The organism is Congregibacter sp., from assembly GCF_045107095.1.
In the GTDB taxonomy this organism is placed as follows: Bacteria; Pseudomonadota; Gammaproteobacteria; order Pseudomonadales; family Halieaceae; genus Congregibacter.
The window spans coordinates 57,672-115,342 of sequence record NZ_JBGCFU010000013.1 but is presented as its reverse complement, the minus strand read 5'-3'; the positions used below and the strand labels follow the sequence as shown (position 1 = coordinate 115,342).

Genomic DNA, 57,671 nt, shown 5'->3' with positions numbered 1-57,671 from the left:
TGCCATGACCAAGTCCATCAATGACCTGGCACACTTTCTGGGACAGAAAACCGTGGCGGAGTGCGTGGAGGATCTGGAAATTGTTCCAGCTTTGCGCGAGATCGGCATCGACTATCTGCAGGGCTGGGGTATCGGCATGCCAAGAGAGCTCCACGAGATCACCGACGAGCTCGCTAACCTCGAAACATAATGACCTGTTAACTGATCAACGTTGATGTGGATCAAGCGGCACCTTCCTAAGTCCTGTTAGCCTCACTGCCTGAATAAGAAGCTGGCACGGTGGGCCTAATCGGCAATGAATCAGATAATTGGACGCACGAGTGAACAAACTCGTCGCCTTCCCAGTGAATGGGAAGCGGGCATTGCCATGGCTAAACGCTACGCAACCAACGGCCCCCGTTACACCTCTTACCCCACAGCACCGCAGTTCAGTGAGGGCTTTGACCTAACTCGCTACCGCAATTGGCAGGGGCAGGAAAAAAGGCACAGCGATCCACTATCACTGTATGTGCATCTGCCTTTTTGCCACGACATTTGCTACTACTGTGGCTGCAACAAAGTCGTCACGCGCAAGGAAGGCGTAGCCGCCCGCTACATCAGCGAACTGACTCAAGAACTCGATATGCAAAGTCAGCTCGTAGGCAAAGATCGCCCAATAACCCAGATGCATTGGGGTGGTGGCACACCGACTTACCTCAGTGATGGCGAAGTCACCGAACTCATGCATAGTCTGGCGAGTCGCTTTCGTCTGCTCGATAAGGGGTATCGTGAGTACTCCATCGAAATCGATCCTCGCACCGTTTCCTCGGCGACCATCGCGCTACTCAAGGGCGTGGGATTCAATCGCATCAGCCTGGGGGTGCAAGATTTTGACGAACAAGTTCAGAAAGCCGTAAACCGCATACAGCCCTACGCTCAGGTCGCAGATCTCGTCGAAGCCGTGCGAGCCCATGGGTTTCGCTCACTGAGCTTCGACCTGATCTATGGTCTTCCTTATCAAGATCACATAAGCATGGCTGAGACCCTGCGAAAAGTTATCAGTTTGCGCCCCGATCGTATCGCCTGCTACAACTATGCTCACTTGCCTGAGCGTTTTCTGCCGCAGCGCGCTATCGACCGACATACGCTACCCGAGCCTGAAGAGAAGCTGCTTCTCGCGCAAATGATCAGCGCCGCACTTCAGGATGCAGGTTATCGGTATATCGGCATGGATCACTACGTGCTCCCCGACGATGACCTTGCCAAAGCTCAGGGGGAGTCGCGGCTGCAACGAAACTTCCAAGGTTATTCCCTACAACTTGCTGAAGACCTCCTGGGATTAGGCGTATCTTCCATAAGCCAAATCGGCGACTTTTATCTCCAAAACGCTCGGGACCTTTCCCAGTACTATCAAATGCTCGATGACGGACAACTGCCTATCACCAAGGGTTACATGATCAACTGTGAAGACAAGCTCCGTAGACGCGTGATCATGTCATTAATCTGCGACTTGCATCTTGATATAGCGGAGGTCGAGCGCGAGTTTGGCATCGACTTCCGCATTCACTTCCACGATGCCCTTGAAGCACTGGGCCAAGCCTTTGATGACCGACTGATCGAGTTCAAAACCGACGCGCTTGTCGTGACGGCGGCGGGCAGGCCTTTCCTTCGAAACCTCTGCATGCCTTTTGACGAACATCTAGAGCATCAAGGCAGCACCGGTAAAGCGAGCTTCTCGGCCACAGTTTAACCGCGGAATCAATGTAAAGTTTAGTTGACACCTATAGGGTGGCTCGCTACATTTTTGACCTAAGCCGGTACGGGAAACTACACAGCAGTGAATACACAATTAATCGATGTAGATAGTTCACAGGCCACCTCCTGTACTCACGACTTTCAGGTTAATTGCAGTAACTGTCGACTGAGTTCGCTTTGCCTCCCCTTCTCCCTCGAGGCAACAGAAATTGATGAACTAGATCGCATCGTTCAGCGCAGTAAGCCGCTGCAAAAGGGGCAACACCTCTACCGTGAAAGCGATGAATTTGAGTCCGTGTTCGCGGTGAGGTCAGGCACGATCAAAGCCTATCGGACGACAGACGACGGACGGGAACAGGTTACGGGCTTTTATTTTCCAGGCGAGATACTGGGTATGGATGGCATCAGCAATAATGCCCACGCCTCATCGGCCAAAGCACTGGAAACTGCGTCGGTCTGCGAGATCCCCTTCGATTCACTGGAGAAACTCAGCGCGAGCATGCCGCAACTCCAGCGACATTTTTTCCAGATCATGAGTAGGGAGATCACAGAAGATCAGCAACTCATCACCCTGCTTTCCAAGAGCTCGGCTGATGAACGCGTTGCTGCACTGCTGCTCAGTGTGTCCACGCGTAACTCTCGCCGCCAACTCAGCGCCACGCAGTTTCGTCTAAGCATGTCCAGGGTAGATATCGGCAACTACCTGGGGCTTACCGTCGAAACGGTCAGCAGAGTGTTCAGCCGACTGCAAAAGCTTGATGTACTAGCCGTAGAAAACAAGGAAATAGAGATTCTGGATATTGATGCGCTGCGCAAGACTGCAGACGGCCTATAGGCCGGAAACCTGATAGTCGACCACTCACTCGCAGGCTGCCGCCAATAGCAAGCTGCCAATATTAAATAACGTACTTTCGTCGCTTATTGATGTAAGTCAACAAACGCCGCGGCAACTTCATTAGAATGCCGCCTGTCACACGTATCACCGGGGGATAAAAGAGAATGATCCAGCACACCTTTGGACTGCTGTTTAAGCCTAGGCATCAATGGCAGACCATCGCCAAATTGCCGGAGAGCTCTCAAAACCTTCTGGTTATATACCCCTTTGTTTTCGCACTCTTGCCTGCCATTGCGTGGTACTGGGGCACCAGTCACGTAGGTTGGACTGTAGGCAGTTACAACGAAGTGATTAAACTGACCGACGCTAGCGCGATGCAAGTGAATATTCTCTTTTACTGCGTCATGGTCGCCAGCGTTGCTGCCATCGGTTACGCCATTCATTGGATGTCCAGCACCTATGGCGCAGCGCAATCTACTATTCCAAAAGGCATCGTCATCGCGGGGCTCACAGCGACCCCGCTTTTTATTCTTGGAATGGTGGGTTTCTATCCCGTGCTATGGGTAGACCTACTCATCGGAGTTGTCGCCATCAGCTGGGCCGTGTACCTCATGTACCTGGGCATCCCCATCGTGATGGACATTCCCCAAGAGCGGGGATTTTTGTTTTCCAGCGCCATTCTTGCTATCGGACTCGTTTTGTTGGTTTCCATTATGGTCGTTTCTATTTTGGCTTGGGACTTCGGTGCTGCACCGGCGTTTACCGATGGTTAGAAAAAAGCATTATAAATAGGGCCTCTAAAACAGAGCCTCCAGCTCCGCGAGATCCTCAGTTTTACACTCAGCGAAGCAAGATAAGACGTTAACGAATTACAAGGAATTACGGGTAACAACCATGAGCGAACTCAACGCAGCACTGGAACACCCCGTCTACAACTACAAGGTTGTCAGGCAATTCGCGATCATGACGGTAGTCTGGGGGATCGTGGGCATGTTTGTAGGTGTCTACATTGCCGCAGAGCTGGTTTGGCCCGCGCTAAACCTCGGGCTGCCCTGGACAAGTTTTGGACGCCTACGGCCCCTGCACACCAATGCGGTTATTTTTGCTTTTGGGGGCTGTGCCCTCTTTGCCACCTCCTACTACGTTGTGCAGCGGACAACTCAGGCTCGCCTTATCTCTGACAAATTGGCCGCTTTCACTTTTTGGGGCTGGCAGCTAGTCATCGTGCTGGCGGCGATCACCCTCCCCCTGGGCTACACCACGTCTAAAGAATATGCCGAGCTTGAGTGGCCTATCGACATTCTCATCACCATCGTCTGGGTTTCCTATGCCGTGGTGTTTTTTGGAACACTCGTTAAAAGAAAGACCAGCCACATTTATGTTGCGAACTGGTTTTTCGGTGCATTCATCGTCACCGTGGCCGTACTCCATCTCCTTAATAGCGCTGCACTGCCTGTGGGGATGACACTGAAGTCTTACTCTGCTTACGCAGGCACTGTCGATGCCATGGTGCAGTGGTGGTATGGCCACAACGCGGTCGGATTTTTCTTAACCGCTGGTTTCCTTGGCATGATGTACTACTTCGTACCTAAGCAGGCTGAGCGGCCGGTTTACTCCTACCGCCTGTCTATCGTGCACTTCTGGGCACTGGTATCCGTTTATATTTGGGCCGGTCCCCATCACCTTCACTACACAACACTACCCGACTGGGCACAGAGCTTGGGCATGGTTATGAGTTTGATTCTTCTGGCCCCATCCTGGGGTGGAATGATCAACGGAATCATGACGCTGTCGGGGGCGTGGCATAAGCTGCGCAATGATCCAATCCTGCGCTTTATGGTCGTAAGCCTGTCGTTCTACGGCATGTCGACCTTCGAGGGGCCAATGATGTCGATCAAGACAGTTAACTCGCTGTCCCACTATACCGACTGGACCATTGGTCACGTGCATTCAGGTGCGCTTGGATGGGTCGCGATGATCTCTATCGGCTGTCTTTACCACCTCATCCCCAAGCTTTACGGCAAAGAGCAGATGTACAGCACAGATCTCATCAACGTGCATTTTTGGATGTCCACCATTGGCACCGTGCTTTACATAGCCGCACTCTGGGTCAACGGCATCATGCAGGGCCTCATGTGGCGCGCCTACAATCAGGACGGAACTCTCACATACGCCTTTGTTGAGTCTGTCGTGGCCAGCTATCCGGGATGGATCGTTCGAGTGCTGGGTGGAGCGATATTCCTGGGTGGTATGTTGATTATGGCTTACAACGTGTTCATGACTATTCGCAACGAGGCGCCAGCGAAAGCACCGGCGCCCGAAGCTGCCGCGGTATAAGGAGCGAAGCTATGTCATCTCATGAAAGAATTGAAAAAAGCGTTCCCTTGCTCATCGTTTTGACCATCGTTGCGATCAGCTTTGGAACCTTGGTTGAACTGGTACCCCTGATCTTTTCCAAGAAATACGCGGAGCCTATCGCGGGTCTGGAGCCCTACTCTGCACTAGAGCTTGAAGGCCGGGACATCTATATCCGTGAAGGCTGCAACACCTGCCATTCACAAATGATCCGTCCGCTGCGAGCAGAGACCGAGCGCTACGGACACTATTCGGTAGCGGGTGAATCTGTCTATGACCACCCTTTCCTCTTTGGGTCCAAGCGCACAGGCCCCGACTTGGCGCGAGTGGGTAAACGCTACTCGGACGACTGGCATCGCGCCCATCTATATAACCCGCGCGACGTCGTGCCGGAGTCAAACATGCCGGCATTTCCCTGGCTTTTCCGCAACGAAGTGAATGCCGAGGGAACCGCAGCAAAGATGAGCACACTGCAAACTCTTGGCGTGCCGTACACCGAAGCCGATATCGCCGGCGCGGCGAGTGCAGTCGCCGGAAAGAAAGAAATCGACGCATTAGTGGCCTACTTGCAGCAGCTCGGCACACTGATCCAGACGCGGCGCTAGGTCTATGGATATTAATGACTTAAGAGGCATCAGTACGGCCTTCCTGTTGTTTGCCTTTATCGGACTTGTGATTTGGGCCTACAGCAGCAAGCCAAAGCAAGATTTTGAAGAAGCCGCCAACCTACCCTTTGCTGATGACGACCTCACGCAAGGTGGCAAACAAAAAGGAAACCAACAATGACTAGCTTTTGGAGTGGCTGGGTAATCGTTCTCACAACGGTCACCCTTGTTCTGGTGACCTGGCTGCTATTCGCCAATCGTAAGCGTTCAGCGGTAGACGAAAAAACCACTGGGCACGTCTACGACGGCATTGAGGAGTGGGACAACCCTCTGCCGGGCTGGTGGTTTGCGATGTTCGTCATCACCATCGTCTGGGGCATTGGCTACCTCATCGCTTATCCGGGCATGGGCAATTTTCCTGGCGTCCTTGGTTGGAGTTCAGTCACTCAGCACGAACAGGAAGTTGCCGTCGCCGACGAGAAATTCAGGGCAATGCGCGACAAGTACCTCGCCATGTCGATTGAAGAAATTTATCAGGATCCAAAGGCCCGAAAGATGGGCATGCGAATCTATGGCAACAACTGTTCCCAGTGCCACGGCCTTGATGCAGCGGGTGCCCTTGGCTTCCCAAATCTCACCGACGACGATTGGCTCTATGGCGGATCCCCTGAGGCAATCAAGCACACTCTGGTAAACGGTCGTCAGGCTGCTATGCCCGCCTGGGAAAGCATCCTAGGCGAACAGGGTATTGCCGAGGCCACGGCTTATGTTCTGTCCCTGAACAGCCGGAACGCCGATGAGGACTTAGTGGCGGCCGGAGAGAAGCATTACCAAACTTACTGCGTTGCGTGTCACGGCCCCGAAGCCAAGGGCAACCCCCTCATGGGCGCGCCTAACTTGACCAACGGCATCTGGCTGTACGGAGGAAACGCTGAGCAAATAGCCCACAGCCTCCGCATTGGCCGTAACGGACAAATGCCCGCCTTTGGCAACACGCTGAGCGAAGACAAGATTCACCTTGTTGCCGCATATGTTTATGGCCTGAGCAAATAGCTCGAATCCTGAGCCACAACAAACTCATTAGAATAAACACCGAAGGCAACCGCCCCGTCATACGCGAGAGCTTCGCCGGGGACTAACGCCACGGGAGTGGCCACTCAGTACAAGTAGTGGTGAAAAAGTATGTCTGATCCTGATCTCATTGACGTGCAGGAAATCGCACCCGCGGAGGTCGCCGAGCTTGACCTCTATCAAAAGCGCGAAAAGATCTACACGCGCAAAATAGAAGGGTTTTACCAGCGGCTGCGAATGTTCACAGGCTGGCCCATGCTTCTGGGGTACTACTGCATCCCCTGGATCAGCATCAATGGCCGTCAAGCCGTATGGTTTGACTTGCCAGAGAGAGAGTTTCACATATTCGGGCTTACCTTCTGGCCTCAGGATTTCTCGCTTCTCGCCTTTCTGCTGATCATAGCCGCCTTTTCCCTGTTCGCAGTCACCGTGTCTGCCGGCCGTGTGTGGTGCGGCTATACCTGCCCACAGACCGTGTGGACAAGTATCTTTATGTGGATAGAACAAAAAGCAGAGGGGACGCGAAACCAGCGTATAAAACTGGATAAGCAGCCCTGGACCCTCACTAAGGCGCTTCGAAAGCTCAGTAAACACGGCGCGTGGTTGTTCGTCGCATTCATGACGGGTATGACATTTGTAGGTTATTTTTATCCTGTACGAGAACTTAGCTACGAGCTCGCCACGCTGTCCACAGGAAGCTGGCAACTAGCGTGGACGGTATTCTTTACCCTCGCCACTTACATCAACGCGGGCTGGATGCGCGAGCAGGTGTGCACCTACATGTGCCCCTATGCACGCTTCCAATCCGTCATGTTCGACGCGGATACATTAATAGTCTCCTACGATGCGAGCAGAGGCGATCCCCGGGGTTCGCGCAAAAAATCACTTGCACATCGAGACGCTGGATTAGGCGACTGCATCGACTGCGAGCTGTGTGTTCAGGTCTGCCCGACGGGGATCGATATACGCGATGGCTTGCAATACGAATGCATAGGATGCGCGCTCTGTGTTGACGCCTGCAATTCGGTCATGCGCAAAATGGGCTACGAGCCAGGCCTCGTCCGCTACACCAGTGAGCGAGAACTGGAAGGTGGAAAAACCCATTGGCTTCGCCCACGAATCATCGGGTACATCGTAGTACTGGCCCTAATGATTGGCGTATTCAGTTACAACATATTCTCGCGGATTCCTCTAGAGCTCACAGTCATTCGAGATCGAAACAACCTCTATGTCGAAACTGCGGACGGTGGAATCGAAAACATCTACCGGCTCCACATCGTCAATATGGATACCTCACCTCATGAGTATGTCCTGAGCGTCGAGGGTCTAGACGGAGCAATCATAAAAGGCCAGGCTCGCTACACACTCGCGGCGAGCGAAGATCGCGAAGTCACGCTACGGGTGAGGACACAGGCGGCAAAACTTGTAACGCCAAGCACCAGTTTCACCTTCGAAATCGTCGCCGAAGACATGGCATCGCTTCGGGCAAGCACCGAATCCCGCTTTATGAAACCGCTATAGTGGAGCCTTCAAGAAACCCAATGCGAACTACGTCTATGTCCCATGGCACACAAGGATCTCCCAGACAAGAAGACGACGAGGCTTGGTATCAACAATTCTGGCCATGGTTTCTCATCGCCTTGCCCGGCTCGGTAGTGATTGCCGGGCTGAGTACTTTGTACATCGCCAACAAGTACTCCGACGACCTAGTGGTCGATGAGTATTACAAAGACGGCTTAGCCATTAATCAGGAACTGGGTAAACAGGCGGCGGCTCAGGAATTGGGCGTTTCCGCTGAGATCAAAGTACTCGATCGTAGAGCGCAGGTGCGCCTCAGCGGAGGAATCACTCCTTCAATGCTCAGCTTACGCCTCTCTCATCCTCTAGAGGCCGACCGAGATTTCACCGTTACCCTGGCTCCCATAGCCCCTGGGGTCTACCAAAGCGAACTCCCCGCCAATGTATCTCCAAACTGGCACTGGATACTTGAAGCGGAGAATAATCAGTGGCGTATAGATGGCTCACTCAGTAGCAAAAACTTCATTGCCGACGGTAGCGATGCGCCGTAGTTTCTGCACAGTACTGCCTCAGACCAAACCGTGAAACATCTGTGAACAGCGCTCAACCTTTTAAGACTGCCACATCGCTTACTTGCTTCCACTGCGGCGAAGATGTGCCCGCGGGCGTGGACTTCGCTTTGGAGGTCGCTGGAGAGCGCCGAGAGATGTGCTGCCCCGGCTGTCGTGCCGTGGCGAGTATGATTACGGAGAGCGGCTTGGAGCGCTTCTACGAGCAGCGTACCGCCTTTAATGATCGTCCTGTGGCCGACAGGGAAGATCGCCAGCGGGAATTCGAGATTTACGATGACCCCGCTCTGGCAAAGCAGTTCTGTGAAGAGGACGCCTCGGGAGGTCTTAGCGCGCGCTTACTTCTGGGCGGCGTAAGCTGTGCCGCTTGCACATGGCTCATCGAAACAACCCTTCAGAGGATACCTGGCGTACATCAGGCTACGGTAAATCTGGGGCAAAACCGCCTCGATATTCGCTTTGATCGGAAGCAACTGCCCCTAAGCCAACTATTTACCTGTGTCTCGAATCTTGGCTATCAAGTACAGCCCTGGCAGAGCAGCCTGAGGCAGGATCAGGCAAAACACGAATATCGAACGGATCTCAGACGGCTGGCGGTAGCCGGTGTCGGAATGATGCAGGTGGGCATGTTTGCCATAGCCCTTCACGCCGGCGACATCCAGGGTATCAGCCCAGAGTACCAACAGCTCATGCGACTTTGCAGTCTGCTCGTGACCAGTTTCGTTGTGATCTACTCGGCTCGAGGTTTTTTCGAAAGTGCATGGCGTCACCTGAAATTCGGCGCCTTAGTGATGGACTTACCTGTGGCCCTGGCAATTGGCCTGGCCTTTTCCGCAAGCACCTATGCCAGCCTGAGCGGCGGTGGCGAAGTGTATTTTGACTCCGTCGTAATGTTTACGTTTTTACTGCTCCTCGCGCGTTTTATTGAAAAGCGCTTGCGCTACCAGGATGCCATTAGCTGGCAGGATGCAGAACAGACACTTCCCGATGCTGTACAGGTATGGAGGGGGCAACACTGGACCTCCATTCCCCGACAGAAACTCCTCACAGGAGAGCGTGTGTTAGTCCGCTCAGGAGACACGATACCCATCGATGCTCGGGTTACCAGAGGATCCAGCACCGTTCGAGAAGACAGCTTCAGTGGCGAGGCTCTGCCTAGATCAGTGACTGTTGACGATGTCGTTTATGCAGGCACGGTGAATCTGGAGGACTCTTTGGAGGCCGTTGCCACCGGAACCTACGCCGACACGCGACTAGCTGCTCTACAACGATCTATCGACGCAGCACGGCACGATAAACCCGCTGTCGCTAAACTCGCGGATCGCATCGCAACGGGATTTATCGCGGCTATATTACTTATCGCAGCATTGACCGCAGTCCTTTGGTGGCAGCTGGATTCATCCAAGGCCCTCTGGGTAGCGCTATCGGTACTCGTGATCAGCTGCCCCTGCGCGCTATCCCTTGCTACTCCTGCGAGCCTCGCGAATGCGACAAGTCTTCTACGGCGAAAAGGCGTCATCGTCAACGGTGACAACGCTCTGGAGGCTCTTGCACAACTCGACGTCGCCTTATTCGATAAAACAGGTACGCTGACAAGCGGCGCTTTTACCTTACAGAGCATCGTGCCGCTGAGCGAACAATGGTCCGAAGCAGACCTCGGCGCGGTAGCTGCGGCAATGCAGCGCCATTCCAACCACCCACTGGCAAGCGCCTTCACTGCTCTGGACGCTGACGCTGATGTCGACAACGTTCGCTACATTCCCGGGCAGGGCATTGAAGGCATGTACCGAGGCCGGCGTCTTCGCTTGGGCTCCTTGGCATTCTGTCAGGAGATCGCTCCCGAACTACAGATGTCGCCAGAGGACGCCTGCTACTGGGTCGCCCTATGTCTGGAGCACAAGCCTCTCGCATGGCTTGGGCTCAACGACGAGGTCCATGCAGAAGCACTCACGGTTCTGGAAAGCTTCCGTCGCGCTGGCGTGAGGACGGAGCTACTCACCGGTGACGCCTCCTCCCGCGCCACGCAGTTGGGCTCTTCTCTTCAGTTCGACCACGTTGCCACCGGCCTATCTCCACAGGATAAGCTAGCAAGACTCATTTCGCTGCAAGAGGCAGACTCAAAGGTATTGATGGTTGGCGATGGTCTTAACGATGCACCCGTCTTAAAACGTGCGGACGCTTCAATTGCAGTTGCTGGCGCGACGGATCTTGCTAAAGCACAGGCGGACTTTGTGATTGTCAGGGGAGCTCTAGACCAAATCACTGCGCTATTTGATGTGGCACAGCGTACACGCAAGATCATCATCCAGAACTTTTGCTGGGCCCTTGGTTATAACCTTATTGGCATTCCCTTGGCGGCTATGGGTTGGGTTCCCCCCTGGGCCGCCGCAGTAGGGATGTCCCTAAGTTCGCTTCTAGTAGTCGGAAACTCCACGCGACTCCGTCGAGCCTCGGCTCAAGGAGCCAATTGACTGTGGAGAGCCTCTACCTGTTGATACCGGTCGCCATCATCTTTTGCGTGATAGTCATACGTCTTCTGCTCTGGGCCATCGACAGTGGCCAGTATGACGATTTGGACAAAGAGAGCTGGCGTATTCTTGCTGACGAGGATCTCAAGGACCCTGCTAACAAGAGCAACCTAGAAGATGATTAGCAATGACCTTGTCGCAGCACTTGGCATTGGTTTGGCGGGAGCTGGGCACTGCCTGGGAATGTGCGGTGGCATCGCCGCCGCAATCAATCTAGGCAACGGTGGCGAGAAGCGTGGTGTAGTGACTATTGCGTATCACGCGGGCCGCATTAGTAGCTACGCGGCTTTGGGCGCACTTTTGGGCGCCTTGGCGGGTAGCATTAATCTCGCACAATGGACAATGGTGCTTCGCTACATTGCGGCGTTGCTGCTCATCGGCATGGGATTATCGATTGCGGATTGGTGGCGAGGAATGTCTGTCCTCGAGAAGCTAGGCGCCAAAATCTGGAAACCGGTTCAGCGTTTATCCTCCAAACTTCTTCCCGTAAGACACTGGTTTCAGGGCTACCTTCTGGGCCTGTGCTGGGGGTTAATGCCCTGTGGTTTGATCTACAGCGCTTTGGCCTGGTCTGCTACCGCGCAAGACGTAGCTCGCTCAGGATTGTTGATGCTGGCGTTCGGCGTAGGCACCCTCCCCGCAATGCTAAGTACTAGCTTTGGCGCTACGGGAGTTCAGGCCTTTCTCAGGCGCCGCGGCCTCAAACTGTTTATTGCGGTGTTCCTGATTCTTTCAGGCATCTGGTCTTTTGTAATGACCTGGAACCACGGTGGTCACCTGAACCAGCCAATAACCAGCGCGGCGCAAGAGCACTCCATGGATGCTTCAGAGATGCAGCACAGCAAAAAGCACTCAACGCACTAGCGGCTGACGCTATCAGCGAGTTACTGTTCGCGATCCTTTTCCCCTTGATTTTCACTCTCTTCCAGACGCTGGGCTTTTCGCATTGCCTGCTTTTTACGAATAGGACTCAGAGTCGATGTCATCCAAAAAATGGTGCCTACAACAAACACCACGAGAAAAACTGTCAAGACCAAGGGCACTAGGTTCATAAAAGCTCCCGAACAAATCATCCACACATCATCAGCGTTCACGCTATCACGAATCATTCTCTTGTGACGTTACAGGAGGGCGAAAAAAACCCCGCTAAAGAGCGGGGAATCACAGGGGAATGACGTAGGAAACGCCATTTCATTCAAAGCTTCAAAACTTGTAAGCAACGCCTATGTTGTAAACCCATGGGTCAATATCCACGTCGAAGCTCACCGTAGCATTGGCACCGTCGCCGGTTACCACATCAATATCTGCAGTTGTTCCAAGATCGATGTACCAAACGCCAAGATTGAGTGCCCATTCGTCCGTTAGAGGGATATCAACGCCCGCTTGTGCGGCCAGACCCACGGAGTCATCCAGAGACAGTTTCGCGGAGGTTACGTTAAGCACATCCCCCAATACCGCGCCTAGCTCGCTATCTACATCCTCACTGAAAAAGGTGGTGTAGTTCACTCCAAGGCCTAAATAGGGCTGCCAACCGTCCATGGCGCCGCGGGGGTACCATTGAATGCTCACCGTTGGTGGAAGATGTTTGGTGGAACCGGCTGCGACAGGCAAGTCTGCCAGATCAATGTCATGTTTGAAGGGCGTCGCTGCCAAAAGCTCCACCCCCCAGTTGTCCGACATCATCCAGGTGGCAATAAGACTGATTGCGGTACCGTTATCGACATCTACTCCACCGGGCAAAATCGTTGGTGGCTCCGTAGGCAGTTCAATAGCATCACTGTCGCCACTTGGCGCGACGGTCGCGATACCTGCGCGAAAAACAATATCGCCCTGCTCATAGGCCTGTGCACCTAAGCTTGCGATACCCAATCCAGCAGCCATGGCAAGGACAAGCTGTTTTCTCATAGTGATTTCACTCCTTTCTCTCTTTGTTAAATGCCCATGCGGCATCGTATGCACGCATAGTAAGAGTGACCGGAGATACAAGCATTGATGTCAATCAAGGTTAGCGCCTTGCGGTGTATAGTGCCCAGCCAAGGCACGGGGCGGTAATGCAGTTACAGAACGAGGTAAGACCATCAGATTTTCAGTCGTTTTTACCCAGCGCAGGCAAAGGACCCGAAGATCCGCAGTGCTTTCGGTGCTACTTTGCGCTATTGGCTCCGCTATTGCTGATAACTCAACAGGGCCGGAAAGCTTCGCGCGCGCGCTGGACAGCGTAGGTAAACTTCACGTGCCTGGCCAACGTTACGAGAATGGTTACGCAAAGCACTATGATGAGAGCTGCTCCGCCACGCTGATCACTGACGATAGCCGTTCAGAATTTTCACAACTCATTGTGAGCGCCTGGCACTGCATTGAGTTTTATCATGACACCAGTAGGTCCCTGACCTTCGAGACCGCTCGCGGCGAAACCAGGAACGCAAATCTCATCGCCAGTGGCGGAAGTATGTACAGTGACTGGGCTCTGCTACGCCTGGATGCCCCATTAGACTCACCATCAGTGCTGCTAAGGCCAGACAGTATTGATGCAGGCGCCGGCGATCTGCTCATGGCCGGTTATCCGCGAAGTGGTACCACGGAAACAAAAATTTTGGAAACGGCTAACAACTGTCGCGTCACCGGAGCAGATGGCCCCGACACGAGAAGTGATTGTGTACTGCAAAAAGGCACCTCCGGTGGCGGAGTATTCTCTGCAGCCAAAGGGTCTGGAGGTACAGAGTTGCATTACCTGGGCGTGATCTCCCGCGGGGATGGCGTCTCTCAAAGCATTTATGTGCCCTTAAGACGCTTCCATTCGAGAATCACGGCTTACCTGCAGAGCGCCCGACTACCTTAGCCATCGTGCAATAAGCGCCGGGAGAATTATTTAATCCGGGGAGCTTTCCTTCCTGTCCCTTCGCCGGAGGGCGACCTCGTTTGCATCGACAGCTGTGCCCTGAGATTGCCCATCGCCTTTAGAGGTTCGTAGAATCTCTTCGACCTCATCCACCGCGCGATCAATGGTAAATTCGCCACTGTCTGCGTGATCGTCGAACAAATTAATCATGCGATCAGAACGGCGTCCCATAAGCATCAACCGGAGATACAAACTGTGTTCGACTTTCGGCCGGGTCACCGCGTCGATAGCAAAGGCAAGAAGGCTCAAAGGACTCAGCAAGAAGTCCCTAAGCGCATCTGCCGCCAACTTCAGCTGAAAAATCAGGACGTGACGAAGGGCTTCAGAGGTCGACACCCGTCCATCATCATCACCATCATCGTTGCTATACATGTGACCTCAGTTCTTCGGAAAAAGCCAAACTAGTACCAACTAGCCACGGCGCCCTTCAAAAATGATTCTTCTGGCAGCTCGATAAGCGTGGGACGTTGGCTATTTAGCGCTTCTTGAAGTGCATCGCTTAAGCTATCAAGGGAATTCGAGCGCTGCGCAGCACAACCCAGTGCCTTAGCCGCTGCCACAAAATCAGGAGCATCTATATCAACCCCCACGGGTGCTACATCCGTAGCAACCATACCTTCGCGAATTTCGCGGTAGCCGTTGTTATTCCATAGCAAGACAATCACCGGTAGCCCTTCCTGTACCGCCGCAGCCAGCTCCATGAACGTGAACTGCGCCGCGCCATCGCCGATGAGCGCTACCACCGGCACGTTTTCCTCGAGCGCCCTGCGCGCGCCCATCGCGGCGGGCAAAGCGAACCCTAAAGTACCGCCACCGGTAGCTGAGTGAAAGTAACGGCGCGGGCCTCCGGCCTCGTATTGCCATACGGCATAGTACGTGGGCAGAGTGCTGTCACCGACAAGGCAAAGCCCCGGTAAAGCGTCGTTCAAGCAATCAAAAAGCCCCTGCAGCTCGCAGTTCCAGTGTTGCTCCTTTGGGAACGCCGCACGCGTTCTGGACACTCTTTGTGCGCCAGTATCTCCCGCGACCTGTCGGTCTACTGAGTCCAACAACGCAGCGAGGCTTTCTTTGGCATCACCACAAAGCGCCAAATCGGGCCGTTGGTTACGGCACAGCTGCGCGGGATCAATATCGATTCGGGCGAGCCATGCGGGCACCGGCATATCACCAAGAAACAGCATGTCGTAATCGGTTTCCCCAAACTCTGTACCTACGGCGAGCACTATGTCAGCTCCCGCGATGAGCTCGCGTACGCATCCAAGGCTTGGGCTTCCTCCCACCAATAGCGGATGCCCCTGAGGTAGCAAGCCTTTGGCGTTTACCGTGGTGATTACCGGTGCATCTAAGGCTTCGGCAATCGCTCGCACTTCTTTTGCGGCGCCAACCGCGCCACCGCCCAGCATCAAAAGAGGCGCACTGGCTGAATTCAGACGCTGAGCCAGCTCTGCTAAACCGCTAAGGCTCGCCCCCGGCGGCGCAACGCGAGGCCAGGGAATTGTTGAAACATCACTGGCCTCCTGCGTAATGACATCCAGCGGAATCTCTATGTGCACCGGCCCCGGACGCGCGCTGTCAAAGACCGCGAACGCTCGAGCAAGCACCTTAGGCAGTTCTGCGGCATCCATGAGGGTGTGACTGAAACGGCTGCATTGGCTGGCAAGCGCCGACTGGTCCGGGAGCTCGTGCAAACGCCCCTCCCCCATTCCCAAATCCGAACGCGCAGCGACAGCGGTTACGACCAACATCGGCACCGAATCAGCCAGGGCTTGAATCATCGGCGTAATCGCATTGCCCAGTCCCGGTCCGGAAATCAAAAAACACGCGGCCGGCTTACCAATGGCCCGAGCATAGCCATCAGCCATAAACGCTGCCCCCTGTTCGTGCCGCGGAGAAATGTGCCGAATCGCGCTATTTCCAAGCCCTCTGTAGAGCTGCACCGTATGATTCCCGGGAATGCCGAATACCGTATCAATCCCATAGGCTTCAAGCAGTTCAACCAGCCGCTCTCCACAACTGACCTTTACTCCTTCAGCCCCTTCAGCACTCATATCACAAACCCTCAGCCCGTTCGGGATGCGGCTGTATCAAGCTGGCTTCTCCAATATGTTGCTCGCCACGGGCTTTGGCTAAATCGACCTGGCGCTGTCTCTCAGCGAAACGCTCGCGCTGCTCATCGCTCTGCTGATTAATGCAATGAGGGCAGCTCACCCCCCGAACGTAGTCAGGTGATTTCAGGTCCTGGTCGCTTATGGGGTGACGACAGGCAAAGCACTGATCGTAACTTCCGCGCTCCAACGCGTGGTTCACTGCCACCCGATCGTCGAATACAAAACACTCGCCCTCCCAACTGCTGGACTCCTGAGGCACCTCTTCGAGGTACTTCAAAATACCTCCCTTTAAATGGAACACCTCATCAAAGCCTTGCTCCAAAAGGTAGGAAGATGCTTTTTCGCAGCGGATACCGCCTGTGCAAAACATCGCCACCTTGCGGTTCTTCCCGGGGTCGAGGTTTTTCTCAACCCAAGCAGGAAAATCGCGAAAGGTAGTGATACCTGGGTCGACCGCATCTCGGAAGCTACCAATGGCGCATTCATAGTCGTTGCGCGTGTCAATAAGAGTGACTTCAGGATCGGCGAGTACACCATCCCACTCGTCGGGGGTCACGTAGGTGCCGACCACTCGATTTGGATCTACCTGAGGTACGCCCATGGTGACGATTTCTCGCTTGAGCTTAACTTTCATTCTCAGAAATGGCTGCTCATCGTGCAGCGATTCCTTGTGTTCAAGGTCCGCAAGTCGGCTGTCCGCTCTCAGCCATGCCAGCACCGTATCAAGCGCTTCGCGAGTCCCCGCCACGGTGCCGTTAATGCCTTCTTCTGCCAGCAACAGAGTCCCTTTCAGCCCATGACGTCGACATTGCTCGAGTAGGGGCTCTCGCAGAGACTGATAGTCAGGTAAAGCAACAAACTTATACAAAGCCGCAACCACAATGGGCATTAAGACATCCCCTCTTTATCCACCTTGCTACCTCCCAAGCAATCGGGCGATGCCGGGGCTTCCTGGGTTTTCTCTTGCCACTCTTTGGGATCGTAGAGATGCATCGCCAGAGCATGAATGGGCCCGGCCAGTAAGTCCGCCAACTCTTTATAAACCGACTGGTGCCTGGCAACCGCTCGCATACCCTCAAATGCCTGAGACGACATCACCAGCCGGAAATGAGTCTCTGAATTGGCCGGCACACTGTGCATATGGCTCTCGTTATCCAACTCAAGCCAATCGGGCTTGAATGCCTGCTCTATACGTTCCCTTAACTGTTCTTGAACGCTCATAACTTCTCCTGCAATAAGCAGTCAATTATACGCCCGGAAGCTGCGTCTTTCAGCGGCCATTGGGAAAGGTTTTCCCACACCGTGGGGAAGCTCTATACTTAGCTTATGGTTGATGAATCTGAAGAGCGTTACGACATCGCCTTTGCGGGCGAGTGCCTTGATGGGCGTGATCCCACGGCGGTGCGAGCTGCCGTAGGAGCTTTGTTTAAAGCTGACGATGCGACCCTAGACCGTCTTTTTTCAGGCTCCCGTCAACGTATAAAAAAGAACTGCGATAAAGGGACTGCGCTCAAGTACCAAAAGAGCCTCGCCAAAGCCGGTGCGAAAGCGATCATTACTCGAGTGAGTACTGAGAGTCCGGGCAGCATCCAGAGCAGCTCGCCGGCGCAAGACCCTGCCCCTGGCTCATCAGACAACACTGAACCTGCAACCGTAAACACGGGCGAGAGCGACTTCGAACTCCTCCCCGGCGGCAGCGACATCCTCAGGCCTGACGAACGCGCTCCCCATGAGGACTCGCAGGTCGACCTGAGTCACTTATCTATTGCTGCAACGGGCGACAGGCTCAGCGAAGAAACGACAGACATAACGCCACAAGTGAGTGCACCCGACTTCGATGTCGCGGAGCCCGGTGCCCGCATGGGAACTGAGAACACGGAAGCCCCAGCGGCAGCTCCGGATACCTCCGCGCTGGACCTCGCCCCTGCAGGGGCCGACCTTACTGACGAGCATGACCAAAATGTCGCCGTGACCGCTGTGAATATTGATCACCTCGACCTCGCGGATTCTGGCGCTGACTTGCTCAGTGCCGATGAACGCACCGTCAGTGATGCAACAGCTCCAGACACCAGCCATATAGCGCTGGATGATCTTGATGAATCGCCAAAGACCTGAGTAGTACCGTGACAAAAGAAACCTTACCCGCTCCGGCCCTCCCGCGCCGCCTGGCAGCCATCGTCTACGACGCGTTTTTGGTGATTCCGCTCATTATGGTTTGCGTGGCAATGGGGCTGGGAATTCGGATGCTCCTCGGATCCGCCGCAGATAGCTTGCTACCCGCGACGGCCGTACAGATGATCGCCGTGCTAAGTTGCATCGGGTTTTTCGGCGTGTTCTGGATGAAAAACGGCCAGACCCTCGGTATGCAAGCCTGGAGAATAAAGCTTGTTCCAATGCCCGGTAATGAACTCAGCTTTGGTCGAGTTGTCACGCGATGTCTCTCCGCGCTGCTCTCGGCCCTATGCCTGGGACTTGGCTACTGGTGGTGCCTATTTGATAAGAAGAAACGTAGCTGGCATGACTATCTGTCTGGCACTGAGCTTGTGCTGATACCCAAGAAGCCCAAGAAAACCAGCAAGAGAGAACCAGAGAGTCCTTAAACGTTGCCTGTTGACAGGCCTTAAGCCCTGCGTAACAAATAAAACCCAACCAATACACAAGTCAGCACCGGCGCTAAGGCTGCGTAAAGGGGAGGAAACCCGAACACCAGACTCGCCGGCCCCAATAAATCCTGACTAAGTTGAAAAAGAATCCCCACCATAACTCCAGCGAAGATTCTAAAACCCAGTGTGCCGTCCCGCAGCGGACCGAAAACAAACGAAATCGCGATCAATACCAGGGCAGCCACTGCCGCCGGTTGGAGTAACTTCCTCCAGGTCGCGAGCTCAAAGTCAGCGACATCCTCGCCTTGGGAGCGAAGAAATTCTGCGTAGTCCAAGAGATCTACAAGAGGTAGCTGAGATGGCGCTACGTTTTCAAGAGACAAAATCTTCGGCGTAATATTGCTCTTCAAAAACAATTCCTGCTCTGTGCCTTTGCTAACCTTGTCCTGTGAGAACTCACTTGTTTGAACATCCTTCAAAAGCCAGCCTTCACCGTCAAAACGTCCACTATCGGCAAACAAAGCTCGGCGCATCCAACCTCCTTCCTCGAACTCATAAGCTGTGACGCCAAAGACCTCTTGGTCACCAGAGACCGCTTGCACGTGCAAAAAGATGGCGCCGTCGCGACGCCAGATACCCTGCCCCGTGTCTACTTGCTTTCCGGCGTAGCGCGCAACCGCTCGACCATTCTGCGCTTGTTGCTCAGCTTTTGGCGCAATGTATTCACCCAGCAAAAACCCGAACACGGCAATGATGACTGCCTGTTTGAGCACCATCCACGCCAGTCGGCGGTTGGAGATTCCTGCAGCACGCATCACCACCAATTCACTCGTCGACGCCAACTGACCCAGACCGATCAACGCGCCGATAAGTGCAGCGAAGGGAATGAACTCATAGACGCGCCGAGGCATAGTTAGCATCACGTAGCGCCCGATTTCTGCAAAACCATAGCTGGCACTGCGACTGTCGGACTCATCGATAAACGCCGACAAGCCATCAATACCCACAATTACAAGTAAAACGAGGAGGATCGATAACCAAACGGTGCGCGCTACATAGCGATTTAGTTTGCTCATTCAGGCACTCCGCAATCGACGGAGGCGATCCGGCGCGAACAACAGCGTCAACGCCAATGTAAAGAAACCAAGGTGCAGTAGGTATATCTGGTATACCGGTGCGTCACCCTCGGCAACGCTAGTTCTGATACTCGCCAGTGCGAACAGGTAGCAAAGATGAAGAAGCAAAGCAGGCGCAAGCTTAATGTACCGCCCACGGCGGTGATTAGTTTTGCTCAGACTCAAGGCCAGAAGCGCGACGATCGGAACCATAAGGGCAACTGACAGACGCCAGTGCAAAGCAGCTCTATCTTCAGCGTTGTGGGATTCCAGCAGCTCTAGCGTGGGCTTAGCATCCACAGGCTCACTGCGAGCAAGCGACGGTGTATCGGGTAGACGCTGTCCGAACTTACCGAAGCGAACAATCCGGTAGTCTGCACTGCCGGGCGTCCCACTAAACCGGTAGCCCTCTCTGAGTTCTAGATATCGGGCGCCCGTATCAGGATCAACCACCACTGCCCCCGTCTGGGCAACGGTGACCCCGGAGACGCCGGATTCCTCTTCGTCACCCTCCGTCGCATAGAGAAAAACTTGCTCCAGCTCTCCGAGCTCTGGATCAATGTCCGCGGCGTAGGTCACAGTGCCGTCATCACCGCGGGGCTGAAACCGGCCCGCAGCCAACAACTGCAGGCCCTGCAACGCCTGAGGGTCGTTGAGCAAGGCCTCGGAGCGTGCAACCCCGTTAGGCGTCACAACCAAAGACAGAGTGGCGACCACCATCATGATAAGCAAGGCCGGCGCTAGCGTGAAACGGGCTAGCTTTGCCGGGCCCACTCCACAGGCACTGAGAATCACCATCTCACTTTCGACATAAAGCCGACCGTAGGACATCAGTATTCCGATAAACAAGCCTAAGGGCAGCAATAACTCCATGAAACCGGGTAGTCGATAAAACATGACTGGCAAAAGGATCTCAGCTGCTAATTTTCCCGACGCGGCCTCAGCCAGGTACTTTACGAATCGTCCAGTAAGGATGATAGCGAGCAACACCGAACTTACCGCCAGAGTATGTCCCAGTACATCGCTCCCCAAATAGCTACGCAGCCTCATCGAAAAGCTGGCTCGAGTAGCGTAATTAGGCGTCTTGATAGTTCAGTTTGCACGCCGTTCATCTTACACTAGGGATTCTTATCTTTTAGAGAGAATTACCATGGCTGCAATTCGTTTCTCCGTCGCCGATCCCCAAAAAGCTTCTGCCAAGCGCACGCAATGCGCAGTCCTTCCCGTGGGCAACACTCTGCGACTCAGTGATGCCGGGCGCGCTCTGGAAAAAGACAGTTCCGGCGTTCTTGCAGCAGCCCTAAAGGCAGGGGAGTTTAAAGGGAACGTAGGTGAGACAATGCTAGTACACAGCCCTGGCACCGCAGAGCGTATACTCCTAGTGGGGGTGGGCGATGGCAAACTGGCGCGTGACGGCTATCTGAAAATGAGCCGCACACTGGCTCGGGCTCTTCTTTCGAGCAAAGCCAGTGATGCTCAAATGCATATGGGCTCCCTGAAAGTGAACAGTAGCGATTGGGACTGGCTCTGCCAGCGCATCGCAACGGATCTGGTCTATCACGGCTACCGCTACGCTCTCACACTGTCCAATCCCAAACCAGCCCCTGCTCTGAGCCGCTTTGTGCTTCTAACTGCTGACACTGCGCTTGCACGACGAGCCAAATCAGCCCTCAACCGCGGATCGAAAGCGGGCACCGGCATTAATTTGGCTAGGGAACTGGCGAACACACCAGCGAATTACTGCACCCCCGAGCACTTGGCCAAAGAGGCGAGAAAACTTGCTCGAGGCAACGATAAAGCCAGCTGCAAAGTACTCAACGAGAAGACCATGGCCGAGTTAGGCATGCATTCTCTGCTGTCCGTCACCGCAGGCACAGCTACGCCCGCAAAACTTATTGTTTTGGAATACAAAGGTGGCAAGCGCGGTGACGCGCCTCACGTACTTGTAGGCAAAGGCATTACCTTCGACAGCGGCGGAATCTCACTCAAGCCCGGCGCCAAAATGGATGAAATGAAGTTTGATATGGGTGGCGCCGCGAGCGTGCTGGGCACCATGCAAGCCGTTATGGACATGGCACTGCCACTAAACATTGTCGCTATCATCGCTGCGGCAGAGAATATGCCGAGTGGAACCGCTACAAAGCCTGGCGACGTAGTTACATCTATGGCGGGCATCACCATTGAAGTATTGAATACCGATGCCGAGGGTCGCTTGGTTCTCTGTGATGCCCTCACGTACGCAGAACGTTTCAAGCCTGCAAGTGTGGTTGATATAGCCACCCTCACAGGGGCCTGTGTTGTTGCGCTGGGAAGCCACGCCTCAGGCTTGTATGCAAACGATGAAAAACTCGCTGCCCAACTCCTCGATGCAGGCACCACCAGTCATGACCGAGCCTGGCGCATGCCGCTGTGGGACGACTATCAACGACAGCTCGACAGCAATTTTGCGGACATGGGGAATATTGGTGGCCCCGGAGGCGGAAGCGTTACTGCCGCGTGCTTCCTGTCTCGCTTTGCCACGAAGTACAACTGGGCGCATCTGGACATCGCGGGATCAGCGTGGGATTCAGCACCGAAAGGAGCGACTGGTCGACCCGTGGGCTTGCTGACCCAGTATCTCTGTGACCGAGCGTCGGCTGCTTGACCCGCGTCGGCTTCTACATTATCGAGAATACTGATGCTGACAGTCGTCCCCGCCTAGCTCTTCGCCTAGCCGAGAAAGCGCATAAACGAGGGCATCGAATCTTCATCAATAGTGAAACCGAAGCACAAGCCAGGCAGCTCAACGAGCTGCTCTGGAGCTTTCGACCCGCGAGCTTTCTGCCCCACGCACTCAGTTGTGATGATGCCAATGAGCAAATCTGTATCGGTTGGGGACAGGAACCTCAGGGCCATGACGATTTGCTCATCAATCTGCAAACCAGCGTGCCGGATTTCATTGGACGCTTTCAACGGGTTGCCGAATTAGTGAATCAGGAACCCGCCAGGCTCGAAGCCCTCCGCGACTCCTGGCGACACTACCGAGAGCGGGGCTACGCGTTGGAAGAACATCGCCTCCCCAGCGTATAATCCGCGATCTTTTATGAGGCACTGCACAAGCACACTTTCCAGCAGCAGCTAACCACCCATTAACGCCAGCGCACTGGCAGGCAAAGTTTCGGCACAGGGCCGACGCTTGCCGCGACTCTCGTGAGACCTACAGACTAGCTATGGACAAGACATTTCAACCCGCCGATTTGGAACAGCGCTGGTATAAGCGCTGGGAAGAAGCGGGCTATTTTGCCCCTCAGGGAGGTGATGAACCCTACTCCATCATGATCCCACCACCCAATGTCACTGGCAGCCTGCACATGGGCCACGGCTTTCAGGAAACCATCATCGATGCCCTCGTGCGTTATCACCGTATGGCGGGCTTTGACACACTGTGGCAGGTAGGTACCGATCATGCCGGCATTGCAACGCAGATGGTCGTAGAGCGTCAGTTAGCTGCAGAAGGCAAAGATCGTCACGAAATCGGTAGAGATGCCTTTATCGAAAAAATCTGGGACTGGAAAGCGACATCGGGCGGAACCATTACACAGCAGTTACGTCGCCTCGGTGCTTCTCCCGACTGGTCCCGAGAGCGTTTCACCATGGACGAGGGGCTATCGAAGGCGGTTCAGGAGACCTTCATTCGTCTCTATAAAGAAAGGCTCATCTACCGAGGTCAGCGATTGGTCAATTGGGACCCAGCTCTGCACACGGCAATCTCAGACCTGGAGGTTCTATCGGAGGAAGAACAGGGCAAAATGTGGCACTTCCGCTATCCCCTAGCGGACGGCTCAGGACACCTTACTGTGGCGACCACTCGACCGGAGACAATGTTGGGCGATGCCGCTGTGGCCGTGCATCCTGATGACGAACGCTATGCCCACCTGGTTGGTAAAGAAATTGAATTGCCTCTCTGCGATCGTCGCATCCCCATTATCGCGGACGACTATGTGGACCCCGAATTCGGCACGGGCTGCGTAAAGATCACACCAGCCCACGATTTTAATGACTATGAAGTCGGTCAACGCCACGACTTACCGCTGCTGAATATCTTTGACGACGATGCTGCCATCAATGATCAAGCGCCGGAGTTTTACCGCGGCATGGATCGCTTCACCGCTCGCGAGAAAATCGTCGAGGACTTACGCCACCTTGGTCTTCTCGAAAAAATCGACGACCACGTTTTGAAGGTGCCTCGCGGTGATCGCAGCGGGGTTGTCATCGAGCCTTACCTCACGCAGCAATGGTATGTAGATGCGAAAGCTCTGGCGGGCCCCGCCATCGAAGCTGTAGAAAGTGGGCAAATAGAATTTGTCCCCAAACAGTGGGAGAACACGTATTTTGCCTGGATGCGCGACATTCAGGACTGGTGTATCAGTCGGCAACTCTGGTGGGGACATCGTATTCCCGCCTGGTTTGATGCCGAGGGCAACATCTATGTAGGTACTGATGAAGAGAATGTTCGCAAAGAATACGGTCTGGACAACAGCCTTCCACTACATCAGGACGAAGATGTACTCGACACCTGGTTCTCTTCCGCCCTATGGACGTTTAGCACCCTTGGTTGGCCTCAGGATAACGAGCTACTCCAGCGATACCACCCTACCAGCGTTCTGGTAACCGGCTTTGACATCATCTTTTTCTGGGTTGCCAGGATGATCATGATGACCCTGCACCTGCGAGGTGAAGTCCCCTTCAAACAGGTCTATGTGCATGGCCTGGTGCGGGACGCCGAGGGCCAGAAGATGTCCAAGTCGAAAGGCAACGTCCTCGATCCTATCGACCTTATTGACGGCATTGATCTGCAAAGTCTGGTAGAGAAACGCACCTCCGGCCTCATGCAACCACAGCAGGCCGAGCGCATTCGCGAAGCAACACTCCGCCAGTTTCCAGATGGTATCAACGCCTATGGAACCGACGCCTTGCGGTTTACCTTTTACTCTCTCGCGGCGACAGGGCGTGACATTAAGTTCGATATTGGCCGCATAGAGGGCTTTCGCAACTTCTGTAACAAAATATGGAATGCGGCACGCTTTGTACTCATGAACTGCGAAGGCAAAGACTGTGGGATAGACGACAATCTACCCGTCACCTTGGGCACTGCAGAGCTCTGGATTGAAAGCGAACTCCAGCGTGCGCTGGAACGGTTTAGGAAGTCCATCATTACCTACCGCTTTGATTTGGCGTCTCAGGCGCTCTACGACTTTATTTGGAACGAGTACTGCGACTGGTATCTTGAGCTGTCAAAGGTCGCCCTGCGGGATGAGAGTGATCCTGCTGTAGCCCGCGGCATTCGAAGAACATTGATCCGGACGTTGGAACAGAGCCTCCGTGCGCTCCACCCTTTGATGCCCTATATCACCGAAGAGATCTGGCAGAGCGTCGCCCCTCTGGCGGGTGCAAAAGGACCAACGATCATGCTCCAAGCGTTCCCGGTCGAGGATGCCGAGCGCATCAATGAAGCCGCCGTGGCAGACATCGAGTGGCTGAAAAGCTTTGCCCTTGCAGTTCGAACTATTCGCGGAGAAATGAATATCCCGCCAGGCAAGCGCCTGCCTGTCCTTCTGCGCGAAGGCGACGAAGAGGACCCCCGCAGGATCACTTCTCTGGAAACGCAGCTGAAACAGCTCACAGGCCTCGACAGCATTGAGTGGCTCAAGAGCGAAGCACCGGCGAGTGCAACGGGACTGTGCGGAAAACTGGAAATTCTGGTGCCTCTAGCCGACCTCATCGATCGTGACGCTGAGTTGGCGCGACTGGGCAAAGAAGTCGAAAAGATCCGTGGTGAGTTGAAACGGATACAAGGTAAGCTGAATAATGCAGGCTTTGTGGCAAAGGCCCCTCCAGAGGTCGTCGCAAAAGAGCAGGAAAAACTGCAGTTTCAGGAAACAAACCTCGAAAAGCTGCTGTTGCAGCGGGAACAGTTAAGTAACATCTCTACCTAGACTGGCCAGAGAGTCAGCTATAAAAATGTAACACCGGAGAAGCGCAAATGAGCGAGAAAATGAACGGCACGGTTAAGTGGTTTAACAATGCCAAAGGTTTTGGATTTATTACAGGGGAAAGCTTCGATGGAGATGTGTTTGTACACTTTCGCTCCATCCAGGGAGATGGTTTTAGAACCCTGAACGAGGGCGAAGAAGTCGAATTCACGTTGACCGAAGGACCCAAGGGTCTGCAGGCCGAAGACGTCGCCAAAATTTAGTTACTCGCCCTGAGGGGCGACCACCTTCACTTTAAGGAGTCTCATGTCTATTCCAGGCAAAGTGCTGATCGCCTTGTTATCAGCACTCGCAGTTTCAGCTTTCGCTACCACCTTCTATGAAAGCCATACCATCGGCAGCCTTTTCCCGGCCGCAGCCATCGCAGCCCTACTCGCAGTGTTACTTAGTCACCGCGCCCTTCCCATGCCTGCGGGCCTGAGCAGTAGTACCCCCGCGGCGGATAAGCCAGCAAAACCCACCAAGAACAAGCCTGCAAAAAAAACCAAGGCTGAAAAGAAGCCTGAGAAAAAGTCCAAGAAAGCACCGGAAAAAACAGCGGGCAAGGCTGAAACCGGCACGGTCAAATGGTTTAACGGCACCAAGGGCTTCGGTTTCATCATTCGCGAGAACGGTGAAGAAATATTCGTACATCATCGCTCGATTGTTGGCGAAGGTCGTCGCAGCCTCCGTGACGGCGCAGCTGTTAAATACAGTGTTGTCACCACAGATAAAGGCCCTCAGGCGGAAGAAGTCGAGGCGATTGATTAAGAATGGCCGCTCTGCAGCAACATCGCTATAGGGGTGTCATCCTCCCAACATCGAGTCACCCGGAGATTCGACGGACCAAGCGTGAACAGGATGCCCCATCCATTCACGGCAACAAGCTATGGAAATCAAGCTGCCTGGTGATCGACTATCTGCATAAGAATCCAGAGCCTATCCCCGAAAAGGTGTTGGATGTGGGTTGTGGCTGGGGCATCGGAGGTATCTGGTGCGCAAAGCGATTTGGAGCCTCAGTCACCTCAGTCGACGCGGATCCGAACGTGTTTCCCTTTCTAGATGTGACGGCGGAGCTCAACGGCGTAAGAACTCAATCTCGCGTAGCGAGGTTTGAAAAGCTTAACGGCAAGTTCCTTCGCGACTTTGACACCTTGATAGCCGCAGATATCTGCTTTTGGGATGAGCTTGTAGACCCCGTGAGTAACATGGTCAATCGTGCCCTGAAAGCGGGGGTGAAGCGCATCATTATTGCAGACCCGGAGCGCCCAACGTTCCATGAAATGGCAGAGCGTTGCGTCGACCGCCACGGCGGTGAAGTCCTCGAATGGAGAACCAAGGGAAGCCTGGCAGCCCGAGGTGCTCTTCTGGTGATCAATAACTACTAGAGATTTAACCTCGCTTTCAGGCTTGGATTTACCTAGTTACTTACCGTCACCTTTGAATCAACTTGTAGCGGGCCTCAACGTTTTCGCTGGATATTATTCGGCCGTCCTCCATCGCGGGACGAAAGCGCGTTGTTTGAATGTATCGCTGCAGTAAGACCCCGGAGCGTGTCTGACCGGGACCCTTGGGTGCGACATGCGCTATCGCTCTACCGTCCTCTCGGACTTTAAGACGCACCAAAAAAAGACCGTCACCCTCCTCCTGACCGGATTCCCGGAATACGCCGTTGTCAGGCAAGGGCACCGGCGTGGAAAACCATTCCACAGCAAGACTCTTCAGGCCAGCGACCTCAAGATCACGCCAAAGCTCCTCATAAACACCACGGGCCTCTCGAGAGGACCCGTGCCATTGAAGCCAGTCTGCCAGTGCAAGCTGCGTTTCAGCTCGAAGCTCCAGATCTTCAGGTGGAATCACCTCAAGTAGATCTTCGAGCAACCTTCGTCCAGCAGGACGAACTGTTCGTTGAAGGTTTTCGAGGCGCTCCTGCTGCAAATTAAAGTCCCTGGGGTCATCCGCACTACTGGGAAATCTCGTCCTACGATCGCGATAAAAGGGTTGCGGCTCAACTAGATCCTCAATCAGATAAAGCGTTTTCAACTGGCTAAAAGTGGCATCTTTGAATCGCAGGTAGTCGACTCCCCGCTCGCCAGACACAAGGGTTTGCAGTAGATCTTCATGCATTCCATAAAGGTCTAGCAGACGAGTCACGAGGTCTCTATCTAAGCCACGGCGAAGCACTTCTCGCTGCCAACGCAGATACTCCATGGTGGCGCTCCAACGCAGCCCATCCCAAGGTGGCTGGCCTGAGCCATACAAACGGAAAAAATAGTTGTAGCGCTCGTCCAGGGCTGCGAAATCACCTTCCCGACGCAAGCTATCTAACATCGCCCTCAACACCGGTCTCTGCGCTACGCTATACAGTCCATCATTAACACGTATCAGATGCAGTGCTCGCTCGCGGCTTTTGCGCGCCGCTGCAATATCTCCCATCGCTTCCTGGGCACGCGCAAGGGCATCCAGCGTCTCCGCCAGGCTCATGGCATAAGGGCCGTCGCGATATTCCTGTTCGATAAGTCTTTCACTCAGCGCGCTAATAAGCGCCGCTGACTGTTTACCACTGGAGGTTGATAACGGCGTAGCAGGATCTGGCGACGTTTCATCGGGCCAGACTTGCTCAGCCTCGACGAAGTACTTGCCATAAGGCCCCCCGGCCGCCGGTGCGAACGGGCTCGCAAACGTCAGCAGGCCAGCGATGAGTAACGGTAATAGACGCATAGAGGCGATATAATGACGGAACTTTATGCCTGATACACCTTCTTAACGCCCATGAGCAAAAAACAACGACGGGATATCCCGCGCTTCGCGCATCCCATTATTGAGACCCATTGTCACCTCGACTACCTGGAGCCAGGCGGTCTCTCTGAGGAACTACTCAACGCCCGGGATGTGGGCGTCGAAAGAATCATCACGATCGCAGTGAGTCCAGACAATCTCGACAAAGTTCAGGCCATAGCGCAGCGTGAAGATCGTGTGTACTGCACTCAAGGCGTGCACCCCCACGAGGCTGAGAACTACACCCAAGAAGTGGACTCACGTATTCGTGAGGGAGCATCTGATCCGAAAGTTGTCGCTATTGGCGAGATAGGCCTCGATTACTACTACGATCACGCAGATCGAGGCGTTCAACGTAAGGTCTTTGCAGACCAATTGGAGATCGCCGCTACCTGCGATCTACCGGTCGTGATTCATAGCCGCGACGCTGACGAGGATATGCGGGCGATTTTGTCAGAGCATCTGGATCGTTTACCTAAGCGGGGTGTTATTCACAGCTTTAGCTCAGGGCTGTCTCTGGCTGAATTCGCGTTGGACGCGAATTTCATGCTCGGCTTCAACGGCATGGTGACTTTCAACCGCGCTGACAACGTGAGAGACGCCGTTGCAATCACGCCCGTAGACCAGCTCCTGCTGGAAACAGATGCCCCCTATTTGACCCCAGTGCCTTATCGCGGACGCAGCAATGGGCCGCGCTATCTCCCCTTCATCGCAGAAAAAATTGCCGAGATAAAAGAAATGCCCATCGATGCCCTTCTCGCTCAATGCTACGCCAATAGCGAGCAGTTGTTCTTCACCACTTCTGACTCGGGGGCCGCTTGATGAGTTTTGCCATAGGTCAGCGCTGGCTCAGCCACGCAGACAGCGAGCTGGGTCTGGGAATAATCGTCGAGCTGGATGGGCGCCGAGTCAGCGTGCACTTTCCCGCAGTCGAAGAGGAGCGCACCTACGCCACAGAGAATGCACCTTTAACGCGGGTAAAACTGCGAGAAGGAGATGTTCTCCAAACGCGTGATGGACGTAAGCTTCAGGTGTTGGCCATCCATGAGGAACAAGAGCTCCTTATCTATGAGGTTGCCGGCGAAGGGCAACGGGAGCTGCTGGCCGAACTTGATATGGATGACCATATCGATTTAGCAACACCCAGACAACGACTCCTGGCTAGCCAGTACGACAGCCACGCGGCGTTTGCGCTGCGTATGGCTACCGCGCAGCACATTCATCGATTGCAACAAAGCGGTCTCCGCGGACTTCTTGGAACGCGCACGGCTCTACTTCCCCACCAACTATATGTCGCCAATGAAGTGGGCAAACGCCACGCTCCCAGGGTGCTGTTGGCTGACGAGGTTGGTCTGGGTAAAACCATCGAAGCCGGTATGATCCTGCATCGCCAGCTAATTAGCGGTGACAGTCGACGCGTGCTCATCATGGTTCCTGAATCCCTACAGTTTCAGTGGCTCGTCGAGATGCGTCGCCGCTTCAATCTCAACTTTGCCTTGTTTGACGAATCTCGCTTGAGCGAAAGTGACGACGGTGGCAACCCCTTTGAAGATGAGCAGCTGGTTTTATGTTCCACATCGCTTTTTCTAGACGCCAATGCGCGAGCACTGGCTTTAGATGCCGAGTGGGACATGCTGATCGTCGATGAAGTCCATCGCGTAGCTTGGAGCCAGGTTGAAGTCAGCGAAGAATTCCGTTTTTTACAGGACATGGCCGGACAGGTCCCTGGTTTGCTGCTGCTCACCGCTACGCCAGAGCAAGTAGGCCAGGAAGCACACTTTGCGCGTCTTGCACTCTTGGACCCGGAACGCTTTCACGACTTTGCAGCTTTTGAAGAAGAGGAGTCCCAGTACAAACGCTGGAGCTCGCTCATGGATGCTCTGGACCGTGGAGAAGATGTAGAAGGACTGCCATCTGATATCGACCCGGACGCATCGCCTGAACGACAGATTGCGGCTCTCCTGGATCGCTACGGAACCGGAAGGGTGCTTTTTCGTAACGCTCGGGCGAGCGTAGGCGGTTTCCCCACTCGCGAAATGCTCCCACACCCTCTTCCTGCGGTAGAGAACCCGATCTATCAAAACCTCTATCCGGATTTACACGTTGATACCGAGCTGTGGCTTCAGGAAGACCCCAGGGTGGCCTGGTTAGTGAATCAGCTGAAATCCCTGCGACCCCAGAAAGTTTTGGTGATTTGTGCCACAGCCGAAACCGCTTTGGCCCTTGAAAATTATCTCCAGCTCCGTGCTGGCATACGTTCAGCCGCATTTCATGAACAACTGAGTCTGGTCGAGCGAGACCGAGCTGCCGCTTACTTCGCCGAGCAGGAACAAGGCGCCCAAGCGCTTATTTGTTCCGAGATTGGCGGCGAGGGTCGTAATTTTCAGTTTGCCCAACATCTTATTCTCTTCGACCTACCTGAACACCCAGATCAACTGGAACAACGCATAGGACGCCTTGATCGTATCGGACAGAGAGATCGCATCTTTATCCACGTTCCCTACATCGAAGGAAGCGCACAGGAAACGCTCATGCGCTGGTATCACGAGGGCATTGATCTCTTTCGATCAAGCTGTTCAGCGGGCGATATGATTCTGAACCAATTCCGAGGCGCGCTAGACGAACAGCTCAGACACCAGAGCGATCGCTTCGATGAACTCTTGCAAGAGACCGCGCGATTCACCACTGACACGCGCAAAGAACTCAGCGAGGGTCGCGACAAGCTTCTAGAAAGAAGCTCTTGCAACACCGCACAGGGTTTATCCCTCGGCGTGGCTATCGGAGAGATCGAAGACCCGGAGCGCTTGGGTACCTTCCTGGAACAGCTCTGTGACGTCACGGGTGTTGAGCATGAGGAGCACAGCGAAAACAGCAGTGTCTTGCGTCGCGGAGAACAGGAGCTTCTGGAGATTTTTCCTGAGGTACCGGAGGATGGCTGCACCGTCACCGTTTCCCGGGAGCAAGCACTCCAGCGCGAAGATTGGATCTTCCTTGGCTGGGAACACCCGTGGATGGAGAATGCCATGTCTACAGTGCTCGGTAGCGCTCTAGGACAGGCAAGTGTCGGCGCCATGACTCTCAAGGGGGTACCGGGCGGCTCAAGACTCTACGAACTACTCTTCACTGTCTCCCTGAGTGCTCCGCGCGCGCTGGGGCTACAGCGCTACCTGCCTCTGGCGCCCCAGCGCATATTGCTCGACGCAAATGGCAGAGACCTTAGCAAGCTCTTAACGCACGAACGACTTAATGAGCGTGTGGAAAAAATTCCCCGCGGAACGGTCAGCAAGGTCGTGCGTCAATTGCGAGAAGAGATCGAAACGCGGATCGATGATGCGGAGCAGCACTTTGCGAGTGAACTAGAGTCCCGCCAAGCCCAGGCCGCGAAGCAGTACACTGAAAAACTGGACGAAGAAATAGTCCGACTTAGCTCCCTACGTCAGGTAAACCCAACTATTCGCGAAGAAGAAATCGAGAACTTAAAACTACGCAAAGAAGCCGGCCTCGCCGCGTTAGGGACTGCGCGAGCCACCCTACAGGGCGTACGACTCGTGATTACCCGCTAGGACGCCACGTCCTGACCACCATCTAGAACGAGCACGTGACCGGTCACAAAAGCCGATGCTCTGGAGCATAGGTAAATAGCAGACCCGGCCGCGTCTTCCGGCGTTCCAAGGCGCCTTCGGGGAATGGCTTTGGCCATTTCTGCCTCGTGATCCAGTAAATGCGCCGTCATTTTGCTAGGGAAAAAGCCGGGCGCAATGGCGTTCACATTGACATTATCCGGGGCCAGGTCCACTGCAAGCTGACGAGTAAGATGGTGCACCGCCGCCTTGCTAGCACTGTATGAGTAGTTCTGAAGCGCGGCGTAGGACAACCCGTTGATGGAACCTATATTGATTACACGCGAAGGATCTTCCTGACTTGCGGCCGCGCGCAGGGGCTCCAATAGAGCCTGGGTCAGAAAGAAAAGCGACTTTACGTTGAGATCCATGATCTTGTCCCAACCATTTTCTGGGAACTCATCTAGAGAGGCTCCCCAACTTGCGCCCGCGTTATTCACGAGGATATCGATCTTGGGCTCTCGGGACTTAAGTTCATTTGCGAACCCCTGGAGCCCCTCCACATCAGCCAGATTGCTCGGAATCGCTATACACTCGCCAAGTTTCGATAACTCGTCGGCCGTGGCCTGCAATTCTTCAGCGCGGCGGGCGGTGATATAGGTCCTTACACCATTCTCAACCAATCCTTGCGCGATCATCGCTCCGATCCCGCGAGAGCCCCCGGTAACAACCGCCACTTTCCCTGCTAAATTAAAAAGACTTTTCACTACGGAGAAACTCCTGTCGTTTGCGGCAGCTTGCCGCCAGGCCTAAGCCATATTGGTGAGCTGTAGGCGCGCTCTTGGATAGTATCCGGATGGCCCGGAGCTGAGTCCATTCCCAGAGCCAACGCGTCCAAAAATGAGTGGCGGGGGGTGGGTATTTGCAAGACTCGCGCATAGTAAAAGGCAGACTGCTTCGGATCAAAGCCCGGATCTTTCCACAGGGTAGACAGGCTCGCGGCACCAACGCGGTTATCAACAGCTCCGGTCTTTCTATCAACGGTATCTTCGATAGGTATTACGGAGCCGTCGGTGCGGCGTCTGGCGTCGTCGGACAAAGCGACGTCGAATACCTGTTCCTTGGAAACTCCTTCGGCTGTAATCCAGCCTTTCACAATTTGAATGCGGTCAAGTAAAGCGGCATCTGGGTCACGGAGCGCTTCGACATAGAACACCGGCTCCTGTCCTTCAGAGCTATCAATCACTGATCCCATGGGCAAACTCTCAGCGAGAATGCCCTCTAACTCTGCCGCACTAGGCTCCTCGCTCAGTGTCAGGGCAAAGCCCACATTGAAGCGTAAGGAAATTCGTGGGCCGCTGGTGGCGTAAACCTCGCGGCGTCGTACCGCCTCAATGATCGCTTCACGGGTGTTTTCTTTTGCCCAGACCGCCGCCAGCCCCGACGCCGACATGGACCATCCGTTCACGGTACCCGCGCTGCCAAATGCACCACCCTTGTTCTCCGGAATTGAGTCCGTGGCCATTTTTCCGTGAAAGTTATCTTCGCCCGCGCTGGACAGGCCAGTGTGGGCATCCGTCGAGCCGATGAACCCTAACTGGTAGGGATTCGCACCCAAGGCATTTTCCAACTCCAACCCTCGGCGCAATGCAGAACGCAGGTAATCTCCCGGTAAAGGCTTGTAGTCTTCTTTATCCCGCTGGATGTAAAACGGATAAGTCTCGAAGTCCGCAAACTCATCGTCGGGAGACAGTATGGGGTGAGTCTCTGAATCCCCTTTTATTTGGGTTATCTCCGCGATGGGCTCCCAACGCAGCCGCTGCCGAGCGTAATCCTCAGTCATCTCTTCACCACGAAGGGTCATTTCATCGAACATGACCCCTTTGGAAATATTGGAGTTGTGGGGGATAGCTACAAAGTTCACACCCGTCGCCTCCTCAACGCTGCCAAGGTAAGCCCAGAGGTCTTCCGGATAAGGACTGTCATCCATGCCAAAGGGCTCAAACTCGCGAGCACTTTGGGCGTCAGAATCACTGATAACTATTCGGTGAAGGTTAGCCCCGCCAGGAATCGTACTCCACTCCCAGGCGATAAGCGTTGTGAACGTGCCCGGCTGATAATAAGCGTCCGCAACATCGGCAATCGCCCGCCAGGTGCTGGTCTCCACCCCATCCATGCGGGGAACGGTGCTTGAAACCGCACTTGGGGGAATTCCATCGGAGGATGCTAATGCCCGTGCGGCGGCAATGGGGTCTTCACTCGCGGGTAACGCGGGACCAAACAAATCCCTCCCCTGTCGTTGATCGACCTTGCGACGAATAACTGATGTCGCTATCTGGGCTTTGATCTTTTCCCAGAAACTTAATCCATCCAGCTCTGGTCCCTCAAAATATAGATGTCGCATGATGCCCAGATACTCAGCGTGATCAGACACGGCCAGAAAATCCAAGGGCCGTTTTAGCTGGACTCGGGCCTGATGGTATGGGTGGGCAACAGGTTGTCCCATGGCAAAACGATAAGCGGTTGCCGGGTCTGCCCGAAGGTTATCGTTTAGAAAGGCATCAAAGGAGTAAGAGCTATGCAGATGAGTGTCGCCCCACAGCAGTTTTTTGTCAGACTCGGCCAGTGCAGCAATGCTCATGCACCCACCAAAAAGCACGGCAAACAACGCGAGAGTTGGGCCTGACAAACAAGGTGCTACCTGGACTCTCATAGATTTTCTCGTTGTATTTATTACTAGGATTGCCGATAAAGCGCATGAATCAATTGATCACGCGTATCTGCCGGGTCTATCACCGCATCGATTTCAAGGTGAGCAGCCGCCTCAAGGGCCTTGCCCTTGTCATAGAGTTCAGCAAGTAACTTGTCGAACAGTTTCTGCCGACCCTTAGGGTCACTCACTGCCTCGAGCTCTTTACGGAAACCCAAACGCACAGCGCCCTCGAGCCCCATACCGCCGAACTCCCCGGTCGGCCAAGCCGCCGCAAAATGAGGAACCGCAAAGCTACCTCCCACCAGTGCCATAGCCCCCAGACCGTAAGCCTTACGGAGAAACACTGCCAAAATCGGCACTCTCAATGACGCGGCACTCTCAAAAAGTGCCGACATTCGATGCACCGCCGCCTCCGACTCACTATCGGGACCGACCATAAATCCGGGCGTATCCACCAACGATATGACCGGAAGACCCGTACGATTGCAGAGATTCAGAAATCGAGACGCTTTGTCGGAAGCCTCGCTGTCTACGGCCCCACCTAATTGCTGACAGTCACTAGCCAGGACCCCCACGGCTCGGCCGTCAAGCCTGGCCAAACCGGTCACCACACTGCGACCAAACACCCGCCGCAGTTCCGTGAAACTATCAGCATCGAACAAGCGCTCAATCACATCGCGTACAGGGTAACCCCAGCGCCGGTCTTCAGGTAATGCCTCGCGCAAGGGTGTCTGATCCTGTGCAGCACCGGGACACACATCTCCCTGGAAGTACCACAGCACCCGCCGAGCCATCGCGGTAGCGTCAGCCTCATTGTCCACAAGAATATCGATAACACCATTCCGCCACTGCGTGTCCGCAGGACCGATTTCATCCGGGCGAAAACTACCCAGGCCGCCACCCTCAATCATTGCCGGGCCGGCCATACCTATATTCGATGCCCGGGTCGCTATTCGTATGTCTCCGGCGCCAAACAAGGCAGCATTGCCCGCGAAACAGTAACCATTGTTCACGACAATGCGCGGCATGCCCGTATCCAAGGATGCCCAGCTGGCGAACGTATCTACATTTAGTCCGGCGATCTGCGTGGTGACATCGGTGTCCCCCGGCCGGCCGCCACCACCCTCGGTATACATAATTACGGGCAAGCTTTGCCTCGCTGCAATGGAAAGTAGTCGGTCGATCTTCGCGTGATGAAAGAAGCCCTGGGTTCCGGCAAGAACGCTGTAGTCGTAAACAACCAGCGCTGCGCGACGTTCATCAACAGAAAAGTACTCGCCGTTCACCTCGCCAATACCTGTAATGACTCCGTCACCCAGGGTCTCTCGCTGCAGCTCTTCGTAGTCACGCCGCCGTCGTTGAGCCGCCACGGCCTGTGCGCCATATTCTACGAAAGCTCCCGTACCCAGCAGGTCGGCAAGGTTCTCCCGGGCAGTGCGAAACCCTTTTTTCTTGCGACGCGCCACCGCTTCGGGTCGCTGTGCATCACTGCCGCGGTCCAGCCGCTCCCTGAGCTCCCGTAGCTCCGGACGATCGCCCTCGCTCATATCAACTGCCCCGGTATAGCCTTCAAGTTCAACTCCCTTTGAACGCCGGTGGTCGTTTCTCGAAGAACGCTACAACACCTTCGGTGGAGTCGTCACTGGAAATGCAGATGTTCTGCATCGCCGCTTCCTGAGAGATCATTTCTCCGAAGTTTAAGTCGGCCGCCATAGCAATAGCTTTTTTACTAAACTGCATCGCTAGAGGCGCCTTCTTTGCAAGCTCCGCAGCCCACTCAAGCGCCGCCTCTGTTTCCTCGCCATCTTCTACAACACGATTACACAAGCCCCACTCGAGGCAGCGCTCAGCGTAGATGCGCTCTCCGCCCACAATAACTTCCAGTGCTCGCTTGCGACCCAGTGCGCGGAGCAGCTGCCAGGTAGCGCCGCCGTCGGGAATCAAACCGATAGCAGCAAACGCCTGGTAGAGATAGCCCCCTTTGGCCATGACCACCAAATCGCAGGCCATCATGTAAGCGCTTCCGATGCCAGCTGCCGGACCACTAACCTCTGCAATCCAAAGTTTGGATGAATCGGTAATTCCGAGAATACTCGGCTTGTATTCGTTTTTTAGCATGTGCTCCGTCAGTTGCCCACGGTGCGCAGGGTCGCCACCCGCACTGTCTTGCAGATCGGCGCCAGCACTAAATGCCCGCCCTGCCCCCGCCAGAACAATAACCCGCAATTCGGGGTCAGCATTAAGCACGTTCACAGCAGCCATCATTTCCTGACGAAGCGTTGTGGAGAAGGTATTCAACTTATCGGGGCGGTTCATTACCAAACGGGCCACGGGCCCGTGTTTTTCGATCAGCAGAGTTTCAAAACTTAGGTCACTCATGAATTTATCCTATAGTCATTTTTATTCGGCCAGAGGGTACGCAGCACTTCTACCTCTAATTAATCGCGCCTGCATCACGCAAACTGGCAATCTCCTGCTCGGCAAAACCCATTGCGCCCAACACCGATTGAGTGTCGGCTCCATTGGCTCGCGCTCCGTGAGCAACCGTGGCTGCCGTGCGGGAAAAGCGCGGCGCAGGGGCCGGTTGTACAACGCCATCGACCTCTATGTAACTCTCGCGTGCGACCGCAGCACTGTGCCCTGCCGCCTCGGTAAACCGTAGCACGGGGGCAAAACAAACGTCTGTACCTTCCATGAGCTCGCACCACTCATCGCGCGTCTTCTGCCGAATCACGTCACCCAGCGCCTGCTTTTGCTCAGACCACCTTTCCGGGTTGTTCTGCTCGGCAAACTCAGCCTCTGATAGCCCTGCCTTCTCCATAAGAAGCGCATAAAACTGCGGCTCAATAGATCCAATGGAAACGTACTCACCATCGGCACATTCATAGGTATTGTAAAAATGGGTACCGCCATCGAGCATGTTCGCCTCGCGCTGATCCGCATTCCAAAGGCCAGCAGCGTGCAAGGTATGAAACATCCACATTAGCTGCGCGGCGCCATCGACCATAGCAACGTCGATTACCTGGCCCTGACCGGAGCTCGCAGCCTCAAGCAACGCCGCCAAAACACCGTTTACCAAAAGCATTCCGCCGCCGCCCATGTCTCCCACAAGGTTAAGCGGCGGCATGGGACGTCCCGCACCCTCTCCATTGGCAAACAAGGCACCGGTAAGGGCTATGTAGTTAATATCATGACCCGCAGAAGTTGCCAGAGGCCCTTCTTGCCCCCAACCGGTCATCCGGGCAAAGATCAATTTGGGATTTCTTGCCAGACAGACGTCGGGCCCTATGCCGAGTTTTTCGCAGACCCCGGGACGGAACGGGTCGATAAGTACATCAGCGTTTTCCACCATGCGCAAAAGGGCTTCGATTCCCTGTGCGGATTTGAGATTGAGCACGACGGACTTCTTCCCTCTCCCGCTGACACTTTCAAGGGGTGAAGGTGCATCGGCGGCCGACCGATCTACGCGAATAACTTCTGCGCCGAGGTCTGCGAGCATCATGCCGCCCATTGGAGCGGGTCCGATACCCGCCAGTTCAATAACGGTGTATCCGTTAAGCGGTCCCATAGGAGCTCTCCAGCTTAAAAGTTGCGGGTGTTGAAGGGTTGATATTGGTCGCCCAGGCAATCTCTGCTCACGATGATCTTCATTACCTCTGAGCTACCAGCGTAGATCGTGGCAATCTTCGCATCGGTAAACTGCCGACTGATCGGATATTCGTCCATGTAACCTGCACCACCGTGAAGCTGGACGCCGACATCAGCTACCTTGACTTGCAGCTCACTGGTCACGAGCTTTGCCTTCGCTGCATCCACTGCAGTCAGCTCCCCTGCATTGAACGCCGCGACACACTGGTCTACATAGTTCTGAGCGATATCCAGATCTGTTCTTAGCTCTGCGAGCTTGAACTGGGTGTTCTGGAAGGCCGCCAGCGGTTTACCAAAGGCTTTCCGCTCCCTGACATAGTCACAGGTCAGATCCCAAGACAGTTGCGCCGCAGCCAGATAACCGCAGGCACCGATAAGACGCTCTTCCGCTAGCCCTTCCATCAGATAGATAAAACCTTTGTGGGGTTCACCCAGAACGTTAGCCTTGGGCACTCGCACATCATTAAAAAACAGCTCCGCTGTATCTTGAGCTTTCATACCCATTTTTTGGAGATTACGACCCCGCTCGAAGCCTTCCATACCGCGCTCTACAATAAACAAGGTCATAGCGTGGGGGTTGTTTTCGGGGTCAGTTTTGGCTGCAACAATTACCACATCAGCATTGATGCCATTTGAAATATAGGTTTTCGAGCCATTGAGAACCCAATGATCGTCATGCTCTACAGCGGTGCTGCGCATGCCCGCCAAATCACTTCCCGCGTCCGGCTCTGTCATGGCAATAGCCAAAATGCTTTCGCCACTGGCACACTTTGGTAAAAATCGCTGGCACTGCTCTTCCGTTCCAAAACGAGTGAAATAAGGGCCCACAAGACGACTGTGCAGCGTGCTGTACCAATCCCCTACCCGAGCATAGGCCGTCTCTTCGATGATCACCTGCTCGAAGCGAAAGTCCGCGTCCCCCATGCCGCCGTACTTTTCCTCAGGCCACACCATCAGAAACCCTCGCTCGCCGGCCTTCTGGAAAGCCTCACGATCAACGATGCCGGCCTCTCGCCAAGCCTCCATATGTGGCACAATCTCGCTACTGAGAAATTTGCGATAAGCATCGCGAAACATAACCTGCTCTTCTGTGAACGCACGTGGCAACATGGAAATCTCCTATCCAACTAGTCAATACAGCGCCGCAGTATGGTTTTCGCGCCAAGGAGCAACAATGACTGTCATTAACAGAGAAATTGACCCCAGATGACAGCGCTATTTGCACACGCTTTCAAGCTTCAGGAGTAATCTCGGTGAGCGACGCTGCGAATAAGGTTTCCGTGTCCGTTCACTTTGCCAAGGCGATCCTGAAGCATTGCCTGGAAGCAGGTATCGATACGCAAGCTCTTCTTCGCGGACAGCGGATCCCTCCCAGGCTACTGCATGAGCCCCAGGCCCGAATCAGCATTCAGCAGGTGGCAGATTTGCAAACCAGCGCGATGCAGGCTCTGGGAGATGAAAGCCTTGGCTATGCCGACCGCGCGGTTCCCTTGGGCACCTGGGACATGATGTGCCATGCGGTCATTACCGCCCAAACTCTTGGGCAGGCCTTGCATCGCTACTGCCGTTTCTTCGAACTCATGGACGGCGGCATGCAACTGGAACTGAGCCTTGAAGGGGATGCCGCCAAGGTCAAACTTGCGTCGACCGCGAGTACTCACGGCGCCTACTTTTCTGAGCTGTGCCTACTCAACACACATCGCTTTGCGTGCTGGTTGGTGCAAGAGGAACTCCCGCTACGCGAGGTGCACTTCCAGCATCCACCGAGTACCCGCGCTGCAGACTATCGATTGATGTTTATGGGCAACCCTGTGAGCTTTGAACAAGAAGATGCCTGCCTGTTTTTTGGCGAATCACTTCTAGAAAAGCCTGTCATGCAAACACCCGAGTCTCTCCGCCGCTACCTCATACATCCGGTATTGACGATGCTCACAACAAGCTATGACTTTAGCTGGACAGCAAGGGTTAGAGCACAACTGCGTCAAAATTTACTATTTATGCCCGAACTGACCGACGTCGCTGCAGCACTGGAATTGCACCCACAGACATTGCGACGACGTCTGGCAGCTGAAGGCAACACCTTCAAACAGATTAAGAGCGATATTCGTCGCGATACGGCGCTGCATTTTCTGGGTAAACGCGCCTTGAGCGTAGAAGAAGTCGCTCACCGCGCAGGCTTTTCTGAAGCGAGTGCATTCATACGCGCATTTAAGGGCTGGACAGGACTGACCCCCTACGCATACAGAAAAGGCTTATAACTGAGTGCAGGCGCGAATCACTTGCACTCCCGTGAAAGTTCAAATTGAGAGGTTCTGAACAAGCTATGCCATCTGCCCTTCGCACTTTGTTTCGCTGGTGTCTCCGCGGCTACCTTTTTTATCTCTTCCTATGCCTCTTCGTGGTATTACCGGCATTGAACATCATGGCTCCACGGCTTGCTCATGACGCTCTCAATCGAGAACTCCAGAGCGAAATATTACTCTTCAACCCTTTCTCTCTGGCCCTGGAAGCTCGAGGAGTCAACATCGTCGAGCCCAGTGGGCACTCCCCCCTCGGCTTTGACTCCCTGGAGGTGAACTTGTCTCTCGAGAGCCTTTGGGAGCCGGGCATCGTCCTCGACGAATTCAGTATTGAACAACTAGATGTACACGTACTCCGTCACGCGACCGGTGAGTTTCACTTTGCTGATCTGATCAGCGATTCCGAGGAAACGGAGACCGAAGACGAGCCGACTGAAGTACCTGGGATCACCATCCATGATTTACTCGTCGAAGCCCATACGATCCGATTCACTGATGAAACAAAGCCGGGAACGTACACAACAGCACAACGGGACTTTAGAGTACGCACGAAGAACCTGACGACGGTACCGGAACGCCAAAGCGACGGAGATCTCGTGCTTACCGGCGACGGCGGCGGAGAAATACGCTGGAACGGCGAAATGGCTGTGGCTGCAGGCAACAGTCGTGGGCGCGTGATTTTAGAGGGTATAGACCTCACTCCTGCGTGGCGCTACGAGGCTGATACGCTGCCTTTCGTGGTCAACAATGCTCGCTTAAGCGCTGCGTTCAATTACAGCGTCGACTGGAACGGCGACCTCCAGGCGAGCCTGAGCGACAGCGAGATACGCTTGAAAAAAGCCGACCTGCGCCCTTCAGACTCAGATAGCATTCCGAACACCTGGGTAATGCTTGAAGAAGTTGCGGCTACCGGTATTGCCATGGATCTCGCAAAGCGGTTCGTAGATGTTGATGCGGTGACCATCGATGGTTTGGAGATCGGTGGTTACGATGAAGAAGGCGATCCGAGCCTGTTGGCGATGTTCGGTATCGAGCCGGAGCAATCAGAAGTGGATAGCCCCGAGACTGATGCCGAGACTGCAGACCGTGCCGAAACCGCTGACAGCGCTCCGTGGAAGATAAGCCTCTCCACATTCGATTTACAAAACAGTGGGGTCGCTTGGCGCACGAACTATCTTGCACCGGAGGAGATGCGATTATCACCGCTTTCCGTCACGGTGCAGGACGTGGCCTGGCCCGCAACTGCGGAGTCCCCCTATCAGCTTGCGCTCGCGATTAATGAAAACACCATGCTCAAAGTAGCGGGCTCGCTAAATGTTGAAAGTGGCAGCGGTAGCGCAAAAGCCGAACTCGCCAACTGGCCCCTTCCCTGGCTAAACCCCTTGGTCAATGAACAGGCCCGGGCACATATCGGACGCGGAGACTTCTCACTGCAGTCCTCTGTCAGTCTAAATGCCTTTGCGCCTGACAAAATTGAAGCTGCGTTGCAGATCGAAGATTACAGCACGGTGCTGGACGAAACCGGGGAAGAGGCCTTCACCTTTGACATGCTCAGCCTGGATGGCATCGCCGCTGACGTACCCGCGCAATCCTTACTGATAGATAGCTTTAATCTTCAAAAGCCCTCCGGCTCCCTGCACATCCGTGAAGATGGCGTGATCAACGTCAATGGTATTGTACGCAGCGGGCCTCAAGTCGATGAAGGTTTGGAAGAAGAGTCAGAAGTCGACTCTGGTACAGAGGACGCTGCATGGCGTGTTCAGTTGGCCAAGCTTAGCCTCCGTGATGGACGTCTCGACTTTGCAGACGCATCTCTCCCGCTTCCCTTTAAGACGCTCATTGATGGCGTCGAGGCGGATATACAGGACATCGATACGGCCTCCGAGAAACCCCTCAACATGGAGTTCAAGGGCAGCGTAGATGGCTATGCGCCCGTGGTAATACTCGGCAGCGGCAAGCCCTTCGCTGATCGTCGGGACGGTGAACTACGCTTCACCTTTAGAGGTATGGATATCGCAACCATGTCGCCCTACTCAGGAACTTATGCAGGCTACACGCTGGATAGCGGCACGCTGAGCCTGGATCTCCGCTACGCCCTCGACGGACAGACGCTGGATGGCGACAACCGTATCGTCATATCGCAGATGGAACTTGGGGAGCCCGTGGAAAGTGAGCTTGCGATCGATGCCCCGCTAAAACTCGGCATTGCATTACTCACGGACAGCAAAGGCGTTATCGACCTCTCAGTCCCGATTAGTGGGGATGTGGACTCGCCAGATTTTTCTCTCGGCCCCATCATTGGCAGAGCGATCACCAACATCATTGTAAAAGCCGTAACCGCCCCCTTCAGCCTGCTAGCGGGTCTTGTCGGTAGCGATGATGACCTTGAAAACATCGCCTTCACCCCGGGCAGCAGCGCCCTGGAAGCAGAGGCGCAACGCTCTCTGGAGGCGCTGGGTACAGCGTTACTGGAGCGTCCTCAGCTAAACCTGCGCATTGCTGGTGGCGCAGACCCTATCGCGGATAGCGCAGCGCTCAAAGAAAAGCTTTTACGCGAAGAACTGAGTGCCCAGGGGATTAACGCCGCCATGATCGACGGGCAGAGCGAGGCGTTCGTCAATGAATTGACCTCGCGCTACGAGGCCCTAGCGTTAACCGACAGCTCCGCAGATGACGACTCTGAGGATGTCCGCGTCGAGCCTGCCGAGATGTGGCAAACCCTTATCGATCAACGCACATTACCCAAGGTCGCCTTGCAAGATCTTGCCACGGAAAGAGCCGCTATCGCTAAACGGGAACTGGTAACGATCGGAGGAGTTGATCCTGCACGCATTGCGATAAGCTTTGACGCTGAACTTACTGCAAGCGGCGTGCAGATGATCGTAGACAGTTAAGGTTAAACAGCATCGCTCAAAGACAGAGAATCTTGAAGGGCGCGCTTTACGAACTTGCCATTTGCATTTCGAGGCAGGGGCTCGTCCTGAAGCCAGATGTAACGCGGTACCTTGAAGGGAGCTACGATGGCTTTGCAGTGCTCACGTAAGGCTGCGGCCTCGAGAGTCTCGCCGGGCTTAACGTAAATCGCGGCACCCACCTCTTCACCAAGGCGCTCATCAGGCACGGAAAACACCACACACTCGGCAACGCTGTCATGGCTGAACAAGGCATTTTCCACCTCGGCACAGTAGACGTTTTCACCGCCGCGAAGGACCATATCCTTGGCGCGATCGACAAGATAGATAAAACCGTCCTCGTCGATATAGGCGATATCACCGGTACGGAACCAGCCATCCACAATGCTTTCAGCAGTCGCTTCAGGTCGATTCAAATAGCCCTTAACGACTGGTGCACCTCGCACCACGAGCTCACCAATTTCATTTGCAGGCAAATCAGCGCCATCGCCATCAATACACTTGGCCTCAAAAGTCGGCATTGCGGGACCCACACTCGTGGGCCGATCGAGAAAGAACTCAAGAGCCAATGCAGCGATAATTCCTGATGTCTCGGTCAGGCCATAGCCCGTGTTCGGTCGGGTTCCCGGCATAGCCGTCGGCACTTTTCCAACAAGATCGGGCTGCATCGCTGCTCCGCCACCGCCAATAGTCTTAAGAGACGAGACGTCGCGCTTTGAAAAATCAGGATGGATAATCAGCTCTCGCGTCATCATCGGTACGGCGCTAAACGCGGAGATTTTTTCCGCCTCTATCAAACGCAGCGCCTCACCCGCATCCCACTTGTACATATGCACCAGACACCCGCCCACCAAGGTGGCAACGTGCGCTACGCAGTTGTTAGCAGTTACGTGGAACAACGGAGTGGCGACAAGCGCCCGAATCGGCGCATCGCTACCCGGAGCCGCCGGCTCTTCACCCGCGGCGTAGGCCAGAGCCCGAGGCTGCACCGAGTTGATAAAGGCCACGTTCATCACGTTGTTTACACAACTACGATGGGTCAACTGAGCTCCTTTGGGACGCCCGGTGGTTCCCGAAGTATAAAAAATACAGGCATCAGAGTCGGTATCAATCTCTACGTCGGGCATAGCACCCTCGCCGGAGGCAAGAGAGTCCCATGCTTGCGCCCACGCAGACACATCACTCTTCGCCCGGACAGCTACCACCTGCATATCGGCAAACTTCTCGCGGATCTCGTCGAAGCGTTGCAGCCGCTCTTCGTCAGCTATAAGTACCCTAGGAGCTGAATCCTGAAGGGCATATTCCATTTCATGGGGTACCCACCAAGCATTCATGCCCACTGCAACCGCGCCCATGCTTGTGATCGCCCAATAGGCCAGCATCCACTCGGGGTAGTTGCGCATGGCAATCGCGACACGATCACCAGGCTCCACACCCATCTCTGAGAGAGCATGGGCAACCGCAGCCACGCGACGATGAGCCTCGCTGTAGCTTATGCGCTCATCCTGATAAATGAGATAATCGTTATCGCCGTGTCCCGCGGAAGACAGCCAAAGGTCGCGCAACGAATTCGGTGCGTGTACATAGCTAAGAATCCCTACACCGTGAACATCGGTGCGGTGAACTTCAAACATTTGTCCTGGAGAAGTGAATTCGCTCCAGGCTTTCTTTAGCTCTGCGTACATGTGCTCATCCTGTTTATTTTAATTTGACCGGTAGCGGGCTTCGGTGAATTCAATCCGCTCGGGGCTCGAGAGAATAGCTGCAGTTCCGCGCAGTGACAACTTTTCGGCGCTGCAAGCGAACAGCTCCAGAACTGTGTCCAGAAACATCCAATTGCAAGGAGAGACGAGCTGCTGCAAACTCGCCCGCTTGCACAGCGTTCAGAGTGAAGTATGAGCACACAAACCCTTGATATCGATGCACTCCAAAACTACCTGCACGACAAGTTGCCGGGCTTTTCCGGACAGCTAAAAGCTGAGAAATTTGCCGGCGGACAATCAAATCCCACGTTCCTGCTAAGTGACGATTCACAGAAGTGGGTTCTTCGTAGAAAACCGCCGGGAGAGCTTTTAGCGTCGGCCCACGCGGTGGACCGTGAATATCGTGTAATGAGCGCGCTGCGGGATACAGATGTCCCAGTGGCCAAGACCTACCTGCTTTGTGAAGACGAAAGCATTATTGGCTCAATGTTTTACATCATGGAGTATCTGGAGGGCCGGGTCTTTTGGGACCCAGAACTTCCGGAGGTCGACTCGGCTGAAGAACGCACGGCCATCTACAATGATATGAACCGCGTGCTCGCCGCACTGCACAGTGTTAAGCCCGCAGATGTCGGCCTTGACGACTATGGCAGACCGGGAAATTACTTCGAACGTCAACTCGGTCGCTGGACAAAGCAATACCGAGCTTCGGAAACCGAGCACAGCCCAGCCATGGAGCGTCTCATCGAATGGTTGCCTGCACACATGCCCGAAGACGATGGTCTCGTAAGTCTGGTACACGGTGACTACCGACTGGACAACCTCATGTTCCACCCTACGGAGCCCCGGGTGATCGGCGTCCTTGACTGGGAGCTATCAACGCTGGGCCATCCCATGGCCGATCTTTCTTATCAGGTAATGGCATGGCAAATGCCGGCAGGAGATGGCTTACGAGGACTTACCGGCTGCGACCGTGGCGCGCTGGGGATTCCTACCGATGAGGAGTACATCGCCGCTTATTGCGAGCGCACGGGCCGTACAGACATCGCCCATTGGAACTTCTATTTGGTGTTTTGTTTCTTCCGCTTGGCGGCGATCCTTCAGGGCGTGAAGAAGCGATCTCTTATCGGCACCGCATCCAGCGCCGAGGCAGATGCCAAAGGCGCACTGGTTGAGCCTTTGGCCGAAATGGGCGTTCGCTACATCAACCCCTGAACAGCGTAGAAGGCGCCGCTCAAGCCGCGTCGCTGACTCGCTCCGAGTCCTTGCCCTTAGCTCCCGATGGACGTGAGGCGCCACTCTGACTCTTTGGCGCCTTCTTGGGCACACGCTTAACCGCTTTCTTGCGTGCCGGCTTGGTTGCTGATTTGGTTGTCGACTTAGGCGCTGACTTAGGCGCCGATTTAGGCGCCGATTTAGGCGTTGAATTGTCGACCGGCGAAGATGCCGCTCGGTCCAGACGCTGGGAGCCGGTTTCACGCATCGCTTCACGGTCGGAGCGTGTCGGGGCTGGCCGGCGCCGAGATGCTCGGGGACGCTGATACTCGTCACCCTGCGGCCGCAGGTCTCCGTATTCGAAGCGATGTAAAATCTCTTCCATAGTCCGCGATATCTTGGTGCAGGTCCGAATAGACTCTACCGCAGGGAACGCCGATCGCTCCCCCGCCTCCATAAGATCCATGAGTTCTTTTTCAGATAGATGCGCCAGGATCTTGCCCGGGTTATACCAGCGGAAACTGGGCACAATGTTGATGTCACCACTGTATTCCTGATCCATAAGCGCGTGCACGCCATTGAGCAGCAAATTGAATCGAGGCCAGTTATCGCCCTGCCGCTGAGCCACTCCCCGGTAAAAGTTCAGCATCTCTCGCCCCATACCGACGCCCAGAGACCCCAGAGCACGAGTCAATTGGCTTCGCTCCTTGCCGCCGTTAAGAAACGGCGTGGCTATAGGGTTCACCATGCTCACTATGTAGTGATTGGTGCTGTACAACCGCGATAAGCGCTTCGCTGGCAGGTCGTCGGCAATACTTCCATCAACCCAGCGACGAGTGGGCAAATAGGGCTGTGCTTCTCCATGAACGTTTCTTGCCATCAGCGTGACCGGCGGGAAAACCCCGGGCACGGCGCAAGACGCCATAACGGCTGAGCGCACAAATACATTAGGTGAGGTAATTGCATTCAAAAGTCTGGAGCGCTGGTGCGGCTCTGCCGGCGCTACCGTGATACTGATCTGGCGTCCGGTCTTTTCGTAGGCTTCCTGAAAAGTCAGATCCGGGATCAAACGCGCAACGATCTGCTCGAGATCACCGACATCTATCTGTGGATTGCTGCCAAAAAACATCCGGGAAAATGCGCTGGCTTCGCGCTCAGCCTCAAAGTGCACATTGGCCGGATCATAGAACCGTGTGAGTTCTTTATCTGTATGCGTGCCCACTACCCCTGCGACCAGGGAGCCGGCACTCGCGCCCGAGATAACCCGCGGTAACAAATTTTGCTCAAGGAGCGTTTTAACCACACCCAGATGATAAAAACCGAGAACCCCGCCACCGCTTAGCATCAAGGCAGAACGGCCGAAGCAGATATTTGCCCGGTAAAAGAAGTCCATTTTCTGCTGAATATCGATCTCTTCGACATCCAAATCGGCCAAATAGCGCAAGGCATCGTCAATTTCGTCGATGTATTGCTCTATGAGCTGTTTGGTTCCGTGCTTGGCCCTTCGATAGAGGGAGCTACGTCCCATACCACCCATGTTGCCGTGGATACCCTCATTCAGAGTAAAGAGAAGGCCCTGATAATCATTGCGCACACGTAAACTGCGAAGACGATCCAAACGTAGGCGAATCTGCGCATAATCATACTGACGGCTTTGGTCGACGTTTCTCCAGCGCTTAGCGCCGCTGACTTCGTCATGCTGCTGAGCTGCCTCAGACCAATCCTCATAACTGAGGGCTGCGTCCATGGTCTTTTCAATCTTCTTCAACTTCCGCGACGACATCCGTTCTCCCACTACGCCAACCTGAATAGACGTAGCATAACGCACCTTGGATACCCAAAAACATTACCTAAGGTAACAAACTGACACGGCCCTGCAGCCTCATAGACGAGAATTTGGGATGCATTTAGTCACCCCAGACCCTACACTTCGCCACAATTGTTGACTCTCCTTAGATGATCTAAGTCATCGCTGAACTAACAAAAAAGGGATACTCCTGTGCGCGCTTATCTCGTCGCCGCTCTACTTTTACTGCTGATATTGGGGGGCACTGCCACTTACGTTCTACAGCGTTCCTCAGCCATGGCCTCCGGGGACTACTCAGCTCCGCCGGTCACTATTGCTGCAGGCACCGCTGAATCAAGACCCTGGCGCGAAACCATCGATGCCGTGGGCACGGTTAGAGCCGCCCGAGGGATTTTGCTCACCGCTGAGACCACCGGCGACATTACCGCGATGCTCGTTCAGTCAGGGGATAGTGTCGAACTTGGCCAGCCCTTAGTTAGCATCGATGAAGAGTTTGAGGTCGCCACACGCAAGCGCCTGGAAGCCAGACTGCTTCTGGCAGATCAGCTCTATCAGCGAGACGCGCGCCTGATAAAGGAAAACTCTATCCCCCAAAGCCAACTGGATCAGTCAAGAGCAGACCTCCAGTCGGCACAGGCTGAGCTTGCAGAGATCGATGCGGTGCTCAAGAACAAGCGTATTAGCGCGCCCTTCTCCGGCCGTCTGGGTATTTTTCAGGTTCGTCTGGGCGACTACGTCGAGGCGGGGACTGCCTTGGTCACTCTGCAGGACGTTTCCAGCCTGGAAGTGGACTTTTCGGTTCCCGACCGCTACGCCCCACTCATGCAACCCGGCCTGAGTATCTCCCTGCGAACAGCCGCTTTCCCGAATCAAAGCTTTACCGCCACACTAAGAGCGGTCGATTCTCAAATTGATGAAAACACTAGAAATCTGCAGGTTCGTGCTAGCGTTGATGAGGGAGAAGGCTTGCTTCCGGGAATGTTCGCCAGTCTTGTAATAGACCTCAACCGCGAGACTCTCCGCGTATTTGTCCCCGAGACCGCGGTGAGCTATTCGCTGCAGGGGAATCTTGTCTACGTTATCGAGGAAGATGACAACGGCCTCTTTGTAAGCCCGCGTGTCGTGAAAACCGTCGCTGCCAACAATGGCGAGGTCGTTATCGTCGATGGCGTAGCGGATGGAGAGCGCATAGTGATCGCCGGGCAAAACAAGCTTTACCGCGGCGCTCGGGTCCAAATTGACCCAGACGCAGGTATCTGAGCATGCGCTTCACAGATATTTTTATACAACGCCCAGTCCTCTCGGTAGTACTCAGTGCCTTTATCCTCATCGCCGGGCTCGCTTCTCTGGGGAAGATCACCCTTCGAGAGTTCCCAGAGCTGGAGCGGAGCATTATTTCCGTCACAACCGTTTACCCCGGTGCAAACTCGAGAACCATGCAGGGTTTTGTCACAACGCCGCTACAGGTGAATATCGCTGGCGCGAGAGGTGTTGAGTACATCACGTCATCCAGTAATCCCGGAGTTTCATCGATACAGGTGCACGTGCGGCTTGGAGAGAACACCTCCAATGTGCTCACGGAAGTTATCGCTAAAGTAAACGAAGCGCGCGATGAGCTTCCCGATGATGTTCAGGATCCCGTCATTTCCACCACGGGAAGTGGTGACGCGATGATGTATCTCGCCTTTGTCAGCGAGCAAATGACACCTTTTCAAGTGACTGATTATCTCCTGCGCAGCGTTCAACCGGAATTGGCCACGATAGAAGGTGTCGGTAAAGCCGGCATATTTGGCCGCTATCTCGCCATGCGCATTTGGCTGGATCCTGTACGCATGGCAGCACTGAACGTCACATCCAACGATGTGAACGCGGCGATCCGAAGGGACAACGTAATTAGCACCGCAGGCGCCACAGAGGGCGAGTGGATACGGGTCACCGTGGATGCTGTGACCGGGATGCGCACGGCGAAAGAGTTCCAATCGCTCGTCGTTCGCCAGGATGAAGACCGCCAAGTGAGACTGGGTGATGTAGCCGAAGTCGAGTTGGCCGCGGAGAATAACCAGTCGCGTCAGTTCACCAGTGGTCGAGACACGGTCTTCATGTCGATCACCACGGCGCCGGATGCCAACCCACTTTCAGTTTCTGCTGCCGTCCACGACATTCTCCCCGCGATTGAAGCCAACCTTCCCGCTGACATGGAACTCATCATGGACTGGGACAGCTCAGTCGCCATTGATGATGCACTCCAAGAAGTTATCAATACTCTGCTGGAAGCAGGTCTTATTGTCATTCTGGTGATCTTTCTGTTTTTGGGCTCCTTCCGTGTGGTGTTGATTCCGCTCCTGGCGATACCACTTTCGCTCATCGGCGTGGTGTTCATCATGCTGAGCATGGGGTTCTCACTAAACCTTCTCACGCTGCTTGCCATGGTAATCGCCATCGGTCTGGTCGTTGATGACGCTATTGTCGTTGTGGAAAACGTCCACCGGCATATCGAAGATGGTGCCACGCCCATGCAAGCTGCGATCGAAGGGGCCCGGGAGGTCGCTCTACCCGTCATTGCCATGACCCTCACTCTCGCCGCCGTCTATGCCCCGATTGCCTTCATCGGTGGACTCACGGGAGCGCTGTTTAGCGAGTTCGCTCTCACGCTTGCAGGCGCTGTACTTGTTTCCGGTGTGGTTGCGCTGACACTCAGCCCCATGATGGCCTCGCGCTTTTTGCAAGGGCACGAAGATCAGGGTCGCTTTGCGGACATGCTGGATAACTTCTTCCACCGCATGAATAGCGGTTATCAGGGCATGCTCACGCACTGTCTCAACAATCGTGGTGCTGTACTGATGTTTACAGCCGGTATACTACTCAGTCTGCCCGCACTGTTTTTGGTTAGTCAAAGAGAACTGGCGCCCGAGGAAGATACAAGCTCTCTCTACGTCGTTGGATCGGCCCCGAGCTATGCAAACCTCGATTATGTAAACGTCTTCCTGGATCAGGTCGTGGATATCTGGAAGGAGATTCCCGAAATTCAGGGGTCTTGGCAGGTTGCAGAGCCGGACAGCAATTTCGGCGGACTGAACATGACCAGCTGGAAGGAACGGACTCGTACCCAGCAAGAAGTACAGCAGGAACTCCAAAGCAAGCTGGGCAGCATCGCGGGGATGGAGCTTTTCAGCTTCGGTAACCCTCCTTTACCGGGTTCAGATTCCGGACTTCCGCTTAGCTTCGTTGTCGCATCCACGGCGCCCTACGATGAGGTGGAGCGGGTGGGCGATGAACTGCTCAACGCAGCCCGACAATCTGGCATGTTTACTTTCGTCAGCCAGAGTCTCGATTTTAATCGACCGGAAATCAGCGTCAACATCGATCGAGAGCTAGCCTCGCGGCTGGGCATTTCGATGCAGGACATCGCCAATACCTTAGCGGTGATGCTAGGAGAAGCCGAGGTCAACCGGTTCACCCGCGAGGGTCGCAGTTACAAAGTGATCCCCCAGGCAGGGAGAGATTTTCGTCTTACCCAATCAGAGCTAGAGAAATACTATCTGCGCACCACTGGCGGCGACCTGGTACCGCTGTCCAGTGTTATCAGCCTTCAGACCCGAGTTGAGCCCAACACGCTATCCCAGTATCAACAGCTCAACAGCACGACAATCCAAGGCATGATGATGCCGTCAAATACCCTGGGCGATGGATTGAGCTTCCTTGAGCTCCAGTTGGCGGAAATAGCCCCTCGGGGATTTCGCGTTGGCTACACCGGAGCGTCGCGGCGCTACGTTCAGGAGAGCGCGACGTTCCCCATCCTGTTTGGCATGTCCTTGCTACTTATATTTTTGGTGCTTGCAGCGCAGTTCAATAGTTTTCGCGATCCTCTCGTCGTGTTGGTGGCCGTCCCGCTATCAATTTTTGGTGCGATGCTGCCCATGGCGATGGGAATAATGACACTGAACATCTACACGCAGATCGGCTTACTGACGCTCATTGGGCTCATTGCGAAGCACGGCATTCTCATTGTGGAATTTGCCAATCATTTGGTCCGCGAGGGCGCTGACCGGCGTAGCGCCGTGCTGGAGGCCGCGACTCTGCGTTTACGTCCGATCCTGATGACGACTTTCGCGACGGTGCTGGGCGTTTTACCTTTGGTGCTCGCAGCGGGACCGGGCGCCAATGCACGCTTTGGTATCGGCCTGACCATTACCGCGGGCATGCTCATTGGCACTCTCTTCACGCTATTTGTACTGCCGGTGTTTTATCTCCCGTTTAGAAGCGAGGCTAAAGCAGAAGACACGGCAGGCGAAGCGATCGCGCAAAACAGCTAAGGCACGACCCTAACCTGTTTATCAGAAACCGGGGCAACGCAAGGGCTCACTCCTTGACGTTGTCGTCCCTCGCCGCAGCTCGGTACTCTTCCACGAGATGGCGCTTGTAAAGCTTGCCGTTATCAAGGCGAGGCAGACTTTCATTGAAATCGATAGAACGCGGGATCTTGATGTGTGAGAGCCTTTCGCGAAGCCACTCCATCAGTTCAATGGCAACCTCATCCGTAGCATCTACCCAGTTCTGCGGCTGGACCACCGCCTTCACCTCCTCCCCAAACTCCTCGTGAGGTATACCGAATACGGCGACGTCAGCGACCTTGTCGTGAGTTATGAGCAGATTTTCGACCTCCTGCGGATAAATATTGACGCCACCGCTGATGATCATGAAATGTTTGCGATCGGTTAGATACAGATAACCCTCTTCGTCCAAATAGCCCACGTCACCAGTGTTAGCCCAGCCTTCTTCATTGTAAGACGCGGCAGTTTTTTCGGGCTCTTTGTAGTACTCGAAAGCCGCTTGGGCGCCACTGAAGTAAATCGCACCGATCTCTCCCGCAGGTAACTCACGGCCCTCATCGTCCACAATGTGAAGTTCTCCAAGCATTGCACGCCCAACCGAACCCTTGTGACTCAGCCATTGGGGAGAATCTATCAGTGTCGCGCCAATAGACTCGCTCGCCGCGTAATACTCCACGATCACCGGGCCCCACCAATCAATCATTCGCTCCTTGGTCTCAATGGGACAGGGCGCCGCAGCGTGTATCGCAAACTGCATGGAGCTAAGGTCATACTTGTCGCGCACTTCTTCGGGCAGCTTCAACATACGTACAAACATAATGGGAACCCACTGACTGTGAGTCGCACGATATTCTTCGATGAGCGCTAGTGCCCGCTCGGGATCAAACTGCTCCATGATCACCGTCGTACCGCCCATGTACAGAGTGAGCATGTTGTAGTGCAGCGGCGCTGCGTGGTAAAGCGGTGCTGGCGATAGGTAAACGGTTTCTTCACCAAATCCGAACGCTGCGCCCAAGGTACCGGCAAGAAAATGCGGAGCGTGCACATCATCCGAATCAGGGGGTACAAAAACCCCCTTAGGCTGCCCCGTGGTCCCCGACGAATAGAGCATAGGAACGCCGTTGGCCTGATCCTCCACAGCCGTAGTTGGTTGAGCGTCGATGGCCTCTTCCCAGGATTCAAAGTCGTCGCGCACACCACCGACCATAAACTGATGAAGCACCCCCGCAGCATTCTCCGTTGCAGCAATAGCTACCGACGCCACCTGGGGCGAAGCAATAAACAGCTTCGCCTCGCAGTTACTGAGAATGTACGCAGTCTCCTCTGCTTTGAGGTGGCTACTGATGGCGGTGAAAATTAAGCCCGCCCGCTGAGCGCCCCAGCATATCTCCAGATACTCCCGGCGATTCTCCATCATCAAGGCTATGTGGTCGCCGGTATTCAAGCCCAAAGATCGGAACAACTGAGCCGCCTGGTTAGACCGTTCGTCTAACTCCCGATAGGTAACCATCGTGTCACCGCCTCCCAATGCATCAGCCACAATGATGGCGGGCTTATGGGGATAAACTTTGGCGGTTTCGCTGGGATGAGGCATCCGGGGCTCCTGCAATTTGTTATTCGACTATCTAAAGATACTATAGAAAATTCACGGTCTCAGGTACTCTACTTTGTTCTATTTACGGTCTCATTCAGGCAATCCCTTCACAGCTGATATGTAGGTTAGAAACGTGGAAGTAGTCGCAGGCATTACCCCCTCAGCGCTTCGCGAAAAAATACGCAGCGGGGAGTTTTCGGACAATACATCAGGCCTGGCGCCCGGTTTCGTGCAGTGCAATATCGTTATTTTGCCGTCCCAGTGGGCCGCTGATTTTCTGCGTTTTTGTCAGGCCAATCCGCGCCCCTGCCCTCTCATCGCCTGCAGCGCTTCGCCGGGTGACACGGGGCTCGCAAAGCTCGGTGATATCGATATTCGACGAGACATACCTTCCTATCGGGTGTTTCGCGATGGCGTCTTTGATGCCGAGTGCGGTGACATCGTGGATCTTTGGACTGACGATCTCGTGACCTTTGCCTTGGGCTGTTCCTTCTCTTTCGAAGAGGCGCTTATGGAAGCCGGGCTGGACGTGCGCAACATCAGCGAAAAGGTCAATGTGCCAATGTTTCGAAGCAACATTCCCTGCGAGTCCGCAGGACCCTTTTCGGGTGATATGGTGGTAAGCATGCGCCCATTTCTACCTGCTGATGCGATACGCGCTATACAGGTGTGCAGTCGTTTTCCCGCCGTACACGGCGCGCCAGTACACCTCGGTGATCCCGGTGCAATTGGCATTGCGGACATCAACGCTCCCGACTACGGTGACCCGGTAACTATTCAAACTGGAGAGTTACCCCTGTTTTGGGCCTGCGGTGTCACACCTCAGGTGGCACTGGAGAACGCCGCGCCCCCGTTTGCAATTACTCATAGCCCGGGATGTATGTTGGTGACAGACATGCGCAATGCTGAACTGGCTATTCTGTAGGCCATGCTCAAAATCACGCAGATGTTTAAGACAGACTACTTACAGGAGCGCACAAAGTGTTATTAAACTGCGATTTGGGCGAGAGTTTCGGTAGCTGGCGTATGGGCCTGGACGAGGATGTTATGCCTTTTCTTGACCAAGCCAATGTCGCCTGTGGTTTTCACGGTGGCGACCCTCTAACCATCGAAAAGACACTTAAGCTGGCTGCCGAGCATGGCGTGTCTGTGGGCGCTCATCCGGCCTATCCAGATCTCGTCGGCTTCGGCAGACGAAGCATGGCCCTGTCCGCCGACGAGCTCCGCAGCACCCTCCTTTACCAAATCGCTGCGATTGACGGTATGGCTAAAACTGTGGGTGTAGAACTGCAGTATGTGAAGCCCCACGGCGCCCTGTACAACGACATGATGGCGAACCCGGAAGTTCGCAAAACCGTAATGCAATCGGTAGCGGCTTATGCAAAGCCGCTGACACTCATGCTGCAAGCTACTAGTGACACCCAGAAGCATGAGTCGGAGGCTACCTCCTTGAATCTCCCTCTGTACTTTGAAGCCTTTGCGGACCGATGCTATGACGATGACGGCCGCCTGCTCTCACGACGCAAACCCGGAGCCGTCCACGATCGAGATCGAATGCTCGCGCAGGTCGAACAACTCGCACGGGAATCAACGGTTACCACGGTATCTGGAGAAACGCTGACGCTTCAGGTAGACAGTTTGTGCGTCCATGGCGACAACGCCGAAGGTGTACAAGCCATCCAAGAGATTCGACAGCTACTCGCCGATGACTGACCTACGGATAGAGTGCGCAGGAGAGGCAGGGCTCATCGTCTACCTGGGCAGCGAGAGCTCCCCGGCAGTCGCCGCCAGGGTGCAGGCCCTTGGAGATGCCCTGCGCCCCGCCTTAGGATCGGTATTGGTAGACCTAATTCCTTCCTACGCCTCACTGCTCGTCCTATTTGACCCACTAAAAAGCGACCGCTATCACGTGAGTCAATGCATCAGAGCTTGCGTACCTGATCTTGCAACGAGCACTACCGACAGCGGCCGGCTCGTGGAGATTCCCGTGTACTACTCGATCGAGAGTGGTGAGGACCTTCAATCTCTTGCGGACAGCAAAGGTTTGTCCGTGGCAGACGTAATAGACATTCACAGTCACCAGGAGTATCGCGTCTATGCCATAGGCTTTGCACCTGGCTTTGCATATCTTGGCGACGTCGACCCACGTATAGCGGCCCCCCGGCTCAGCACACCGCGCCAGAAGGTGCCCCGCGGCGCAGTGGCCATTGCTGACAGACAAACAGCGGTTTATCCCTCGGTTTCACCTGGGGGCTGGAATCTCATTGGTCGCTCGCCCCAACGAATGTTCGATCCTGAGTCAACAGAACCTATGCCGGTGCACGTAGGTGACCGCGTGCGCTTTACCCCCATTGACCTGTCAGCCTTTCTAGAAGCTGGGGGCGAGCTTTGAGCAGCCTGGAAGTGCTACAGCCGGGACTACTGAGCCTGCTGCAGGATCAGGGCCGTTTCGCGCAGGCGGCCATAGGCCTGACAACGGGTGGTCCCATGGACTCCCTCGCTGCATCTCTCGCGAATCGTCTTCTCCAAAACGCGCCTAACGCCACGCTGATCGAGGCTAGCTTTGGCGGCATCTCCCTTCGTGCGACCAAAAACTTGCAGATCGCGGTAACGGGAGCCACCCTCCCCCTTAGCGTGAATGGAGCAGAAAAAGCCCTCTGGTCGGTGATCGATCTTGCAGCGGGAGATGAGCTCAGCCTTGGTTACAGCACTACCGGCTGTCGCAGTTACATTGCGGTGCGCGGTGGTTTTGCCATTCCCGAGACCTTTGGCAGTAGTTCCACCGTTGTTCGTGAAGGTATCGGGGGCCTTAACGGCGGGCGGCTTGCTGTGGGAGATACGCTCCCTACTAATCCAAGCGACGCCGTTCAGCGTTTGTGGCTACCCCCTGAGATGCGTCCAAAGTATCACCATCGTGCGACCGTACGAGTGATCCCCGGGTATCAGCACAAGTATTTCCCCCGCCTTGAGCAACGGCGCTTTTTCGATAGCGACTACACGGTAACCGATCGCAGCGATCGCATGGGCTACCGGCTGGAAGGCCCGGTGATCAACTGTGACATCGAGGGTATTTTGTCCGAAGGCATTGCTCCGGGCGCAATTCAGATCCCTGCCGATGGTCAGCCCATTGTGTTACTTAACGATCGGCAAACCATTGGC

General features: G+C 54.7%; 50 protein-coding genes and 1 pseudogene (2 of these 51 cut by a window edge). 33 read left to right on the top strand and 18 right to left on the bottom strand.

Translation table 11 applies throughout. The features are described from left to right. The 13 genes from AB8B76_RS02925 to AB8B76_RS02865 form a co-directional block, all read left to right on the top strand. Positions 1-190, top strand: partial view of a DUF1631 family protein gene (locus AB8B76_RS02925; protein ID WP_405270038.1) — the 3' end only. The gene continues 3,770 nt to the left of window position 1, outside the view; the window shows 190 of its 3,960 coding nt (coding positions 3,771-3,960); its start codon lies off the left edge, out of view; its stop codon occupies positions 188-190. Between the two features lie 105 nt (positions 191-295). Then, entirely contained in the window at positions 296-1,729 is a 1,434-nt protein-coding gene (gene hemN, locus AB8B76_RS02920) for an oxygen-independent coproporphyrinogen III oxidase (RefSeq protein WP_405270036.1), read from the top strand. Between the two features lie 87 nt (positions 1,730-1,816). After that, entirely contained in the window at positions 1,817-2,569 is a 753-nt protein-coding gene (fnr, locus tag AB8B76_RS02915; RefSeq protein ID WP_405270033.1) for a fumarate/nitrate reduction transcriptional regulator Fnr, read from the top strand. 164 nt (positions 2,570-2,733) lie between these two features. After that, a complete protein-coding gene (locus AB8B76_RS02910) occupies positions 2,734-3,342 on the top strand; it encodes a Yip1 family protein (RefSeq protein WP_405270030.1) in 609 nt (202 codons plus the stop codon). A 121-nt stretch (positions 3,343-3,463) separates the two neighbouring features. Beyond that, positions 3,464-4,906 (top strand): cytochrome-c oxidase, cbb3-type subunit I, encoded by a 1,443-nt coding sequence (ccoN, locus tag AB8B76_RS02905; RefSeq protein ID WP_405270028.1) that lies wholly within the window; start codon positions 3,464-3,466, stop codon positions 4,904-4,906. 11 nt (positions 4,907-4,917) lie between these two features. Then, entirely contained in the window at positions 4,918-5,529 is a 612-nt protein-coding gene (ccoO, locus tag AB8B76_RS02900; RefSeq protein WP_405270025.1) for a cytochrome-c oxidase, cbb3-type subunit II, read from the top strand. Positions 5,530-5,533: 4 nt separating this feature from the next. Continuing rightward, a complete protein-coding gene (locus tag AB8B76_RS02895; protein ID WP_405270022.1) occupies positions 5,534-5,710 on the top strand; it encodes a cbb3-type cytochrome oxidase subunit 3 in 177 nt (58 codons plus the stop codon). Continuing rightward, entirely contained in the window at positions 5,707-6,582 is an 876-nt protein-coding gene (gene ccoP / locus AB8B76_RS02890; protein ID WP_405270019.1) for a cytochrome-c oxidase, cbb3-type subunit III, read from the top strand. Before AB8B76_RS02895 ends, ccoP begins: the two co-directional genes overlap by 4 nt. 129 nt (positions 6,583-6,711) lie before the next feature. Further along, on the top strand, positions 6,712-8,121 hold the full coding sequence (ccoG, locus tag AB8B76_RS02885; protein ID WP_405270016.1) for a cytochrome c oxidase accessory protein CcoG: 1,410 nt from the start codon (positions 6,712-6,714) through the stop codon (positions 8,119-8,121). Positions 8,122-8,141: 20 nt separating this feature from the next. Beyond that, positions 8,142-8,669 (top strand): FixH family protein, encoded by a 528-nt coding sequence (locus tag AB8B76_RS02880; protein ID WP_405270013.1) that lies wholly within the window; start codon positions 8,142-8,144, stop codon positions 8,667-8,669. A 41-nt stretch (positions 8,670-8,710) separates the two neighbouring features. Then, on the top strand, positions 8,711-11,158 hold the full coding sequence (locus tag AB8B76_RS02875) for a heavy metal translocating P-type ATPase (RefSeq protein WP_405270010.1): 2,448 nt from the start codon (positions 8,711-8,713) through the stop codon (positions 11,156-11,158). Positions 11,159-11,160: 2 nt separating this feature from the next. Continuing rightward, entirely contained in the window at positions 11,161-11,340 is a 180-nt protein-coding gene (gene ccoS / locus AB8B76_RS02870; RefSeq protein ID WP_405270008.1) for a cbb3-type cytochrome oxidase assembly protein CcoS, read from the top strand. Further along, a complete protein-coding gene (locus AB8B76_RS02865) occupies positions 11,333-12,079 on the top strand; it encodes a sulfite exporter TauE/SafE family protein (protein WP_405270006.1) in 747 nt (248 codons plus the stop codon). Before ccoS ends, AB8B76_RS02865 begins: the two co-directional genes overlap by 8 nt. A gap of 20 nt (positions 12,080-12,099) precedes the next feature. Here AB8B76_RS02865 and AB8B76_RS02860 read toward each other — a convergent pair whose 3' ends face one another. Together AB8B76_RS02860 and AB8B76_RS02855 are read right to left on the bottom strand one after the other, a co-directional pair. After that, entirely contained in the window at positions 12,100-12,267 is a 168-nt protein-coding gene (locus AB8B76_RS02860) for a hypothetical protein (protein WP_405270004.1), read from the bottom strand. Between the two features lie 151 nt (positions 12,268-12,418). Beyond that, positions 12,419-13,120 (bottom strand): OmpW/AlkL family protein, encoded by a 702-nt coding sequence (locus AB8B76_RS02855; protein ID WP_405270002.1) that lies wholly within the window; start codon positions 13,118-13,120, stop codon positions 12,419-12,421. Between the two features lie 328 nt (positions 13,121-13,448). Between AB8B76_RS02855 and AB8B76_RS02850 the strand changes: the two genes are divergently transcribed. After that, on the top strand, positions 13,449-14,054 hold the full coding sequence (locus AB8B76_RS02850; RefSeq protein WP_405269999.1) for a trypsin-like serine peptidase: 606 nt from the start codon (positions 13,449-13,451) through the stop codon (positions 14,052-14,054). 30 nt (positions 14,055-14,084) lie between these two features. Here the strand turns inward: AB8B76_RS02850 and AB8B76_RS02845 are convergent, their stop codons facing one another. Genes AB8B76_RS02845 through AB8B76_RS02830 form a run of 4 tightly spaced genes read right to left on the bottom strand, consistent with a single transcriptional unit; the run spans position 14,085 to position 17,443 of the window. After that, positions 14,085-14,486 (bottom strand): hypothetical protein, encoded by a 402-nt coding sequence (locus tag AB8B76_RS02845; RefSeq protein ID WP_405269996.1) that lies wholly within the window; start codon positions 14,484-14,486, stop codon positions 14,085-14,087. 29 nt (positions 14,487-14,515) lie between these two features. Next, positions 14,516-16,162, bottom strand: coding sequence for a 5-guanidino-2-oxopentanoate decarboxylase (locus tag AB8B76_RS02840; RefSeq protein ID WP_405269993.1), 1,647 nt, complete (start codon positions 16,160-16,162; stop codon positions 14,516-14,518). Position 16,163: 1 nt separating this feature from the next. Beyond that, positions 16,164-17,111, bottom strand: a complete 948-nt coding sequence (locus tag AB8B76_RS02835; protein ID WP_405269990.1) for a rhodanese-related sulfurtransferase — start codon at positions 17,109-17,111, stop codon at positions 16,164-16,166. Next, complete coding sequence (locus AB8B76_RS02830; protein WP_405269987.1) at positions 17,111-17,443, bottom strand: BolA family protein; 333 nt, start codon at positions 17,441-17,443, stop codon at positions 17,111-17,113. Before AB8B76_RS02830 ends, AB8B76_RS02835 begins: the two co-directional genes overlap by 1 nt. Before the next feature lie 105 nt (positions 17,444-17,548). Here AB8B76_RS02830 and AB8B76_RS02825 point away from each other — a divergent pair, with 105 nt between their 5' ends. Both AB8B76_RS02825 and AB8B76_RS02820 read left to right on the top strand, forming a co-directional pair. Further along, positions 17,549-18,337 (top strand): hypothetical protein, encoded by a 789-nt coding sequence (locus AB8B76_RS02825; RefSeq protein ID WP_405269984.1) that lies wholly within the window; start codon positions 17,549-17,551, stop codon positions 18,335-18,337. 8 nt (positions 18,338-18,345) lie between these two features. After that, complete coding sequence (locus AB8B76_RS02820; protein WP_405269981.1) at positions 18,346-18,822, top strand: RDD family protein; 477 nt, start codon at positions 18,346-18,348, stop codon at positions 18,820-18,822. A gap of 20 nt (positions 18,823-18,842) precedes the next feature. Here AB8B76_RS02820 and lptG read toward each other — a convergent pair whose 3' ends face one another. Both lptG and lptF read right to left on the bottom strand, forming a co-directional pair. Beyond that, entirely contained in the window at positions 18,843-19,901 is a 1,059-nt protein-coding gene (lptG, locus tag AB8B76_RS02815) for an LPS export ABC transporter permease LptG (protein ID WP_405269978.1), read from the bottom strand. Beyond that, positions 19,902-20,990, bottom strand: coding sequence for an LPS export ABC transporter permease LptF (lptF, locus tag AB8B76_RS02810; protein WP_405269975.1), 1,089 nt, complete (start codon positions 20,988-20,990; stop codon positions 19,902-19,904). 100 nt (positions 20,991-21,090) lie between these two features. Here lptF and AB8B76_RS02805 point away from each other — a divergent pair, with 100 nt between their 5' ends. From AB8B76_RS02805 to AB8B76_RS02780, 6 genes and pseudogenes are all read left to right on the top strand, one after another. After that, positions 21,091-22,584 (top strand): leucyl aminopeptidase, encoded by a 1,494-nt coding sequence (locus AB8B76_RS02805; protein ID WP_405269972.1) that lies wholly within the window; start codon positions 21,091-21,093, stop codon positions 22,582-22,584. Further along, complete coding sequence (locus tag AB8B76_RS02800; RefSeq protein WP_405269969.1) at positions 22,581-23,009, top strand: DNA polymerase III subunit chi; 429 nt, start codon at positions 22,581-22,583, stop codon at positions 23,007-23,009. Before AB8B76_RS02805 ends, AB8B76_RS02800 begins: the two co-directional genes overlap by 4 nt. Positions 23,010-23,149: 140 nt before the next feature. Next, positions 23,150-25,915 (top strand): valine--tRNA ligase, encoded by a 2,766-nt coding sequence (locus AB8B76_RS02795; protein ID WP_405269967.1) that lies wholly within the window; start codon positions 23,150-23,152, stop codon positions 25,913-25,915. A 47-nt stretch (positions 25,916-25,962) separates the two neighbouring features. Continuing rightward, complete coding sequence (locus AB8B76_RS02790) at positions 25,963-26,175, top strand: cold-shock protein (RefSeq protein WP_405269964.1); 213 nt, start codon at positions 25,963-25,965, stop codon at positions 26,173-26,175. A gap of 346 nt (positions 26,176-26,521) precedes the next feature. Then, a pseudogene (locus AB8B76_RS02785) lies at positions 26,522-26,722 on the top strand (cold-shock protein); the annotation flags it as partial. A 2-nt stretch (positions 26,723-26,724) separates the two neighbouring features. Continuing rightward, the gene (locus AB8B76_RS02780; RefSeq protein WP_405269961.1) at positions 26,725-27,339 is read left to right on the top strand and encodes a class I SAM-dependent methyltransferase; all 615 of its coding nucleotides are present in this window, start codon (positions 26,725-26,727) and stop codon (positions 27,337-27,339) included. 46 nt (positions 27,340-27,385) lie between these two features. On the opposite strand, the gene AB8B76_RS02775 is transcribed toward AB8B76_RS02780, so the two are convergent. After that, positions 27,386-28,672 (bottom strand): hypothetical protein, encoded by a 1,287-nt coding sequence (locus AB8B76_RS02775; RefSeq protein ID WP_405269958.1) that lies wholly within the window; start codon positions 28,670-28,672, stop codon positions 27,386-27,388. 51 nt (positions 28,673-28,723) lie between these two features. Between AB8B76_RS02775 and AB8B76_RS02770 the strand changes: the two genes are divergently transcribed. Both AB8B76_RS02770 and rapA read left to right on the top strand, forming a co-directional pair. Continuing rightward, positions 28,724-29,551: a TatD family hydrolase gene (locus AB8B76_RS02770; RefSeq protein ID WP_405269955.1), complete on the top strand. Its 828-nt coding sequence runs from the start codon at positions 28,724-28,726 to the stop codon at positions 29,549-29,551. After that, positions 29,551-32,292, top strand: coding sequence for an RNA polymerase-associated protein RapA (gene rapA / locus AB8B76_RS02765; protein WP_405269952.1), 2,742 nt, complete (start codon positions 29,551-29,553; stop codon positions 32,290-32,292). The genes AB8B76_RS02770 and rapA overlap by 1 nt, the downstream gene beginning before the upstream one ends. Here rapA and AB8B76_RS02760 read toward each other — a convergent pair. The 6 genes from AB8B76_RS02760 to AB8B76_RS02735 all read right to left on the bottom strand — a co-directional run bounded on the left by AB8B76_RS02760 (position 32,289) and on the right by AB8B76_RS02735 (position 39,760). Beyond that, on the bottom strand, positions 32,289-33,056 hold the full coding sequence (locus tag AB8B76_RS02760; protein ID WP_405269949.1) for an SDR family oxidoreductase: 768 nt from the start codon (positions 33,054-33,056) through the stop codon (positions 32,289-32,291). The genes rapA and AB8B76_RS02760 overlap by 4 nt on opposite strands. Beyond that, the gene (locus AB8B76_RS02755; protein WP_405269946.1) at positions 33,056-34,930 is read right to left on the bottom strand and encodes a DUF3604 domain-containing protein; all 1,875 of its coding nucleotides are present in this window, start codon (positions 34,928-34,930) and stop codon (positions 33,056-33,058) included. Before AB8B76_RS02755 ends, AB8B76_RS02760 begins: the two co-directional genes overlap by 1 nt. 95 nt (positions 34,931-35,025) lie before the next feature. Beyond that, the gene (locus tag AB8B76_RS02750; RefSeq protein WP_405269943.1) at positions 35,026-36,549 is read right to left on the bottom strand and encodes an acyl-CoA carboxylase subunit beta; all 1,524 of its coding nucleotides are present in this window, start codon (positions 36,547-36,549) and stop codon (positions 35,026-35,028) included. A gap of 28 nt (positions 36,550-36,577) precedes the next feature. Then, positions 36,578-37,381 carry an enoyl-CoA hydratase/isomerase family protein gene (locus AB8B76_RS02745; protein WP_405269940.1) on the bottom strand — a complete coding sequence of 268 codons (804 nt, stop codon included), beginning with the start codon at positions 37,379-37,381 and terminating at the stop codon, positions 36,578-36,580. Positions 37,382-37,436: 55 nt separating this feature from the next. Further along, positions 37,437-38,570 (bottom strand): CaiB/BaiF CoA transferase family protein, encoded by a 1,134-nt coding sequence (locus AB8B76_RS02740; RefSeq protein WP_405269937.1) that lies wholly within the window; start codon positions 38,568-38,570, stop codon positions 37,437-37,439. 14 nt (positions 38,571-38,584) lie between these two features. Next, a complete protein-coding gene (locus AB8B76_RS02735; protein ID WP_405269934.1) occupies positions 38,585-39,760 on the bottom strand; it encodes an acyl-CoA dehydrogenase family protein in 1,176 nt (391 codons plus the stop codon). Positions 39,761-39,903: 143 nt separating this feature from the next. Between AB8B76_RS02735 and AB8B76_RS02730 the strand changes: the two genes are divergently transcribed. Both AB8B76_RS02730 and AB8B76_RS02725 read left to right on the top strand, forming a co-directional pair. Next, on the top strand, positions 39,904-40,908 hold the full coding sequence (locus tag AB8B76_RS02730) for an AraC family transcriptional regulator (RefSeq protein WP_405269931.1): 1,005 nt from the start codon (positions 39,904-39,906) through the stop codon (positions 40,906-40,908). 65 nt (positions 40,909-40,973) lie between these two features. After that, complete coding sequence (locus AB8B76_RS02725) at positions 40,974-43,844, top strand: DUF748 domain-containing protein (protein ID WP_405269929.1); 2,871 nt, start codon at positions 40,974-40,976, stop codon at positions 43,842-43,844. 2 nt (positions 43,845-43,846) lie between these two features. On the opposite strand, the gene AB8B76_RS02720 is transcribed toward AB8B76_RS02725, so the two are convergent. Then, positions 43,847-45,547: a class I adenylate-forming enzyme family protein gene (locus AB8B76_RS02720; RefSeq protein WP_405269926.1), complete on the bottom strand. Its 1,701-nt coding sequence runs from the start codon at positions 45,545-45,547 to the stop codon at positions 43,847-43,849. Positions 45,548-45,757: 210 nt separating this feature from the next. Here AB8B76_RS02720 and AB8B76_RS02715 point away from each other — a divergent pair, with 210 nt between their 5' ends. After that, a complete protein-coding gene (locus AB8B76_RS02715; protein WP_405269923.1) occupies positions 45,758-46,780 on the top strand; it encodes a phosphotransferase in 1,023 nt (340 codons plus the stop codon). 19 nt (positions 46,781-46,799) lie between these two features. On the opposite strand, the gene AB8B76_RS02710 is transcribed toward AB8B76_RS02715, so the two are convergent. Next, positions 46,800-48,563, bottom strand: coding sequence for a DUF3336 domain-containing protein (locus AB8B76_RS02710; protein ID WP_405269920.1), 1,764 nt, complete (start codon positions 48,561-48,563; stop codon positions 46,800-46,802). Positions 48,564-48,779: 216 nt separating this feature from the next. Here AB8B76_RS02710 and AB8B76_RS02705 point away from each other — a divergent pair, with 216 nt between their 5' ends. Further along, positions 48,780-49,847: an efflux RND transporter periplasmic adaptor subunit gene (locus AB8B76_RS02705; RefSeq protein WP_405269917.1), complete on the top strand. Its 1,068-nt coding sequence runs from the start codon at positions 48,780-48,782 to the stop codon at positions 49,845-49,847. Between the two features lie 2 nt (positions 49,848-49,849). Then, a complete protein-coding gene (locus AB8B76_RS02700) occupies positions 49,850-52,900 on the top strand; it encodes an efflux RND transporter permease subunit (protein WP_405269914.1) in 3,051 nt (1,016 codons plus the stop codon). 46 nt (positions 52,901-52,946) lie between these two features. On the opposite strand, the gene AB8B76_RS02695 is transcribed toward AB8B76_RS02700, so the two are convergent. Next, entirely contained in the window at positions 52,947-54,512 is a 1,566-nt protein-coding gene (locus AB8B76_RS02695; RefSeq protein WP_405269911.1) for an acyl-CoA synthetase, read from the bottom strand. A 133-nt stretch (positions 54,513-54,645) separates the two neighbouring features. On the opposite strand from AB8B76_RS02695, the gene AB8B76_RS02690 reads away from it, so the two are divergent. The 4 genes in view from AB8B76_RS02690 to AB8B76_RS02675 are tightly spaced (at most 56 nt apart) and all read left to right on the top strand, a layout consistent with a single transcriptional unit that may run on beyond the window. Beyond that, entirely contained in the window at positions 54,646-55,437 is a 792-nt protein-coding gene (locus AB8B76_RS02690; RefSeq protein WP_405269908.1) for a putative hydro-lyase, read from the top strand. Between the two features lie 56 nt (positions 55,438-55,493). Then, the gene (locus AB8B76_RS02685) at positions 55,494-56,225 is read left to right on the top strand and encodes a 5-oxoprolinase subunit PxpA (RefSeq protein WP_405269906.1); all 732 of its coding nucleotides are present in this window, start codon (positions 55,494-55,496) and stop codon (positions 56,223-56,225) included. Next, positions 56,218-56,904, top strand: a complete 687-nt coding sequence (gene pxpB, locus AB8B76_RS02680) for a 5-oxoprolinase subunit PxpB (protein WP_405269904.1) — start codon at positions 56,218-56,220, stop codon at positions 56,902-56,904. Before AB8B76_RS02685 ends, pxpB begins: the two co-directional genes overlap by 8 nt. Beyond that, positions 56,901-57,671, top strand: partial view of a biotin-dependent carboxyltransferase family protein gene (locus AB8B76_RS02675; RefSeq protein WP_405269901.1) — the 5' portion only. The gene runs 171 nt beyond the window's last position; the window shows 771 of its 942 coding nt (coding positions 1-771); it begins with the start codon at positions 56,901-56,903; its stop codon lies beyond the right edge, outside the window. The genes pxpB and AB8B76_RS02675 overlap by 4 nt, the downstream gene beginning before the upstream one ends.

What these genes read in the sequence shown, in the direction of transcription:
- AB8B76_RS02795 (WP_405269967.1), top strand. Translation starts at nt 23,150, where the DNA reads ATGGACAAGACATTTCAACCCGCCGATTTGGAACAGCGCTGGTATAAG.
- AB8B76_RS02805 (WP_405269972.1), top strand. Translation starts at nt 21,091, where the DNA reads ATGGCTGCAATTCGTTTCTCCGTCGCCGATCCCCAAAAAGCTTCTGCC.
- pxpB (WP_405269904.1), top strand. Translation starts at nt 56,218, where the DNA reads ATGACTGACCTACGGATAGAGTGCGCAGGAGAGGCAGGGCTCATCGTC.
- AB8B76_RS02700 (WP_405269914.1), top strand. Translation starts at nt 49,850, where the DNA reads ATGCGCTTCACAGATATTTTTATACAACGCCCAGTCCTCTCGGTAGTA.
- ccoP (WP_405270019.1), top strand. Translation starts at nt 5,707, where the DNA reads ATGACTAGCTTTTGGAGTGGCTGGGTAATCGTTCTCACAACGGTCACC.
- AB8B76_RS02715 (WP_405269923.1), top strand. Translation starts at nt 45,758, where the DNA reads ATGAGCACACAAACCCTTGATATCGATGCACTCCAAAACTACCTGCAC.
- AB8B76_RS02840 (WP_405269993.1), bottom strand. Translation starts at nt 16,162, where the DNA reads ATGAGTGCTGAAGGGGCTGAAGGAGTAAAGGTCAGTTGTGGAGAGCGG.
- lptG (WP_405269978.1), bottom strand. Translation starts at nt 19,901, where the DNA reads ATGAGCAAACTAAATCGCTATGTAGCGCGCACCGTTTGGTTATCGATC.
- AB8B76_RS02845 (WP_405269996.1), bottom strand. Translation starts at nt 14,486, where the DNA reads ATGTATAGCAACGATGATGGTGATGATGATGGACGGGTGTCGACCTCT.
- AB8B76_RS02745 (WP_405269940.1), bottom strand. Translation starts at nt 37,381, where the DNA reads ATGAGTGACCTAAGTTTTGAAACTCTGCTGATCGAAAAACACGGGCCC.
- AB8B76_RS02770 (WP_405269955.1), top strand. Translation starts at nt 28,724, where the DNA reads ATGAGCAAAAAACAACGACGGGATATCCCGCGCTTCGCGCATCCCATT.
- AB8B76_RS02735 (WP_405269934.1), bottom strand. Translation starts at nt 39,760, where the DNA reads ATGTTGCCACGTGCGTTCACAGAAGAGCAGGTTATGTTTCGCGATGCT.
- AB8B76_RS02780 (WP_405269961.1), top strand. Translation starts at nt 26,725, where the DNA reads ATGGCCGCTCTGCAGCAACATCGCTATAGGGGTGTCATCCTCCCAACA.
- AB8B76_RS02710 (WP_405269920.1), bottom strand. Translation starts at nt 48,563, where the DNA reads ATGTCGTCGCGGAAGTTGAAGAAGATTGAAAAGACCATGGACGCAGCC.
- AB8B76_RS02830 (WP_405269987.1), bottom strand. Translation starts at nt 17,443, where the DNA reads ATGAGCGTTCAAGAACAGTTAAGGGAACGTATAGAGCAGGCATTCAAG.
- AB8B76_RS02895 (WP_405270022.1), top strand. Translation starts at nt 5,534, where the DNA reads ATGGATATTAATGACTTAAGAGGCATCAGTACGGCCTTCCTGTTGTTT.
- AB8B76_RS02695 (WP_405269911.1), bottom strand. Translation starts at nt 54,512, where the DNA reads ATGCCTCATCCCAGCGAAACCGCCAAAGTTTATCCCCATAAGCCCGCC.
- AB8B76_RS02865 (WP_405270006.1), top strand. Translation starts at nt 11,333, where the DNA reads ATGATTAGCAATGACCTTGTCGCAGCACTTGGCATTGGTTTGGCGGGA.
- lptF (WP_405269975.1), bottom strand. Translation starts at nt 20,990, where the DNA reads ATGAGGCTGCGTAGCTATTTGGGGAGCGATGTACTGGGACATACTCTG.
- AB8B76_RS02750 (WP_405269943.1), bottom strand. Translation starts at nt 36,549, where the DNA reads ATGAGCGAGGGCGATCGTCCGGAGCTACGGGAGCTCAGGGAGCGGCTG.
- AB8B76_RS02720 (WP_405269926.1), bottom strand. Translation starts at nt 45,547, where the DNA reads ATGTACGCAGAGCTAAAGAAAGCCTGGAGCGAATTCACTTCTCCAGGA.
- ccoO (WP_405270025.1), top strand. Translation starts at nt 4,918, where the DNA reads ATGTCATCTCATGAAAGAATTGAAAAAAGCGTTCCCTTGCTCATCGTT.
- AB8B76_RS02755 (WP_405269946.1), bottom strand. Translation starts at nt 34,930, where the DNA reads ATGAGCATTGCTGCACTGGCCGAGTCTGACAAAAAACTGCTGTGGGGC.
- AB8B76_RS02825 (WP_405269984.1), top strand. Translation starts at nt 17,549, where the DNA reads ATGGTTGATGAATCTGAAGAGCGTTACGACATCGCCTTTGCGGGCGAG.
- ccoG (WP_405270016.1), top strand. Translation starts at nt 6,712, where the DNA reads ATGTCTGATCCTGATCTCATTGACGTGCAGGAAATCGCACCCGCGGAG.
- ccoN (WP_405270028.1), top strand. Translation starts at nt 3,464, where the DNA reads ATGAGCGAACTCAACGCAGCACTGGAACACCCCGTCTACAACTACAAG.
- AB8B76_RS02860 (WP_405270004.1), bottom strand. Translation starts at nt 12,267, where the DNA reads ATGAACCTAGTGCCCTTGGTCTTGACAGTTTTTCTCGTGGTGTTTGTT.
- AB8B76_RS02790 (WP_405269964.1), top strand. Translation starts at nt 25,963, where the DNA reads ATGAGCGAGAAAATGAACGGCACGGTTAAGTGGTTTAACAATGCCAAA.
- AB8B76_RS02775 (WP_405269958.1), bottom strand. Translation starts at nt 28,672, where the DNA reads ATGCGTCTATTACCGTTACTCATCGCTGGCCTGCTGACGTTTGCGAGC.
- AB8B76_RS02855 (WP_405270002.1), bottom strand. Translation starts at nt 13,120, where the DNA reads ATGAGAAAACAGCTTGTCCTTGCCATGGCTGCTGGATTGGGTATCGCA.
- AB8B76_RS02910 (WP_405270030.1), top strand. Translation starts at nt 2,734, where the DNA reads ATGATCCAGCACACCTTTGGACTGCTGTTTAAGCCTAGGCATCAATGG.
- AB8B76_RS02880 (WP_405270013.1), top strand. Translation starts at nt 8,142, where the DNA reads ATGCGAACTACGTCTATGTCCCATGGCACACAAGGATCTCCCAGACAA.
- hemN (WP_405270036.1), top strand. Translation starts at nt 296, where the DNA reads ATGAATCAGATAATTGGACGCACGAGTGAACAAACTCGTCGCCTTCCC.
- AB8B76_RS02835 (WP_405269990.1), bottom strand. Translation starts at nt 17,111, where the DNA reads ATGCCCATTGTGGTTGCGGCTTTGTATAAGTTTGTTGCTTTACCTGAC.
- AB8B76_RS02740 (WP_405269937.1), bottom strand. Translation starts at nt 38,570, where the DNA reads ATGGGACCGCTTAACGGATACACCGTTATTGAACTGGCGGGTATCGGA.
- rapA (WP_405269952.1), top strand. Translation starts at nt 29,551, where the DNA reads ATGAGTTTTGCCATAGGTCAGCGCTGGCTCAGCCACGCAGACAGCGAG.
- AB8B76_RS02725 (WP_405269929.1), top strand. Translation starts at nt 40,974, where the DNA reads ATGCCATCTGCCCTTCGCACTTTGTTTCGCTGGTGTCTCCGCGGCTAC.